The organism is Ruminococcus bicirculans (ex Wegman et al. 2014) (genome assembly GCF_000723465.1).
Classification (GTDB): domain Bacteria; phylum Bacillota; class Clostridia; order Oscillospirales; family Ruminococcaceae; genus Hominimerdicola; species Hominimerdicola aceti.
In genome coordinates, this window is sequence record NZ_HF545616.1 from 57672 (window position 1) to 115342 (window position 57671).

Here is a 57671-nt window from a genome sequence, read left to right on the forward strand (position 1 = left end):
TTTCCTTATCTATTGGATACTCTCCATAAAGAGCAGGACTTTGCAGTTTGGTATCCTAAGAGCAATGGGAATGAAGTTCAGAGAGATAATAATGATGATAGTCTATGAACAGCTTTTGGTGTCAGGCGTTGCAATATTCGCCGCTATCTTTATCGGCGGCGTAACAAGCGACCTTTTCGTACCGCTGTTCCAGAGCATCTTCGATGCAAGCCAGTCAGTGCCGCCGTTTGCAGTGATACCTGAACGCAGCGACTATCTGAAGCTTTATGCAGTTATAGGAGTAATGCTGCTCACAGCATTTGTGGTGCTTGGCAGACTTATAAAGAAGATAAAGATAAGTCAGGCGTTGAAGCTTGGTGAGGATTGATAGGAGGAAATTTTATGACAGCTTATGAAAAGCTTATAAAATGTTATGAGTGCGTAAAAAGCAAAATAGACTTTGAGCCAAAGGTAGCCCTTGTGCTTGGCTCAGGTCTTGGCGATTATGCAAATTCCATAGACGTGAAATACACCCTCAGCTATAATGATATAGAGGGCTTCCCTACATCAACGGTAGAGGGTCATAAGGGTCAGTTCGTTTTCGGATATGTGGGCGAAGTGCCTGTTGTTATAATGCAGGGCAGAGTGCACTATTATGAGGGCTATGCAATGGAGGACGTTGTGCTTCCTGCAAGACTTATGAGAATGTTGGGCGCAAAGGTGCTCTTCCTCACAAACGCATCGGGCGGAGTGAACGCAGGCTTCAAGGCAGGCGACTTCATGCTTATAACCGACCATATCTCAAGCTTTGTTCCTAATCCTCTTATCGGCAAGAACATCGACGAGCTTGGAACAAGATTTCCTGATATGAGCGAGATATATAACAAAAAGCTCAGGGATATCATCTCAGGTGCGGCAGAAGATCTTGACATAACCCTCCGCCATGGCGTTTATCTCCAGCTCACCGGACCGTCTTTCGAGTCCCCTGCGGAAATAAGAATGGCAAGAACTATCGGTGCTGACGCAGTGGGAATGTCAACAGCCTGCGAGGCTATCGCCGCAAATCATGCAGGCATGAAAGTCTGCGGAATATCCTGCGTTGCAAACCTTGCAGCAGGCATGACGGATAATCCTCTCACTCATGCTGAAGTTCAGGAATGTGCAGACAAGGCTGCTCCCCTTTTCAAAAAGCTTATCACTGAAAGCATTATAAGGATAGGTAAACAGCTTTAAGGTTTTGTAACAGCTTTTTCAAAATAATATGTAACAAATGTGCGAAAAGGGCTGATGATGTGTACTTTTTTGCTAAACTTTGTGAAAAACTATTGACAAATCAAACACTTTAGTTTAATATATTATTATGAAGTAAGTATCTTCAAAAAATATATCAAGAATATGGAGAGATAATCATATGGCAAAATTTTGTGGACAGTGCGGAGCTCAGCTTAATGACAATGCGACTTTCTGCACTCAGTGCGGTGCAACAATAGCACCTCAGCAGCCTGCACAGCAGACCGCTTCACCAATGGCAAATCTTCAGCAGGCAGCCAAGAATATCGACATGAATGCTATAAAGGACGCTGTTTCTGTTGAAAACATCAAAAATCTGAAAAACAAGCCTAATAAGCTCACTATCGCAGTTCTGGCAGTTCTGCTCGTGCTTGTTATTCTGGTAGTTGTTATCCTTTGCATGATATTCGGCGGCGGAAGCTGGAAAACTCCTATCAATAACGTTATGGACGTTCTCAATGACGGTGACGGTAAGGCTTATGAAGAGCTTATGCCTCCTTATTATAAGGATATGGCAGACGCACTGGACGGTATCATTGATATAAGCGACGAGGATTTTGATGAAGAGGCTGAAAAGCAGAGAGATAGACTTACAAAGAAATACGGCGATGACGCTGAGATAAGCTATGAGGTAGTTAAAAAGACTGAGGTAGACTCAGACGATATCGACAGCTATAACGAAGTTTCAGACGTTGCGTCAATACTCAGCAGCAAAAAGGCTAAGAAGTATAAGCTTACAAAGGCTTATAAGGTAAAGATCAAGTATACTATCGAAGGCGAAGACGCTGACAAGACCGACAAGACAACTGTTATTGTTGGCAAGATGGACGGCACATGGGTACTTCTCGACGAGGGCGACCTTCCAATAAGCACAGGTTTCTAAGATATATAAACGATCAGTAACGGGCGGAGAATTTTCCGCCCGTTTTTGAAAATGCGGTGTTTGCACAATGAAAAAATTATCAGTGCTGTGTATGCTTTTGTGTGTGGCAATGCTCTTTTGCTCCTGCGGAGAGGAAGAAAGAGCTGTCCTGGGATATGAACAGCCCGTGGCGACACTTATCACAGCGGCGCAGTATAGCGATACGCAGTCATATCTTTCCTGCTTTACCCCAGAAGCGGAGGCGGAGTATAAAAACAGCGACAGCTATAACGAAGCCCTTGCGGAAACGCTTCTCACAAGGGGCGAGGAAAAAACGGAGCTTTCTTATAAGCTCAGCGATAAAAAAGAGCTTGACAGCGACGGCTTGAAAGACCTTGAAAAAAGCTATAAGGAAAGCTATCACAAAAATGTGACTATCAAAAAAGCTGTTACAATGACAGCAAAGCTCACAGAGACTACTGACAGCGGCGAGCTGTCTGCCAGCCGTGAGATAACAGTGGTCAAAATAGAAAACAACTGGTATATTTTCGGAAAAGTTATCGAAAAATTTGATCTCAGCCAAAAGGGCTGAGGGGATCAATAATAATATGAAAAGAGGGTATTAATATGGAAAATTGTCCAAAATGCGGTCTGCCTGTTGCCGACGGTGCCAAGTTCTGCGCTGCCTGCGGAACAAGAATGCCGCAGAAGCTTATAAAGAGCAAGGTCTGCTCAGTGTGTGGAAATACACTTAATGCGGGGGCTAAGTTCTGCAACGTCTGCGGAACAGCTGTGCCGCAGGACGAAACGCCTGCCGACGAGCCTGTAGTGGACGAGAGAAATCCTGAAATGGAGTCTATCGAAGTGCCTGAGCTGCATTTTGACGATACTCCCGTGCAAAATCAAACTATTCCGCCAACGACTCCTGATATGCCGACTATGGACAGCGTTTATCTGCCAGGACAAGAGCCTGCAAAGCCTGTTCAGCCTGCACAGCCGACAGCCGAGGAAGTTGCAATGGCTTCAAGAACTGTGGAAATACCTCAGACGCCTACAGTTGCGGAAACACCGAACGTTGCCCCACAGCCTCAGCAGCCTGAAAGAGTTCTTACACCAGAGGGCTATCAGCAGCCTGCTCAGCCTGTGAACAATGCAATGCCGCAGATGAATCAGGGTGGACAGCCTATCCAGCCAAATCAGATGAATCAAATGAACGGTGTTACACCTGGAAAGGGTGCAGGCGCACTTGTGCCGATAATACTTATCATTCTTATACTTGCTGTTATCTGCGTTGACGTTTTCTGGCTTTTCAGAGATCAGATATTCGGCAAAAAGGACGAAAGCTCAAATGGCTGTGCAGTGATAACTCTCACGGACGAAACTGACTATCCTGCAAACGAAGCATTTTTCTTTGAAGAATAGAATATAATGTAAAAAGGGACGTTTCAAAGCGTCCCTTTTTTGTGTATCAATACTGTACTGCGTAAAAGATAAAGGCGACCCAAGGCCGCCCATATACTTTAGTATTTCATGCTCTCGATTATCTCGTTAGCTTTCTTGTAAATGACCGCAGGTTCTTCGCCTATCCTGAACTCGCCGTCCTCATAAAGCACCTTTCCTGCACACATCGTGAGCTTTACGTTCTGCTTTGAGCCGCTGTAAACAAGGTTTTTGCCTATGTTGTTAAGAGGCTGCATATTAGGCTGAAAAAGGTCGATAACGATAAGGTCAGCCTGCTTGCCCTCTGCGATAATGTCGCAGTCAGAAAGCCCCATTGCCCTTGCAGAGCCTACAGTTGCCGCTTTCAGCACCGAGTCAGCAGGGCAGGCAGAAGCATCATCGCAAGCTATCTTCTGCAAGCCTGTCATAAGGAACATTTCTCTGAACATATCAAGACAGTTGTTGCTTGCAGGACCGTCAGTACCTATAGCAATGTTTATGCCCATATCCTGCATTTTTACGATAGGCGCAATGCCGCTTGCAAGCTTTACGTTAGAGCCTGCACAGTGAACAGCCCATACGCCCTTGTTTTTGAATATCTCAAGATCCTTGTCGCTCATGTGAACGCAGTGGAAGCCTGCACCGCCAAAGTCGAAAATTCCGAAGCTGTCAAAAAGCTCAGTTGGCGTCATGCCGTATTTCTCTATGCACTCTCTGACTTCTTTTGCAGTTTCCGAGTTGTGCATTGCAACAGGCGCTTTGTATTTTGCCGCAAGCTTGCCAACGCCCTCCATAAGCTCCTTTTCGCAGGTGTATTCTGCATGGAAGCCAAGCATAAAGCTTATAAGAGGGTCTTTGCCGTTGTATTTCAGATAGTTGTTTTCAAGCCTTTCAAGATTAGACTTGTCACCGCTCACCGCACCGCAAAGCACAGAGCGGAAGCCGCTTTCTATGCAGGCTTTTACATAATCGTCAAGCTCAAAGTACATATCAAATGCCGCCGTACAGCCTGTTGTGAGATATTCAAGTATAGCAAGCTTCGTGAGCCAGTAAACTTTCTCTCCGTCAAGCTTTGCTTCCATTGGAAAGATCTGCTTGAAAAGCCAGTCCTGCAAAGGCATATCGTCAGCATATGATCGCAGAAAAGTCATTGCCGAGTGAGTGTGCGCATTTTTGAATGACGGCATAAGGAGATTTCCCTTGAGGTCATATTCACGTTCAAAAACCTTTCCGTCAAGCTCCTCAGCCTTAGGCTTGCCAACGAAAACTATCTTTGAGCCTTCCGTCCAGACCTCTATATCCTGCGTTTCTATGCCGTTGGCAAGGGTCATTACCCTGCCGCCGAAAAATCTTATCATGGCTCTTTATCCTCCCTTACTCTATTTCAAGAACAGCCGTCTGCTCTCCATGGCGTGAGATAATTCTCGGCACTCTTGCAGATATTCCGCAAACTATCTCGTAGCCTATAGTTCCTGTCATTTTGCCGATATCGTCGGCGGTTATCCTCTCATCACCCTGTGAGCCTATGAGGACAGCCTCGTCCCCTGCCTTTACGTCCTCTACCTCAGTTACATCACACATGAACTGATCCATACATATCCTGCCTGTGATAGGGCATTTCTTTCCGTTGATAAGCACATATCCCTTGTTTGAAAGCGCCCTTGGATATCCGTCTGCATAGCCTGCCGTAACAGTTGCGAGCTTTACTTTGCCATTTGCAGTGTAAGTCCTGCCGTAGCTTACGTCAGTGCCATTGTCTATGTATTTTACCTGCGCAACAGCCGCCTTAAATTCCATAGCAGGCTTTGGCTCAAAAGGCAGAGCCTTTGCAGGGTCAGGATAAAGTCCGTAAAGTATTATTCCAAGCCTTGCAAGAGAGCTTCTCTCATTATAATAGTATACTCCGCCGGCTGAGTTGAGAAAATGCACTTTTTCAAGGTGAAGCCCCTCTGCTTCGCACTTGTCAGCAACGGCAAGTATCTTCTCCGTCTGCGCCTTTGTGTATTCCTCGTCCTGATCTCTCAGGCTGTCAGCCACCGCATAGTGGGTGAAAATGCCCTCCAGCGCAATGTTTTCAAGTTTTGATATCTCTTTAAGCTCACCGTATATCTTGTCGGTTTCCCCGTGAAGACCTATCCTCGTCATGCCCGTGTCGATAGCGGCATGTATGCGTACCTTGCCGTCAGCATTTTCTGAAAGTGCTTTAGCATATGAAAGCTCTGTGCAAGCCTGAATGATGTCAAGCTTTGTGAGCCACTTCGCATTCTCAGGAGGTGTGTAGCCCAAAATGAGTATCTCGCCCTTTATGCCCATATCCCTGAGCCTGTGGGCTTCGTGTATGTTCGATACCGCAAACCAGCGAATGTCCATTTCGTTTTCAAGAAACGGAACTACCCCGTTGTCAAAATGTCCGTAGCAGCTCGCCTTTACAACGCACATTATCTCTGTTTTTTCCCCTATGAGCCTGCGGTATTCTTTCAGATTGTATTCAATGCTGTCAAGATCTACCTCAGCCCATGCTCTCTTCAAAAAATCCATTTTATTTTTCTTCCCTTTCGGTTTTATAATTGTGCCTTTGCGCAAAATATTTGTCATTTTCTATTGAAAAAGATAAATCAATGTGTTATAATGTTCTTATCATGGGCATTGTGTCGCCAAATCTTTCAGGAGGCTTTGATGTGAGTAATATCGTCCCCGCAGAAGAATTTTTCTGCAACCGAGATACCTCTTGCTGCTTTACAGGTCATAGGGACAGGGATCTGCCTTTCGGCGGCGATGTCCATAAGCAGGGTATGAAAAATCTCCTGAGTATGCTCGTCCTTATGATAAGGGAAGCATATAGCGAAGGCTGCCGTACTTTTATATCAGGTATGTCAAAAGGTATCGACCTGCGCTGTGCTGAGATAGTCCACAGCCTTTCGGCTCAGCCCGAATATAAGGATATGAAGCTCGTGTGCGTTCTGCCCTATGCAGGCCAGCGTACAGAGATGAAAACACCCTTGGACAGCTATACATATTCGCTTATTCTGAACTCTTGCAGTGCGGTCGTGATAACAAGCCCCAAGTATGAAAACGGCTGTTATAAAAAGCGAAACAGCTTTATGGTGGAACATTCCTCTCGTCTGATCGGGGTCATAAAAGAGAAAGCCAAAGGCTCAGGCACTTTGCAGACCATAAACATGGCAAAGCGTGCAGGCCTTACGATGAACATCATATGCCTTGACGATAATCCTGTTTTTTATATCGACTCAGACTCAGACAGCCGTCCTATTTAGTTTACACCTAAATTGCAAATTGTTCAATAGTTTTCGAGAATTTTTCCGAAAAAGTTTATATATGAAAATATGGCGGACAGTATGCCTGCCTGTATATATTTGAAAGTAAGGAGATCAATAACATGGCTCAGACGAAAGCTCACAAGAAAAAAAGAAGATCTCAGGCTCCTATCGCTCTGGTCTACTTCATAACGATGATAATATTCCTCTTTGTTATCGGCATGCTTGCACTGTATGCCCTCAGAGAGTTTGGTGTTATCGGCAATGATGACAGCGACAGCGACGCAGGCATAAAAAGCCCGGTTTATAATACCCTTTTTGCAAGAGTGAACAGCAAGGGCGTTCTTGCAGACGCAACAGTCATAAGAGTTGCACCGGACGCAAAGAAGATAATCATAATGCCTGTTTCAGCGTTCACAGTGAGCGGAAGCCAGACAATGCGTGAGATACACGAAGAGGGCGGCATGGTGAAGCTTGAAGCAGCCGTTGCGGACACTTTCGGTATCACTATAGACAATTACGTTTCTCTCACAAATGACGCATTCGAGAATGCGGCGGATATTGTGGGCGGAATTACATATACTCCTGATGAGGAGCTTTACTATCTCTCTCAGGATAATGACGAGAACGATATCGCTATCCCAAGCGGCGATCTGACTAACCTCAGCGGTCATCAGATAAGACTTATCTGTCAGTATCCTGTTTTCAAAGAGGGCAGGAACGGTAATATGAAGTTTCTTGGAACTGCGGTGACAATGCTTATAAACAACGCTTTCCAGCAGACGAATATCACTAAGGATAATCTTGATAACTTCTATAATATATTCACCGCAAACAGCGATACCGATTGGACAAGTGCACAGTATAAGGAAGAAAAGTCATATCTCAAGGATATGCTGGATCAGAACCTTACTCCTGCAGAAGCTCTTGTGCCAGAGGGCGAGTGGACGGACGATTCTCACTTTAAGGTGTCTGATAAGTTCAAGGAGAGCGTTCAGACAATGCTCAAAGATACTGCACCGTCAGCAGCGGAGAAGTAAAAACGTAAAGGCTGAAATTTTAACAGGGGGCGATATAACGTGAAACTTCTGGTCATAATCCTTAATAAAACAGACGTGCTTGACTATTTGCTGGAGGGACTTTCAGCAGCAGGCATAAAGGGTGCGACTATAATCGAGTCGTCAGGTATGGCAATGACCCTTTCAAGACTTGACAGCAGCTTTCTCAGCGCCTCTATCCGAGGACTTTTCAGCGGTGAAGAGGATAACAGAACTATCCTGTCGGTAATAAAAAATAATCAGCTCGATACCGCACGAAAGATAGTTTATAATACTGTGGGCGATCTATCTCAGCCCAATACGGGAATAATGTTCACCGTTCCGCTGGATTTCGTCGAGGGAACAGTGAAGAAACCCGTGGATAAAGAAAAAGCAAAACCTAAGGATATCCCTGAGGAGAATGAAAAGAACGTCAGTTGACGAAATGTTTACAGACTATTAACATAATATTTAATTCTTTTCATTAAAAACTTTTGAATGTCCTTGCAAAAAACTGTTTTGTGTGGTATAATAATCACAATAGGCTTTTAATGAAAGACTGGAACTTGACTTCCGGTCTTTTGGTTTTGTATGGGGCTTTTTTTCATGGCAAAGCCTGATGGCTTTGCTTTGGGAAGCATTAACGGAGGTGCTGTATGGAAGTAAAGAAAACTACGGTAGAAAAAGTAAGAGAGCTTGCACAGCCTATCGCAGACGAGCTTGGCTTTTTCCTTTGGGACGTAAGGTTTGAAAAGGAGGGAGCAACGTGGTACCTCAGGGTGCTTATCGACAAGGACGGCGGCATAGATATGGACGATTGCGAGGCTTTCACAAGACCGATGAACAAGGTTCTTGACGAGGCAGACCCTATATCTCAGAGCTATGTGCTGGAGTGCGGAAGTCCCGGACTTGGCAGAGAGCTTAGAAGACCCGAGCATTTTGAGGTCTGCATAGGCGACGTTATAAGAGTAAGGCTCATAAGACCTGACGAAAACGGCGAAAAAGAGTTCGTTGTGGGTCTTGTGGGATATGACAAGGATAAGATACTTTGTCAGAAGCTGGACGAGGATATGAACGGCGTGGAGAATGTAGAGTTCAAGCTTGCAGATTGTGCTTATGTAAAGCTCAATGACGACGCAGACCTGTTCTGAATGAAGAAATTTAATAAATATGGGCAAAGCCCGAATCAAGTGTGAAAGGATTGATCAGAAAATGAATAAGGAAATGACCAGCAAATTTTTTGAAGCTCTGACAGATTTGGAAAAGGAAAATAATATTGGCAGCGATATACTTATTGAGAAAATAAAATCAGGTATTGAAAAGGCTATCAAGAAGGATTATCCTTACTGCGAGAATATCAGAGTGGATATCGACCCTGTTACAGGAAAGCTCGATATAAGGATACTCAAGGAAGTTATGGACGTTATGTATGTTGACGACCCTGACAACGAGATCTTCCTTGACGAAGCAAAGGTCTATGACCCTAACATCAAGGTGGGCGATATGGTGGAGATACCTCTCGACCCTGCAAAGTTCGGCAGAGTTGCCGCTCAGAATGCAAAGCAGTCTATCAAGCACGATATCAAGGATTTTGAAAGAGCAAGACTTATCGAGCAGTATCACGATAAGGAGCATGAGTGCGTTTCTGCCACAGTCCAGAAGGTCGAGCCTGCTACTCAGAACGCTATACTTACTATCGACAAGAACGAAGTTTATCTTGTAAGAAACGAGCAGATACCAGGCGAAACACTCAAGGCAGGAGATATCATCAAGGTATATGTTGTGGGTATCGCAAATCCTGACAGAAAGCCTTCTATCAAGATATCAAGAACTCACAGAGAGCTTGTTAAAAGACTTTTTGAGCTTGAAGTTCCTGAGATAGCAGACGGCACTGTTGAAGTAAAGGCTATTTCAAGAGTTGCAGGCGCAAGAAGCAAGATAGCGGTTTATTCAAAGGACCCTAATGTTGACGCCGTAGGCGCTTGTATCGGTCCTAGAAAGTCAAGAATAACTTCTGTTGTGAACGAGCTTAAGGGCGAGAAGATAGACGTTATCAATTGGTGCGAAGACCCTGCACAGTTTATCGCAAAGGCTCTTGCTCCGGCTGAGGTAATAAACGTTGTTCTCAGCGAAGAGGAGGGCGTAAGAGAGTGCCGTGTTACTGTTCCAGATAACCAGCTCTCACTTGCTATCGGTAATAAGGGTCAGAACGCAAAGCTTGCCGCAGGTCTGACAGGCTATAAAATAGATATCGTATCCGAAAGCTCTGCAAAGGCTGAGGCTGCTGATGATGAAAACTAAGAAGATACCAATGAGAATGTGTCTTGGGTGCGGTGAAATGAAACCCAAGAGAGAGCTTATCAGAGTGGTGAAGTCAAAAGAGGGGGATATCTCCCTTGACCTCACAGGCAAAAAATCAGGCAGAGGCGCTTATATATGCAAAAGCGTCGAATGCTTTGAGAAAGCAAGAAAAGCAAGAAAGTTTGAAAGAAGCTTTTCCTGCATGATAAGCGAGGATATATATAACAGCATGGAGGGCGAGCTTAGGGAAAATGAATAATAAAATAGGGCTTGTTACAATGTGCAGAAAAGCAGGAAAGCTTGTAATGGGTATGGATATGGTGAAGGACGCCTGCAATACAGGCAAAGCCTGCGCAGTGTTTGCGGCAACGGATTTTTCACCTAAATCTCTTAAAGAGATAAAGTTCAACTGCTACAAAAACGGGATAAAGCTTTACAGCCTTGGCATGACAATGGACGATATCCATTTTGGCCTTGGCAAAAGAACAGGCGTTATCGCTATTTGCGAGGGAGGCTTCGCAAAGGCTTGCGCCAAAGGGCTTGAGGAGATCCCTATAGACGAAAATGAGTTTTATAGCATTTAGCATTTATTGAGGAGGTATTTTACAGCCTATGAGTATGAAAACAACTAAATATAAGCTTAGCGATATGGCTAAGGATCTGAAAGTTACAAATAACGACCTTATCGAGTGTCTTGGCAAGCTCGGCGGAGAGCCAAAGAAAACACAGTCAGTGCTTACCCCTGATGAGATCTCTTATGTTCTGGAGTATTATACACAGAACAATCAGGTGGACAGCTTTGATGCTTTCTATGCAAATAACGTAAAGCCTGTCAAGGAAGAAAAGAAGGCAGATAAGAAGCCTGTAAAGGCTGAGAAAAAGGAGAAAAAGGCTGAAAAGAAGCCTGAGCCTAAGCCAGCCCCAAAGGCGGAAGCAAAGCCTGAGCCTAAGCCTGAGCCTAAGGCAGAGCCAAAGGTGGAAAAGAAGCCGGAGGTCAAGGCCGAAACAAAACAGCCTGCACCTGAACAGAAGAAAAAGCAGCCAGCTCCACAGAAGCCAGCAAAGAAGAAAGAGCATGGCGTTCGTCAGCAGCTTGGCGGTTTTTCTGATAAGAAAGAAGCTTCAGGCGGATATACTATCTCTGAGGATAACGATTCGTTCGGCACACAGAGAACTATCGACACAAGAGGAAGCTATATAGAGCTTGATAAGTATAACGAGAAGTATGATAACCTTGCAAACTCAAAGCAGAACAAGAGCAAGGATAACTTCACAAAGAAGCAGAAGCTCACCCAGAAATCTCAGCAGAGAAAGAAACAGCAGTTCTCACATAAGAAGGAAACTGAGAGCGAAAAGCTCCGCAGACTGGAGCTTGAAAGAGCAAGAAAGCAGCAGCTCAAGGTCATGATACCTGACGAGATCGTTGTTTCAGAGCTTGCAAGCAGACTTAAAGTAACAGCTACCGAGGTCATCAAAAAGCTTATGGGTCTTGGCGTAATGGCTTCTATCAATGAGGTGGTCGACTTTGATACCGCCGCACTTGTTGCAGAAGAGCTTGGCGCAAAGGTTGAAAAGGAAGTACACGTTACAATAGAAGAAAGACTTATCGAAACTGACGAAGATCCAGAGGAGAGCCTGCAGGAAAGATGCCCTGTCGTTGTCGTTATGGGTCACGTTGACCATGGTAAGACATCTATCCTCGACAGAATAAGAAACGCTCACGTTACTGACACTGAGGCAGGCGGTATCACACAGCATATCGGTGCTTATCAGGTAGAGTATCAGGGCAAGAAGATAACATTCCTTGATACTCCGGGCCATGAAGCTTTCACAGCCATGAGAGCAAGAGGTGCGAACGTTACAGATATCGCTATCCTCGTTGTTGCCGCTGATGACGGTATCATGCCGCAGACTATCGAGTCTATCAACCACGCAAAGGCAGCAGGCGTTTCAATAATCGTTGCTATCAATAAAATGGATAAAGAGGGCGCAGACCCTGACAGAGTTAAGCAGCAGCTCACAGAGCAGTCCCTCGTTGTCGAGGAATGGGGCGGCGATGTTATCGCAGTTCCTGTTTCTGCTAAGACAGGTATGGGTATCGACGAGCTTCTTGAAAACATTCTCCTCGTTGCAGAGGTCAAGGAGCTTAAAGCTAACCCTGACAGACTTGCAAGAGGTACTGTTGTCGAGGCCAGACTTGATAAGGGTAAAGGCCCTGTTGCTACACTCCTCGTTCAGAATGGTACTTTGAAGTCAGGCGACGTTATAATCGCAGGCACTTCTGTCGGACGTATCAGAACGATGACAAACGATAAGGGCAGAAGCATTAAGGAAGCCGGCCCGTCAACACCTGTTGAGATAACAGGTCTGGGCGAAGTTCCAAGTGCAGGCGACGTTTTCAACGCAGTTGCAGACGAAAAGCTTGCAAGAGAGCTTGTTGAGCAGAGAAAGCATGAAGCTAAGGAAGAACAGTTCCAGCAGCATCAGAAGGTAACTCTCGACAACCTGTTCAGCCAGATAGCTGAGGGAGAAATGAAAGAGCTTCCTATCATCGTCAAGGCTGACGTTCAAGGCTCAGTTGAAGCCGTTAAGCAGTCACTTGAAAAGCTTTCAAATGACGAGGTCAGAGTTAAGGTCATCCACGGCGGCGTAGGCGCTGTATCTGAAAGCGACGTTATGCTCGCAAACGCTTCAAACGCTATCATCGTTGGATTTAACGTTCGTCCTGACCCTGTTGCAAAGCAGAATGCAGAGCAGAGCGGCGTTGATATCAGACTTTACAGAATAATCTATGATGCAATAGAAGAAATAACAGACGCTATGAAGGGTATGCTCGCTCCTAAGTACAGAGAGGTGGAAACAGCCCGTATCGAGGTAAGACAGGTCTACAAGATATCCAATGTTGGTACTGTAGCAGGTTCTTACGTTCTTGACGGTAAGGTGGGCAGAAATAACGAGATAAGAGTCGTAAGAGACGGTATCGTTATCGCCGAGGATAAGATGTCAAGCCTTAAGAGATTTAAGGACGACGCCAAGGAAGTTGCCGCAGGCTTTGAGTGCGGTATCACTCTTGAAAAGTTCACCGATATCAAGGAGGGCGACATTTTCGAGGCGTTCTATATGGAAGAATACAGAGATTGATAATGATGCTTACGGGACGGACAGCCGCCCCGTAAGAGCATATTTAAGCAGGAGATAAAGATATTATGGCAGGTTACAGAGCAGGACGTATGTCCGAAGATATAAGAAGAATAATATCGGGCAAAATGAGAGACCTTAAAGACCCAAGGATACACGGAGGAGATATGCTCACTATCGTCCGCTGCGACGTGGCAGGCGACGGCTCATTCTGTAAAGTGTATGTTTCAAGCTTTGAGGGCTATGAAAAGGCAAAGGAAGCCGTTAAGGGCTTTGAGTCGGCAACAGGATTTCTCAAAAGAGAGATATCAAACGTGCTGAAGCTGAAAAAATGCCCTGAGCTTAAATTTATCGCAGATAATTCTATCGAGCATTCAGCAAAGATAAACAAGCTTCTTAAAGAAGTTCTGCCCGAAGAAGAAAAAGAAGAGAAAGACGGCGAAGAGTAATAGAGGAGAAAGGATATTATGACATTTCAGGATATTCTTAAAATATTTGAAGAAAATGACAATTTTCTTATTTTAACTCATAAAAGCCCCGACGGCGATACGCTTGGTTCAGGCTTTGCCCTGTGCGCTTTTCTGAGAGATATGGGGAAAAAGGCTAACGTTGTAAATTCCGACAGCTTTCCCGAAAGATATGATCTTATCTATGAGAGCTATTACCCTCAGGAATTTGATGTGAAGTACGTTATCGCAGTGGATATCGCAGACACAAATCTTCTTGGCAGCAACCTTTCAAAGTATGCCGAGGAGGGTGCGATCGACCTTTGCATCGACCACCACATCTCAAACAAGTATTTTGCAAAGCAGTCATATGTAGAAGCAGACGCTTCTGCCGCAGCACTTATAATGTATAAGATATTCAAAGCTTCAGGCAGAAAGATATCACGTCAGATAGCGAGATGCCTTTATACAGGCATTGCAACGGATACAGGCTGCTTTAAGTATGAAAACACAACTCCGCAGGCTCACATCGCCTGTGCAGAGCTTATGTCATATGGCATAGATTTTGCTTATATCAACAGAAAAATGTTTGATGTAAAAAGCAAGGGCAGACTTATGGTGGAGCAGTCCGTTACAGCGAATATGGAGTATTACTGCGGTGGCAAATGCTCTATGATAGTGCTTACAAAAGAGCTTATGGAGAAAAGCGGCGTTGACGCTGCCGAGTTCGAGGGACTTGCTTCTATACCATTGTCCGTTGAGGGCGTGAAAATAGGCATAACAGTTAAGCAAAGACACGAGAACGTCTTTAAAATATCAGTAAGAAGCGACGATGAGATAGACGCTTCTGCATTCTGCCGTGAGTTTGGCGGCGGAGGACACATAAGAGCCGCAGGCTGTGAGATAACAGGAAGCCTTGAAGAAGTAAAGGCTAAGCTTCTCAAGCAAGCGGAAAAGGTCTTGGGCTGATGAGCTTGGATAACAGCAAGGATAATATCTGCGGCATTTTGCCTGTAAAAAAGCCCGAGGGCTGGACTTCTTTTGACGTTATCGCAAAGCTCAGAGGCGTTCTAAGGATAAAAAGATTGGGTCATTCAGGGACCCTTGACCCTATGGCAACAGGCGTTCTGCCTGTTTTCGTGGGCAGAGCCACAAAAGCCTGCGATATTATCCCCGACAGACGAAAGGTCTATACCGCAGGCTTTCAGCTTGGGGTAAGCACCGATACCTTAGACAGCACAGGAAAGACGTTAAAAACAAGCGACAAGGCAGTTACCAGAGCCGACCTTGAATGTGCAAAAAGCAGTTTTGTAGGCGATATCATGCAGGTGCCGCCTATGTATTCTGCAATAAAAGTGAACGGCAAAAAGCTCTATGAGCTTGCAAGAGCAGGCAAAGAAATAGAGCGTGAGCCGAGAGCTGTCCATATCGACAGCATTGATATAATAGAATATGACGAAGCTTCACGCAGGGGCGTAATGAAAGTTGATTGCGAAAAAGGTACTTATATACGCTCCGTTATCAGCGTTATAGGTGAAAAGCTTGGCTGCGGCGGAATGATGACTTCTCTTGAGCGTTCCTATTCAGGGGGCGTCGATATAAAGGATTGCTATACCATAGAGGAGATAGCCGAAATTTGTGAGCAGGACAAGCTGTCACAAATGCTTATCCCACTTGACAGAGCCTTTGTAAGCTACGAAAAAACTACCCTTGGACAGTGGGAAACAAAGCTTTATAGAAACGGAGTAAAGCTCAGACCTGAGCAGACAGGGATAAAAGATCTGTCAGAGGACAAGCTCTACCGTGTCTACGGCAGTGATAACAGCTTCCTCGGTATCGGCGCTTTTCATGAGGGCAGCTTCAGAAGCTTCAAAAATTTCTGATAATTTGTTTTATTCGGAGGGATATTTTGACGGATATAACAAACAGCGGGTTTATCCCCAAAAAAAGGACAGTTTGCGCTCTTGGACTTTTTGACGGAGTCCACAGAGGACATCAGCTCATAATAACAACGGCTGTGAAAAAGGCTCAGAGCCTTGACGGACATTCGGCAGTTTTCTGTTTCAAGACCGACACAGTGACCTCAAAAGGTCATGACGGCAGGATAGAAATGCTTATGAGCGACGAGGAAAAGCATAAAAAAATGGCAGAGCTTGGGGTCGAAGTGCTTTTCTCACCTGATTTTGCAGAGTTCAAAGGAATGTCACCGGAGGATTTTGTGAAAAAGGTGCTGAAAGAAAGGCTCAATTGCAGCGGTGCAGTGTGCGGAAACGATTTTACATTCGGCAAAGGCGCACAGGGCAAGGCTGTTGACCTTAAAAGGCTCGGTGAAAAATATGATATAGATGTGGAAATAGTAAGTCCACTGCTCATGGGCGGCGAGGTCATAAGTTCCACTGAGATAAGACGATGCGTCCGTGAGGGCGAGATAGCCAAAGCAAATGAAATGCTGGGTTATCATTTTGGATTCTGCCTTGAAGTGGAACACGGCTTTCAGCGTGGCAGAACGTGGGATTTCCCCACGATAAATCAGCAGATACCAAAGGGCAGGGTAATGCCGAAATTCGGCGTTTATTGCTCCGCTGTTGAAATAGACGAAAATAAGTATGCAGGCGTGACAAATATAGGCGTAAAGCCTACCGTCCATGTTGAAACAGCTCCCCTTGCAGAAACCTTCATCATGGATTATCATGGGGATCTTTACGGCAGAAAGCTAAAACTTGAACTGCATGAATTTCTCCGCTCCGAAAAAATGTTTGACAGCTTTGACAGCCTCCGTGAGGAGATAGCAAAAAACAAAGAGCAGGCGGTCAGATATTTTAAGGAAAATAAAATATGACAAGTGAAGATTTGCCAAGACGAAAGAAAATACGTCTTGAGGGTTATGATTATTCTGCAAACGGCTTGTATTTTGTGACGATATGTGTTACTGAAAAATACCAAGTCCTGTGGGAGAATGTAGGGGCGAACAGTGTTCGCCCGCTGACTGCAAATGAAATTCTGCACCCAAAACTTTCTGTTACAGGAAAACTTGTAAAGAGAAAACTCACAAAGATATCTGAGCACTATCCAGACGTTTTTGTAGAGATGTCTTGTATCATGCCTGACCATGTGCATATTATAATCAAAATTGAAAAACAGCCGAAAAACGGGCGAACACTGTTTGCCCCTACAAGTGAAACACCGACACTTTCAAGGGTCATAAAACATTTCAAAGAGGCTGTCACGAAAGAACTAGGTTATTCCATATGGCAAAAATCTTTTTATGATACGATAATCAAAAACAGAAAGCAACACGCAGAAATAAGGCAGTATATTGCAAATAATCCTGCGAAATATGTAAAAATTGCATTTGATGAGCAGGATATGAAATAAGACTCTAATTTTGAAAGGAAGATATAAATGAACAAGGTAAGAACAAGATTTGCACCTTCACCAACAGGTTATATGCACATAGGTAACCTGAGAACAGCACTCTTTACCTATCTTATTGCAAAGCAGAACGGAGGAGACTTTATTCTCCGTATCGAGGATACAGACCAGGAGCGTTATGTTGACGGTGCTGTTGAGGTCATCTATAAAACACTTAAAGACGTTGGTCTTAATTGGGACGAAGGCCCTGATATCGGCGGACCTGTAGGTCCGTATATCCAGTCACAGAGAATGGGTATGTTCAAGAAATATGCCGAGGAACTCGTTGAAAAGGGCGAGGCTTATTATTGCTTCTGCGACAAGGAAAGACTTGAGGAAGTAAGAGCCATTCAGGAAGCAAGCGGTATCGCTCCAATGTATGACAGACATTGCCGTAACCTCTCGCCTGAAGAGATAAAGGAAAAGCTTGACGCAGGTGTTCCTTATGTTATCAGACAGAAAATACCTACAGAGGGCGAAGTTACTTTCCATGACGAGCTTTACGGCGATATCACTGTTGACTGCTCTACCCTCGACGACCAGATACTTATAAAGACAGACGGTATGCCTACCTATAACTTTGCAAACGTCGTTGACGACCACCTTATGGGTATCACCCACGTTGTAAGAGGTAACGAGTACCTTGCTTCTGCACCTAAGTATAACCTGCTCTATAAGGCTTTCGGCTGGGAGATACCAACCTATATCCATGTTGAGCATATCATGAAAGATAAACAGCATAAGCTCTCAAAGAGAGACGGCGACGCTTCCTATGAGGATCTTATGAAGAAGGGCTATCTTAAAGAAGCCGTTATAAACTATATCGCTCTGCTTGGCTGGGCGCCAAAGGGCGAGAACGAGATATTCTCACTTGAAGAGCTTGTTAAGGAATTCGATATCCATGGACTTTCTAAGTCCCCTGCTATCTTTGACCCTGCTAAGCTTAAAGCTATCAACGGCAAGTATATAAAGGCTATGACCCCTGAGAAGTTTGCTGAGTATGCTATCCCTTATATCAAGCAGTCCGTTCATAGAGAGGACGTTGACCTTAACGAGATCGCAAAGCTCTTGCAGGCAAGAACAGAGCTTTTCACAGAGATACCTGAAATGGTAGACTTTATCGACGCTCTCCCTGAGTATGATATAGCTCTCTATACACATAAGAAGATGAAAACGAACCCTGAAAATTCTTTGGAATCTCTCAAAGAAGTTCTCCCTGTTCTCGAGGGCGTTGAGGATTGGACAGAGGAAAATATCCATGACGCACTCTTTGACCTTATCGGCAAGCTTGGCGTAAAGAACGGTATCGTTCTGTGGCCTCTTAGAGTTGCAGTTTCAGGTAAGGCGTTCACTCCGGGCGGCGGTGTTGAGATATCATATCTCATCGGCAAGGAGGATACTCTTGCAAGAATAAGAAAGGGCATTGAGAAGCTGTCATAATAAAAACTACGAAAATGTTGAACGTGTGTAGGGGCGAAATAATTTCCAAACAAGTGGGATGTCGGATCTCTGCAAAGCAGAAATTGCACCGCTCCCCTACAAATTACATAGATACATCGCTTTTAGACAGATAAATAATTCAACAGCGGAGCATTTTGAGTATTTGCTACTTTAAATTTACTTAAAATGCTCTGTATTTCGTACAGCTATCACTCCCCTGTCACATAAGTATTATAAAATTGTAAAGACTTATGAATGCTTTTCCTAAGAGGAGGAAATAAAATGATAGAGGTTATAAACCTTACCAAGAGATACGGCGACAAAAAAGCTGTCGATAATATCTCTTTTAAAGCGGAGGACGGCGAAGTTCTCGGCTTCCTCGGTCCTAACGGAGCGGGAAAATCCACCACCATGAATATCCTTACAGGCTACATATCCTGTACAGACGGCAAAGCCCTTATAGACGGCGTAGATATCCTTGAAGACCCTATCAAGGCTAAAAAGCAGATAGGCTATCTCCCTGAGCTTCCGCCTCTTTATATGGATATGATTGTAAAAGAATATCTCTATTTTGTCTATGACCTTAAAAAGTGTAAGCTTCCAAAGGTGTCACATCTTAAAGATATATGCGGACTTGTAAAGATAGACCATGTTTATAACAGAATAATCAAGAACCTGTCAAAAGGTTATAGACAGAGAGTAGGTCTTGCTCAGGCTCTTATCGGCAACCCAAAGGTTCTTATCTTGGACGAGCCTACAGTAGGTCTTGACCCTAAGCAGATAATCGAGATAAGAACTCTTATAAGAAAGCTCGGCAAAAATCATACCGTTATCCTTTCTTCCCATATTCTCTCTGAGGTGCAGGCTGTCTGCGATAAGATAATAGTTATCAACGAGGGCAAAGTCGTCGCAAACGATACAGAGGAACACCTCTCACAGAAGCTCTCAGGCGAGCATAAGCTCACTGCAAAGATACAGGGCGATAAGGATAAGATCGTCAGAGCAATGCAGGGCATAAAGGGCGTTGAGAAAGTTATCTGCGACGCAAGCCATAAAGACGGCGTGAACGATATAAGAATAGAGGCAAAAGAGGGCGTGGATATCAGACGTGACGTCTTTGAAACAGTTGTTAAAAACGGCTGGTATATGCTTGAACTTAAGACCTCCGAGCTTTCACTTGAAGATATATTCCTCAAGCTCACAATGGGCGAGGCTTTGCCTGCCCTTGAAAATACTTCCGATAAGGAGGGAAATGACTAATGGGCGCAATATTCAGACGAGAGGTAAGAAGCTATTTTACCTCACCTATCGGTTATATTTTCCTTGCAGCATTCTATGCCTATTCAGGCGTAATGTTTGCAAACTACAGCCTTGAAAGCGGCTATACAAGACTTGATTCCGTTTTCAGTGCGCTTCTTATAATCATAATAGTGCTTATACCTGTCCTCACCATGAGGACCATATCCGAGGAAAAGCGAACAAAAACAGACCAGTGTCTGCTCACCGCCCCTGTGGGCCTTGGCAGCATAGTTGTAGGTAAATTCCTTGCCGCTTTTCTTATCTATATCATAGCTATCGCTATCACAGGCGTTTTCGCAGTTATCGTATCCGCTTTCGGTACGCCTGACTGGAACGTCGTTGTGGGCAATATCGTCGCTCTGGCACTTGTTGGCGGCGCTTATATCGCTATCGGTATCTTCTGCTCATCTTTCACAGAAAACCAGATAGTTGCCGCAGTAATAAGCTTTATCGCACTTATCTTCGTGTCGTTCCTGTCAACTATAGGCAATCTTCTGCCTTTTGAATGGCTCACAACAGTGTGCGAAAAGGTGTCATTCGGCGAGAGATATTATTCATTCACCTATGGACTTTTTGATTTTTCTAACGTTGTGTTCTTTCTGAGTGCAATAGTGGCATTTCTTTTCCTCACGGTGAGAGTGCTTGAAAAACGCCGCTGGGGCTAAAGGAGGGCTGTTTAAATGGAAGAGAATAATAACGAAAAGATCTCTGTATCAGGAGCAGACCTGCTTAAAGACGTTGTAGCAGACGAAAAGGCAGCAAAGACCGCTCCAAAGGATACAGAAAAGGATAAAAAAGATAAAGACAAAAAGAAAGATAAAAAAGAGAAAAAGACAAAGGACGGCAAAAAGTTCAATGCCAAAAAGCTCAAGCATGGAACAATGGCAACAGTGTTCACCTGCGTTTTTGTCGCTCTGCTTGTCCTAGTGAATGTTGTCACAACAATGCTTTTTGACAGATATCCTATCACTATCGACCTGACAAGCAATAAGATATATTCAGTTTCAAACGATACAGAGGATTATGTAAAGAAAGTGAACGTTGACGTTCAGGTAACTATTTTCGCAGACGAGAATACTTATACAAATTACAGCTCTTATAATAAGCAGGCTGTTGAGCTTTTGAAAAACTATTGTAAGCTCAATCACCATATCACATATCGTTTCGTTGATATCGACTCACACCCTGAGATCGTTAAGGAGTATACCGATACTATCAGCCAGTTCGATATGATATTTGAAACAAAAACAAAGGTTGACGGCAAAGAGATAAGCCGAACAAGAAAGCTCGGTATGCTCGACCTTCTTACATTCACAGACGAGTTTGAGCAGAAGCTGTCACAGTCAGGCTACAGCATAGATACCCTTGCCCAGCAGGCAGGCGGCGACCTTTCTTTCCTGTCCTATTACGGCAGCTATGTTGAGTCCTCAAACGCAGAGCAGGCTTTCACTTCTGCACTTATGACAGTAACAGACCCTAACCCTGTCTATGTTACTGTCCTCACAGGCAGAAGCGAGCTTACACAGCTCACATATTTCCAGACGCTTCTTACAGCTAACGGCTATAACGTGAACACAGTGGATATAACCTCCGAGGATATCCCTGCCGATACAGACGTTGTGGTTATCCCTGCTCCTAAGACTGACTATCTGGAGGAGGATATCAAAAAGGTCAGCGACTTCCTCAATAATGACGGAAATCTTGGCAAACAGCTCCTCTATATCGCTTCTTATGGTCAGGAGGACACCCCAAATCTTGATGAGTTCCTGTCAGAGTATGGACTTTCTGTCGGCAAGGGCGTTATCTGCGAAAGCGATTCAGGCAAGTATTATAACTCACCTTGCGTAACAGTTGCGTCAGATGTGTCCGATAACTTCACTCAGGACGTTTCTACAGATAAACCGGCTATCCTTTCAGCACTCTGCCGTCCTGTAAACACACTCTTTGACGAGCAGGATATGGTGTCTACAGACGCCTACCTCAAGTCCTCAGATTCTGCCTATACCGCAAATGTTGATATATCACAGACCACAGGTCAGGTGAATATAGGCGATGCTCTGGTAAAGGGTCAGCAGAATTATATGGCTGTCGGCTCAAAGGCAAAATTTACAGACGATAACAAAACTCTCTATAGCAATGTTATCGCAGTAGGTTCAGAGGGTATGCTGTCTGATACCTACTTGCAGTATTCACAGTATCAGAACAGCGAGTATTTCATAAGCGTTATAAACGGCCTTACCGGAAAGACCGCAGGTATCACTATCACACCAAAAACTATCACAGGCAATGTTTTCGACATCACTCAGCAGCAGAAAACAGTTCTTAAATGGACATTCTGCCTTGGCGTACCTGTTGTAGTTCTTATAGTGGGTATCGTTATCTGGGCAAGAAGAAAGAATAAGTAAAACACAGAGGTAATCACAAATGAATGGTAAATTGCAGGGTATCATTATCTGCGGAGTCACAGCCGCTTGTCTGGTGGGAGTAATGGCGTTTCTCAACTCCACCTCAGGCAAATCAGACGCAGACTCCAGCTCATCGTCAACAGCGGCAGTTTCAAGTCAGGACGAGAGCGTTGTTATCCTTACAAAGTCAAGCGACGATATAACAAGCGTAAAGGTTTCAAACGAACATGGCGAGTATTCCGTTAATAAGTCCGAGTCAGGTAAATCCACATGGAGCATACCTGAGCTTGGCACTCTCAATGCAAATGCCACCGCAGAAGCTTCCATGATATCGAATCTTGACGGCTTCAAGGCGAAAAAGCTCGTTGAAGAAAACGTTGAGGATATGTCAAAATACGGTCTTGATAAGCCCACAGCAGATCTCACAGTTGAATACAGCGACGGCACTGCCACTACCCTTCATGTAGGCTCTGTTTCACCAAGCAACGAAAGATACAGCTATGTGAGCCTTGACGATGAAAAGACCGTCTATATGGTAATGGGAACAAAGCTTTCATACTATACAGATCCAGTGACCGCATATGCGAACCTCACTTTGCTCACAAAGCCGTCTGACGACGATTGGCCTGACTATGGCAAGGAAACAGTTACAAGAAAAGATCTGGACTATGAAATGGCGTTTGAAAATAACCCGAACGAGATAGAGGGACTTTCAGGTCAGGTAATGACAGAGCCTATCTTCTCATACCTGAACATCACAAATTCTTCAGCAACTACCCATGGTATGTGGGGACTTACAGCACAGAGCTGTGAGGTCATCGCACCTGATGAAACTGCAATGAAGGAGCATGGACTTTCCGACCCGTTCGCAACAGTAAGACTCTCGGGAGACGGCTATGACTATACTCTTAAAATAGGCGACCCTGTCTATGCTACCGCAGGCGACAGCAGTGAAACAACAGATACAGTGTCTGCATATTATTGCTACTTTGAGGGCGTAAAGGGCGTTGACGCTATATACCTCGTTTCAGCTGATAACCTCCCATGGGCAACGATCAAAGCAGAGGACGTTATCACAAGCCTTATGACTTCAAACTACCTTGTTGACCTTAAGAACGTTGAGGTAGTCTATAATGGTAAAAAGACCGTTTATGAGGTGGAAAGCTCAGGCGCAAGCACGGATACAGATTCTGACGGCAAAACTACCGCACAGGTAACAAAGGTCACAACAGACGGCAAGGAGCTTGACGTTGACAACTTTAAGACCTTCTATCAGTATCTTATGGGTTGTCCGACAAATGAGATTTACTTCACAGACCCTGAGGGCGAAAGCTATCTGACTATAACATTCGACCGCAAGGACGGCAAAAAGGACGTTATGGAGATTTATAAGGATTCTTCAAGACGTTCTGTAGTCAAGCTAAATGGTGAAACCTCATTCAGAATACAGTCAACTTGGGTAGATACGTTCGTTGCAAATATGGACAGACTTCTTAAAGGCGAGGCTGTGGACGATAACTATTAAAACGCATATCCCATGCTAAGCATATGATCTGACGGGCAAACGTAGTTCGCCCCTACGGATATGTTTCGACAGCTTTCACAAAGAATATGTGATACAATATGTATCCCACATAAAGCAAGGCTGAAAACCTGCGCAAAAAAGTTGTCAAAAGCTCTTTTAATTATGAGAAAAGTATGGTATAATAAAATAGTAAACAAAAAGAGAAATATATTATGAGAAAGGCGGAGAGATAAATGGCAGAAGAAAAGAAAGCTTTTTTCACCTATAAGGGCGTTCCACTGGTGAGAAAAGGGAATAATATCTATTTTGGAAATATGTATGACGAGTTCGTAGTCATGATAGAAATACTTTCTACAGAAAAGGTCGGCGGTATCGACGTTGCAAATAAGGTAAGAATAAGAAAAGTTGCAACAGACAGCACACTGCCTCCGAATAAGCAGATAGTTAAGGTAGCAGAAAAATCAAGCCTCTATGAAGCACTTGATTTTGCCTGCGCATGGCTCAAGGTATCATAAAAACATAATAGAAACGACCGGCGTGTATCACGAAGATACACGCCGGTTTTGTATGTGTTGTATGCTATTCAACATTAGGTCTTGTTATAAGGGGCATTATTTCATCTATCATTTCCTTTGGCAAATTGTAATCCTGAAATTCGCCTGTATCATCTTTTATGCTAAAATTGCATATTTTATTTTCAGAGTGCATACCGTCTGAGGTGTCCCACGAATACTGTGAAACATCGATAACACAAATGCTCTCATACGCATCACTTGATTCATCCTTTTCGAGAGAGATTCCATAAGAGTCTGCGCCACCGTATTCTAAGCCGTCAATGTAAGGATAATCCTTGCATACCGATTTAGCATTCTCTATCCATGCAGTTATCTTGTGGATAGTGTCCTTGTCTGTTATCTCATATGGCTCTTCTCCATACCAGTGATGAATATAATATGCCGAAATTTCAGCATTTTCATCAACCTTTGATGATGAAGTTGTGGTAGTTGTCATTGTTGTAGAAGCTGTTGTCACAACTGTACTGCTGTCATTGACCTTGCTTTTGTTATCATTGTCTGTTGTCTGTGAGCATGAGCAAAGAAGCAGTGAGAGCGCTAAAACCAAATAAACTGTCTTTTTCATGTTTTGTCACCTACCCTTAAATGTAAACACAGTCGTCCTGATATGTGTAATGAATCCGTATATCATTTTTTCCATACCCATCGTTAACAATAAAATATTTATCAACTAATTTATTATTATTATCGAAGCATTGAACAATGCCATATGTTAGTACCCAATGATTTTTATCATTTTTTCCGCCATAATTCGGATGCTTTATAATAAGTAATATGGTTGGAGAATTTGACGTGAGTATCCTGTAAAAACAAAATCCCCATGAATCACCGCCATAGTAAGCATCAGGCGATGAAGTAAAACTACATATTTTATCCTTTTTTGCGTTACTAAGTCCATTTATTATTCCATTTCGGCTTGTTTCTCTCGGAATATAATTGTTAAGGGTGTTGAAAAGACTTCTGGGATTATTAGAATAAGAATCGCTCAAACAATTGTTGTCTTTGTAGTCATCAATATAGCATAAGTTGATAACAGCTGCTAACGCCCCACATTGATTAGATGTGTTGTAGTTTAGTTTTCTAGGTGTTCCAGATACTTTTGAAACTGCTGTGCGAAATCCTGAATTAGCCCTGGAAGCACTTGAACTCATAAAATTAGTTGATGAAAGTTTTATGCTCTCATTAGTAAAACTCTCGGTAACTTCGTTGAATTGCTCGTCTGTTAAAATCTCACCTGTTCGCAAATTTTTGTAATCAGTGCTTGTTTTAGTCAAGTATTCAAGTGGACCAGCATAATATAAATCGCCTTGTAAGTCGCTATATGGAGATGATGATGTAGGACTATACTCTATTGTATTTCCTGACAAATCATATATCACATATCCCGACTCCATTTCAGCGCAGAAAGCAATGGTTCCTTCATCTGCTCCATGTAAGTTGTGAATTTTAACCACTTGTCCCATGTTTTCAGCGCTGGTTAAATCTGAAACAGAAGTTGGTAATGTAAGAACCTCCTGGTTATCAAGAGCAAACGTTGCGATTGAACTTTGTGAGAAAATCACAACACAAGCAGAAACCATAGCTAAAACTCTTCCTTTAATGTTCATAATGGTAAACCTCCTATAATTTATTATATACACAATATACCATATTTTCGGCACTGCTGTCAATATCCAATATATATAAATAATTATCAGTTATTAGTGCGTTTTGGACAATGACAAAAAGCATGACGATTTTCAATCGTTTAAGTTTCAAAAGTCAACAATCCCGAAAAAGTTTTTTGAAAATACGCCCATTTTTTTGTCTTTACCCCCTTGTAAACGTATTAGAAGTATGCTAAAATAATATAAGCGTTATGAATAATGACGGGATCTATGAGGGAAACGTTTACGCCATTTTGGTGAAACGTTTACAACTTTAAAATATTGAAAAGGAGCGTATAAAAAATATGCAGTATGGTTATTTTGACCTTGAACACAAGGAATACGTCATCACAAGACCTGACACACCTGCACCTTGGGCTAACTATCTCGGCTCACCAGAGTACGGTGCTATCGTATCCAACAACGGCGGCGGATACAGCTTTGTAAAGAGCGGTGCTAACGGAAGAATAATCCGTTACCGTTTCAACTCAAATATCGGTCTTCCTGGCAGATATATCTACATCAGAGATAACGACGCCAAGGATTATTGGTCATGCACATGGCAGCCTGTAGGCAAGCCTCTCGATCAGTATAAGACAGAGTGCCACCACGGTACAGCTTATACAACTATCAAGTCTGACTATGCAGATATCCACTCCGAGCTTACATATTATGTTCCTCTGAACAAAACATATGAGGTATGGAGAACTAAGATCACAAATAACTCTGACAGATACAGAAACCTTTCAACATTCGGCTTTGTAGAGTTCACAAATGAGAACAACTACGAGCAGGATCAGGTAAACCTCCAGTATACACTGTTCATCACAAGAACAAGCTTTGAGGGCAACAAGATCGTTCAGCACATCAATGAGAACAGCGGTAAGGACGAGAACGGCTCTAACTGGAGAGAAAGATTTTTCGGCGTAGTTGGCGCTCCTGTTTCCGCTTATAACGGTAATCTGGACAGCTTTATCGGCTCTTACAGAACATACGGCAACCCTGTTGCAGTTGAAAGAGGCTTCTGCGATAACAAGCTCAACTATAACTCCAACGCTTGCGGCGCTCTTCAGTCTGACATTATCCTTGCTCCTGGCGAGACAAAGGAGATAATCTATGTCGTTGGTCAGAAGAATCCAAAGGTAGCAGACGAGATACTCGCTGCATATAACGAGCCTGGCAAGGTAGACGCTGAGGTAAAGGAGCTTATCGCTTATTGGCATGGTCAGCTCAATAACTTCCAGATCGAAACTCCTTCTGACGAGTTCAATAACATGGTAAACGTATGGAACGCTTATCAGTGCTTCATCACATTTATCTGGTCAAGAGCTGCGTCATTCATCTATTGCGGTCTGAGAAACGGCTATGGCTATAGAGATACAGTTCAGGATATCCAGGGTATTATCCATATCAATCCTGAGCTTGCTGCTGAAAAGATCAGATTTATGATCTCTGCACAGGTAGATAACGGCGGCGGACTTCCACTTGTTAAGTTCGACCACAAGGCAGGCCATGAAACTTGCCCGGACGAGAACGATGAGAACTCTATCTACGCTAAGGAAACAGGCCACCCATGCTATAGAGCAGACGACGCTCTCTGGCTCTTCCCAACAGTTAATAAGTATATCGGCGAGAGCGGAAACAAGGCGTTCCTCGATGAAGTTATCGTATACGCAAACGGCGGCGAAGATACAGTTTACGAGCATCTTAAGAGAGCTATCAACTTCTCAATGGAAAGACTTGGCGCTCATACAATGCCAGCAGGTCTTTATGCTGACTGGAACGACTGCCTGAGACTTGGTAAGAAGGGCGAGTCAACATTCGTTGCATTCCAGCTCTACTATGCAATGAGCATCATCAAGGGCTATGCTCTTGACAGAGGCGATAATGAGTACGCTGCTTATATCGATAAGGTACAGCCTGAACTCGGCAAGAGCCTTGAAGCTTGCTGGGACGAGGATAGATTCATCAGAGGCTACAGAGAGAACGGCGAGATCGTTGGCGCTAAGAAGGATCCAGAGGCTTCAATGTGGCTCAACCCACAGTCTTGGTCAGTTATCTCAGGCTTCGCATCTGATAAGCAGGCTGAAACTGCTATGGAAAAGGTACACGAGATACTCAATACTCCATTTGGCGTAAAGATCATGGAGCCACCTTATGTAGATCATTACTTTGACGGTGCTCTCATGCACATCTTTAACCCTGATACAAAGGAGAACGGTGGTATCTTCTCACAGACACAGGGCTGGGCTATCCTTGCAGAGTCACTTCTCGGTCACGGCGACAGAGCATTCGAGTATTTCCTCGAGTCTTCACCTGCTAACATGAACGATAAGGCAGAAGTAAGAATACTTGAGCCATACGTTCACGGTCAGTTTACAGAGTCAACACGTTCACCATATGCAGGACGTTCACACGTTCATTGGCTGACAGGTACAGGCTCAACAGTAATGGTAGGCTGCGTAGAGGGTATCTGCGGTATGAGACCAAACGCAGAGGGACTTGTAATAAGCCCATCTATCCCACACACATGGGACGGCTTCAAGATCGAAAAGAACTTCCGTGGCAAGCACCTTTCTATCGACATTCAGAACCCAGACCACGTTCAGAGCGGCGTAAAGTCTATGACAGTCAACGGCGAAGCAGTTGAAGGCAACTTCGTATGCGAGTGCAAGATGACAGAGCAGACAAACATCGTTGTTGTTCTTGGATAATTGCTTTAATGCTTAAAACAATATAAAACTATCGGCAGCAGACGCTATCATGTGCCTGCTGCCGATTTTTTTGACGATTTTTAATAATATTTAGATTTATTTAGTAAATTGTACAAAACATAAACAAGTAATATGTTAAAATTGTCAATTGTGGTAATTATCCAATTCGAGTATAATTATTACAGGAGGCGATATTATGAACAAAACGAAATATAAAATATTATTTATTTTCACCTTGTCAGGAATAGCTGTAATGACAGCCTGCGGAAATACCACAGAAAGCAGTGCCGCCCCAACGCCTGCAAACAGCTCTGTTGTGCTCGGTGAAAGCACTGAACAAAGTGAAGCTTCGGTGGACAATGATAGTATCACAGAACTTGATTTCAGCAATATAAATGGCTTTGGTGTGTCCGCCGAGTATGGCGATCCATATGCAAAGGGGAAAAACTGGGATATAACAGATGAAACGGCTATAACAGAATTTCGCCAGCTCCTCAACGAAAGTTTAAGCTATGCGGTCGATGAAAATACAGCAAAAAATGGAATGCTTTCAAAGGGTACTGCTCAGTGGAAAGTATCAGACGGTAAAGAATATAGCATAATTGTCAGACAAACAACGGCAGATGCGTATAACGTAAAGATAAATAAGTGTTATTACAACGTGCCTGAAGATCTGATAAATAAGCTTTCGGATATTATCACAGAACAAAAAGAAAACTAATATGCAAAAAAACTCCCGACAGTCGGAAAACCTGTCGGGAGAAGTCTTATTAAGGGGATCAATAAGTTATCGCTGTGTTTGTTTCTTTCAGCATATTTATTATATCATATCTATTTTCGTTTTTGTTAAGCTGGCTGCTTAGTTTTCACTAAATATTTTGTGTCCTATTTAATTCATATAACATAAATGAAAACAAAACTTTGGCGGATACGAACTCTCGTATCCGCCAAAATATTATTATAGATCCTTATGAAATAAGCCAGTTAAGTATCTGGAAGTTAGGCTTTGCGTCATCAACGACAGTTACCTCAACAGTGTGAGTAGCCACCTCGTCAGATGAGTATATCTGCTGTGCCTTAGCATAGTTGCCCCAGCCGCTTGTGAAGTCAGCGTTGATAGTCGCAACGTCCTCGCCATCGACCTTTACAGCAGCCACGCCGGACTTGCCGTCAACTGTCATGTAGTATATCATACCAATGTTCTTTGCAGTTATCTCAAACTTGATAGTGCCGCCTGTTGTTGTTCCCCAACCATCTGTGAACTTCTGGAACGTTGTAACATCTGTGAATGTTCCCTCGTCAGTTGTCTTTACAATGTCCTCTGTCTGACGGCTTCCGATAGTAGCGTCAGCGAATACATCGCCCGTCGGTGCAACAGTGCTTGTGTCAAATGCCTTCGCTTCCTTGTCAACGCTGTCAATATTGTCCTTTATGTTGCCAACGAATTTTGTGAGCAGTGAAGCCATTATAATGTGTCCGTCATCATTAGGGTGAACGTTGTCAGGTGAAATGTCAGCCCATGTGAAGTTGCCAGCCTCTATCTCAGGCATAACAGCGTCATGATAAGATATCATAGGAATGTTGTAAGCCTGTGCTACCTTGAGATGTGCAGCCTGTGGAGATGTACCCCCCTCAGTTGAAGGCTCAAGTATCATAACTGCAGGATTGTTGTCCTGCTCAAGACACATTCTTACAAGGCTGTCCATGCAGGACTCATAAAATTCATCATCAGCGTCATTGATAAACTCAATAACGATAATGTCAGGCTTAGCCTCCAAAGCGTCACGCTGTGCCCTGTGAACACCTATGTATGAGTCAGTTGCACCGATACCGGCATTAGTAACATCAACGTAGAAGCTTATGTTTTCCTCCCACCAGCTCTTGAACTGGTTTACATACTGATTAGTTGAGGAGTTAGCACCCGAACCTGCCGTGATAGAGTCGCCGATGAAACAGATCTTTGTTGTCTCCTTAGGATTTTGCAGAGCGTAGTCGAGCTTAGCCGCAAGACGGGAAGTGTCGCCCTCGTTGATAACGCTTCTGGCGATCATGTTCTCAGTAGCACCATTTTTAACATCTATCTTTTCCGTAGATGCAGGGTATTCAGCAAGAAGCTTGTCTGAAACACTTTCGGTATCAGCCGCACTTGAATCGGAAGCCTGAGAGTTTGCCGCAGCGGAGTTTGAGTCAGCAGCAGAAGAGCTGTTTGAATCACCGCAGCTTGTGAGAGCAGCACTTGTCATGCAAAGAGCAAGAGCCGCCGCAAGGAATTTCTTCATAGTAATAAGGTCCTTTCATATCTTGATTTTGCCAAATGGCTGTATATATTAACAAATATATTATACAACAAAAAGCAAATTAATGCAATAGGCATAAAACGATTACATTTGAATAAATCATGGGCGAGGCTAAATGAGGAGCGAAGTTAAGTGAGGAGTGAGGAATGAGAAATGAGAAATGAGGAATGAGGAATGAGCATAGCAGACCAAAGTAAATTGCAAGCATAAAGTAAAATAAAGCACCGAGCGAAGCGAGCAAAAGGTCCAGGGACACGTCCCTGGTCAGGGTCAAGGGGTGAAACCCATTGTGGGTACAGGGCAAAGCCCTGTCGGAGTTTGAGGCAGAGCCTCATTCGGCGCAAGCCGACAAGGTGCAGATTGTAGTATCAAAAGCAGATAGAAATATGATATCAGATGAAAGTGATATCGGAGAATTAAATCTGCACCGCCTTTCTAGCCCTAAGCGCAATGTAGATACGCAAAGAGCGGAGCGATTTTGCGGAGAAATAAATTATCCCGAATATCTGTAGGGGTGAACAGTGTTCGCCTGTGTTCTGAAATTATGCAATTTCAGCATTGTAGGGGCTGGCGCCCTCGACAGCCCGCTCGAAGGAGTGAGGTTTGTATTTTTTTCACAAGCCATGCAGGGGGACAAAGGCTGTCGAGGGGTCGGGACGTCGAGGGCGCCGCTCCCCTACATGGTTTGTGCTAACACCCCCAGAAACCATTTGACAATCCCCTCCCCCCATGCTATAATAAATTCAGGAGGTGACATAACATGGAAATGTTTGATCTGAGAGCCGACTATAAAACACTGCCTGACGAAACTCTTCGCAGGCATTTCCGCAGGCTTATAAAAAGGCAGCGGCGATTTGCAGCTTTTACCTTTGCGTTGCTTATTCCTGCGGCTATAATATACGGAATGATGGGATGGGCGAATTATTTTGCGGCGGAAAGTGCGATGTTCGCATTTTTTGATGTAAGCTCAAATGCCTTTTTTAACTATGTGGCGTTTGCCGCAAGCGGAGCTTTGCTTGTGGCGGATACTGTTAAATTGATAGCCGCCTCCCCTGCTGTTATGATACTGTATATGGGTCTGAAAATCGGACTTTTCGACAGCGTGTCAGGCGATACTTTCGTTATGCTCGCCTACCTTATAGTAGCCGCTGTCATCACCGCAAAAACTGTGTCTGACCTTAATTTCATGCGTAAACTCCCCAACTTTCCCTTCGACGGCAGAAAAGAGCGTATAGACTTCGAGGGGCTTACCCGTGATAAAATGACCGAAAACCTGCAAAAATTGCTTGATAACCAAAAGGGCGATAAGGTCATAACTAACGATTATGAGGATATCTTTACAAGCGATAAACCACAGGATATCGCCAGCCCTCCCGAAAATACCGACGAGTATCTCCAACAGCATAAAATGTCTTATCAGCGTGTAAGGTCATGGAACGATGTGAGCAGACTGGATTAACAGCCTGCTCCTTTTCTTTAATTATTTAATCAAGCGTGCGAAACTATGTCTTAATTTCTTAAAAATTGTCCGATTTTCTCTTGATTTATTCATTAAATCATGTTATAATAACACTGTGTTTGAATTTATAGGAAAGGAGCTGTGCTGTATGATCGGTAACATCAAAATAATTGCTGTCTGTATGTGTAAAGTCTATGATGAGCGTAATTATAGAATCATACGGGCTCTTAATAATTTTGCTGTTGAAAACGATTACAGACTGTTTGTATATCACACCTGCTCAGACCTTTATTGGAAGACTCTGTCTGAAAAAGGCGAGCAGTCTGTGTTTGATCTTATTGATTATAATATAACAGATGCCGTCGTGACCTTTGAAGAGGGTGTGTATGCTGAGAATGTAATGACAAAAATCAGAATGGACGCCGCCAAATATGGTAAGCCTGTCATATCAGTTGGCGTAGAGCATGACGATTGTATAAGCATCAAATTCGGCTATGCAAAAGGCTTTGAACAAGTGGTTCGCCATGTGATAGAACAGCATGGTGTAAGAGATATAGGCTTTATCGCAGGCAGAAAAGACGAAGAAAATTCAGAAGAGCGTATAGCAGTTTTCAGAAAGCTACTCGAGGAGTATGATATCCCATTCAGAAATGATGTCTTTTATTACGGTGACTATTGGTCTGTTCCTGCTTTGAAAGCAGTGGACGATATGATAGAAAAAAATAAAGTCCCAAGAGCAATCATCTGTGCAAACGATATGATGGCTATAGCCGCAGGGGCTGAGTTTCAAAGAAGGGGCTATAAGATCCCGGAGGATATTATCGTAACAGGCTTTGACGGCTCAGAAGAAGCTAATTTTTGCACTCCTATGCTTACAACAAGCGGCTGTAGCTATGATGATACCGCTAAAACCATCATTGATGTTATAAGTAAAGCTTTGGCTGGTGAAAAGCCCGAAAAGATATATACAGTAGACTATGATCTGTCCGTTGAAAATTCCTGCGGATGTAAACCATCAGTCGAGCAGATAAATACAGGGGAGTATATCAGAATACTCCGAGACAGAATGAACCGCTATCAGGACGAGGAGCGTGTCCTCTATGAGCTTGCAGTGAATATCATGAATTGCGAAACTCCTAAGACTCTTGCCACACTGCTGAAAGAGTATGCTTTTGGCGATATGGCTGTTGTGGTGAATGGTGATTTCTTTGACGAACGTAAAGACCCTCGTGTAAGCAATAGAGAACCGCTTTTTAGCGATAAAATGATACTTTTGCGGAGCCGTGCCGTGGAAGATAGAGATATCCCACAGCCTTTTGACCGCACCAACATCATTCCCGATATAGAGAATATAATGGACTATAAAGTCCCCCTCATATTTTCAGCACTTGCCCATATCGGCGTACCACTTGGCTATGCCTGCTTCTATTTTCCTGTGCAGCTCAGCGAGTATTTTAAAATACCACTCTATGTAAATTCCCTGAATACCGCCTTGGGCAGCTTCCGAAGCGTCACCTATCAGAAGTATATGACAAAGCATATCGAAGAAATGTACCGTCACGATATGCTCACAGGGCTTTATAACCGTACTGGCTTTTATAACGCCCTTGAAACTCTCCCACGAAGAAACGACCAGCTTGCACTTGTAGTCTCAGTGGACGTTGACGGACTTAAATACATAAACGATAATTTCGGCCACGAGGCAGGCGACTATGCAATAAGAGCCGCCGCAAACGCTATCGACAGCGTGAGCATAGAGAATAAGGTCTGCGGAAGATTTGGCGGAGATGAGCTTGCTCTTTTTGCTATAGTTGATACAGACCTTGCCGAGCAGGTCAAGGAGGAGATAAAGGATAAAATGGCAGAGCTGAACAGGCGAAGCGGGAAATCCTATGTCCTCTCAGTAAGCGTGGGCGCAGCCGTTGCTCCGGTGGAAAACTTCTGGTTTGACGATGTTATGCACATCGCCGATAAATATATGTATGAGGATAAAAGACTTAAACCTCATAACAGAATATGATCTGTAATGGGTCTGAAAAAACTTAGAGGACGGATAAAACCGTCCTTTTAGCTTGTTGAAAAAGTCTGAAACAAGTGGGACGTCGAGGGCGCCGTCCCCTACAAATGGCGAAAATACGCTGTTTGTATGTAGGGGCGAACAGCGTTCGCCCGTTATTTGAGTGTTTTTCGACAGGCTTAGAGGACGGATAAAAGCGTCCTTTTTTTGTTTTTGCACAAGTTTACTTGACGAAATGAAGAAAAAGTTGTATAATATTAATTAATGCTTTATGAACTTTGTGTTTAAGCACCATGTACAAAAACAGTGTCATATATTTGTGCGAAAGATAGAATTTTGTAAAAAATAGCGACATTTTGCCTTTTTAAAACGTACTTATATATAGTAGGCTCACCTTTTTCAGTGTTGCCCACAAGAAACTTTTCAGAACGGAACATAAAAAAATGAAGATAAAACAACTTTTTTCGGGTGATACCGATAATACATTCATACAGTTTTTCAGATACGTCTTTGTGGGTGGCTTTGCCTTTGTGGTGGATTACGGCATTATGACCGCACTTGTGGAGCTTTGCCGCTTCGACCCCGTCATTGCCGCGACTATTTCTTTCGTGGCAGGACTTTTGGTGAATTATGTTCTGAGCACATTTTGGATATTCAAAAATTCAAAGATAAAAAACCGCCTTGCAGAGTTTGCGGCATTTGCCGCCGTGGGCGTTGTGGGACTTGGCATAAACGCCGCAATAATATGGTTTTTCAAGGATATCCTTGCTTCAAAGCTCTTATTCGGCACGCTTCTCCCGCAGGATAAATATTATCTTGTGGGCAAACTCGTTTCCACAGTGATAGTTTTCATATGGAACTTTGCAGGTAGGAAATTTATTATATTTGATAAAAATAAAGACTAAACAGGAGAGGATAACACATGGAAAAGGTAATTATTATAGGCGCAGGCCCAGCCGGTCTGACTGCGGCAATAGAGCTTCTTAAAAACGGCGGTGACTATGACGTGACCATACTTGAAGGCTCGCAGGCGATGGGCGGAATATCACAGACAGTGAGATATAACGGCAACCGCATGGATATAGGCGGACACAGATTTTTCTCCAAAAATCAGCAGGTCATGGATTGGTGGGCAGACCTTATGCCTTTGCAGGGCAAGCCTGCCTATGACGATAAAAAGCTAGGCCACGAAAAGCCACTTGCCGAAAACGGCCCCGACCCTGAAACTGAGGATAATGTAATGCTCGTCCGTGACAGAGTGTCGAGAATTTATTACAATAAGCACTTCTTCGACTACCCTATCTCAATGAAGCCCGAAACCATAAAGAACATGGGCTTTGTCACCACCATGAAAGCAGGCTTTAGCTACCTTTGGGCGTGCGTGTTCAAAAAGCCTGAAACAAACCTTGAGAATTTCTATATAAACCGTTTCGGAAAAGTCCTCTATTCCATGTTCTTTGAGGGATATACCGAAAAGCTCTGGGGCAGACACCCAAGCGAGATATCCGCAGATTGGGGCTCACAGAGAGTAAAAGGTCTTTCTATCACAGCTCTTTTGAAAGATATGTTCAAAAAGGTGTTCGGCACAAAGAATAAGGGCGAGGTGGAAACTTCCCTTATCGAACAGTTCTGGTATCCAAAATACGGCCCAGGTCAGCTTTGGGAAACCGCCGCTGAGAAAGTAAAAGAGCTTGGGGGAAAAATACTCACAGGCTGTCAGGTAAAGAAAATAATGTGCGAGGGCAGAAAAGTCACCTCCGTTGTCTGCGATACCGCTGAGGGCGAAAAGACCTTCACTGGTGATATCTTTATCTCCTCAATGCCTGTCAAAGACCTTATCCTCGGCATGGACGGCACAAAGCCTTGCGATACCGTCATAAAGATAGCCAAGGGTCTGCCATACCGTGACTTTGTTACCGTTGGTCTGCTGGTCAATAAGCTCAACCTTAAAAATGAAACAAATAAAACAACTCTCGGCAATATCGTCCCTGACTGCTGGATATACGTTCAGGATAAGGGCGTAAAGCTTGGCAGAATACAGATATTCAACAACTGGTCGCCTTATATGGTGGAAAAGCCTGAGGATACAGTTTGGATAGGCCTTGAGTATTTCTGTGCCGAGGGGGACGACTTCTGGAATATGTCCGATGAGGACTGCGTGAAGTTCGCCACCGCTGAGCTTGTTAAAATGGGAGTTATCTCCGAAAACGAAGTCCTCGATTCCCATAGAGAAAAGGTCAAGAAAGCATATCCTGCTTATTTTGATACATATAAGCATTTCGATACCATGATAAAGTTCCTCGATACTTTCCCTAACCTCTATTGCGTTGGCAGAAACGGTCAGCATAGATATAATAATATGGACCATTCAATGCTCACCGCCATGGAAACAGCCGATGCTATAAAGACCGGCAAAAAGAGCAGAAAAGATATTTGGAACGTGAACACAGAAAAAGAATATCACGAAGAAAAATCTGGAAACTAATATGAATAAAAAGAAAGGTGGACTTCTTCTGTCCCTGCGGAAAGACATGAACAGAAGAGCCATAAGCGACAGACGGCTTGAGGCGATCTTCCGCACCCTCAGCCGTCACCCTTATATAGTTGCAGCGTTCATATGCCTTGCACTCACAGGCTTTGGTAGCTATAGCTATAAGTTTTTAAACGGCGTCATTGTGTGTGGCGTTTTCATGATAATAGAGTTTTTCTACCTCAGACGGTTTTTGAAACAGCTCGATGACAGCGGAAAGCATACCGCAGGCTCAGTTTTGACCTTTGCAGGCAAGACCCTTTTGACCCTTGCGGCAGTGAATTATTTCGTACATACCCAGTATAAAGCGGCTTTTATCTGCTTTGCAGGACTTTGCGTCGTGCTTGTTATGTATGTCGCGTTGCTCAATAACGATAAAAAGTTCCACGACCGTGTCACCTGCCTTGCCTTGGCAGGAGCAGGCTTTGTTCTGCGCTATTCCTATGTCTTTATGTCCGACATCTATACAAGACAGAATGACGTGTGGTATTTCGGCGGCGAGGGCGGTCACGCAGGCTATATAGAGTATATCTATAATAACAACGCCCTGCCGAATTTCGACCCTACCACCCTTTGGCAGTATTATCACCCACCTCTGCATCATATCATCTGTGCGGTGTGGCTGAAATTCTGCGCCTCTGTAGGCATAGAGTATTACATGGCGTGCGAGGCTATACAAGCCTTGACCCTCTTCTATGTCTGTGCCGTAACGATAACAGTCTATAAGATATTGAGGCTCTTTGATCTTAAAGGCAAAGCCCTGACTATCCCGTTCGGTATGTGCTGTATGTACCCATATCTCGTGCTGATGTCAGGGGGAATAAATAACGACCCTCTCATGCTGTGCTTTACAGTGGGAGCAATATATTGCGTGCTGAAATGGTATAGAGAGCAGACCGCGAAGAATATCGTCAAAGCCGCCCTCTGTATCGGTCTTGGCATGATGACAAAAATATCCGTAGGGCTTATCGCCCCTGCCGTAGCCATACTTTTCTTTGTGGCGCTTGTGCAAAATCGTAAGCATATGGCAAACCGCCTGGGTCAAATGTGCCTTTTCGGTGTAGTATGCTGTCCTCTTGGTCTTTGGTGGAGCGTGAGAAACTACCTGTGCTTCGGCATAAAACCAAACTATGTCCCAAGCCTTTCAAATGCCGACGTCCAGTATATAGGCGACCTTACAGCCAAACACCGCCTTACAGACTTCAGCTTCTCACAGATTAAAATAGTCTTTGAGCAGTGGGGCGGAGAAAGCTATAAAGAGTATAACCCTACCATAGCAATGCTTAAAAACTCCATTTTTGGCGAGGGCATAAACGAAACGTTCTTCCCCGAAAACGCAATGCTCGTGCCATATGCACTTTTCTGGATAGCCTTGGTTCTTGCGGTCATAGCGTTCATCGCAATGCTCATAGTGCTTTTTGTAAAGACCGATAACGCAAGATTTACCGAAAAACTCATGCTCACAGTGGTCTATGCCACTATCTTAGGCAACTATTATAACTTCTGTATCAGATATCCTTTTATCTGCACAATGAATTTCAGATACATAATCCCTTGTATGCTCATAGGACTTATAAATATCGGACTTTTCACAGACCTTTGCAACCGCTCTGAAAAAGCCCCCTGCAAAGCCATAGTCAGCACCCTGAGCTATCTTTCTTCTGCGTTTATCGTCCTGTCCTACATAACATACTTCTTTGTGGCAAGCACCAACGGATAAAACCCCAACCCCATGCAGGGGCAAACAGCGTTCGCCCGCCTAGCTTCCCCACAAACTGAAAAATATCGCAAAAAAATACCGACCGCTCAACCCGAGCCGTCGGTATTTTCATTATGCCAATATAGCCTTATTTCTTTGTAGTGACAGTTTTTGTTGCCGACCAAGAACCGTAATACTTTGTGCCACCTACAGTTGTGTAAGATCTCACACGAACGTAATATTTCTTGTTGCCCGAAAGCTTTGAAACAGTGGTCTTGTCTGTCTTGTTGTTTGTTATAGCCACTTTCTTTGCACCAGTGAACTTTGAGTTGGTTGCATACTGAATTTCATATCCCGTAGCAGAGCCTTTTTGCGCCCAATCCACAAAGAATGCCTTTGACTTAGCCGTAAGCTTCTGTATCTCCTGCTTTGCAGGATTTATCTTGAACGTCTTTGTGATAACTCCGCCATACTTGCCCTTGCCTGTTATCTTTACAGTAGCCTTGCCAACTTTTTTGTTGTTGGAGTATGAAACTGTGTAGTCAGTGCCGTTTTTAAGAACAGTGTTTCCCACCTTTACAGTTACGTTCTGTGTAATAGCCTTTCCTGTGAACGCCTTTGTGGAAATGCCCGAAACAGTAGCCTTTGTGATGTCGTTGTTAGCTGTCTTTATGCTCTTTATATCAGACCATGCGCCGTAGTATACCTTGCCGTTTACGTTTGTGTAAGAACGAACACGAACATAATATGTCTTGTCCCCTGACAGACCGCTTACTGTCAGCGTGTCAGGCTTGTTTGCTGTCAAATGCTTTGACACTGCACCGCTCATGTTTGAGTTTACAGAATACTCAATGTCATATCCCGTTGCAGAGCCTTTCTGCGCCCAATCAATATAGAAGCCCTTGTATTTTGTTTCAAGCTTCTGTATCTGCTGTTTTGCAGGAACAATGTCGAACTTAGCGCTCAGAGAGCCTGAATAGTTGCCCTTGCCGTATACATAAACGTTTGACGTGCCAACGTTCTTGTTGTTTGAGTATGAAACTGTGTAGTCAGTGCCGCTTGTAAGCGTCCTGCCTGCTACCTTTACTGTAACTGACGGAGTAATATTGCTTCCCGTGAATGAAACGCTTGAAGCCACTGAAACTGTTCCGCCTGCCATTGCACGCTTTGTGATAGTGAAGTTCTTTGATGTGTAACCTGTGTAGTCGCCCATGCCTGTCGCGATAACAGTTGTAACGCCAACGTTCAGATTGTTTCTGTATGAGATAGTGTAATCCTTGCCTTCCTGAAGCACCTTGCCGCCAAACGTAACTGTAGCCGCAGGCTTTTTGTATGTGCCGTCATAAACATAGCTTGTTTCTGAAAGCGTAAGAAGTCCGTTGTTAAGGCTCTTCTTTGAAACAACTATCTTAACGTCCTTTGAAACGCTGTCATAACCGTTTGCAGAAGCCGTAATAGTAACATATCCTGTGCCTGTCCTGAGAGCGGTCACGTTTCCGTTCTTGTCAACAGTGCATATTGACGGAGTCGTGCTTTTGTATGTGAGAACAGCACCGCTTGTTGATGAGCTTGCGCCAATGTTCTTGCTCTGTCCCGCAACTATGGTAACGCTTGAAGAGCAGTTAAGATCTGCTTTTTTGCCGTAAGGCTTCATAAGAGCCTCGATAACGTCCTTTGCAGGGCTTGTAACAGTGTTGTTTTTTCTGTTTATGTAGCCGTGATATTCACTGTTGAGAACAATGCTGCTCCCGTTGTATACTGCAAAAGCATTGTTGTCCCACAGTACGCATGGAATGTTGTTCTTTTTTGCAAGCGCAGTGTAGTCTGTTGCCCACTTTACACGCTCCGCAGTGTTGTTCTTGTCTGTTGAGCCAAACTCGCCGATAACAACAGGTATACCCTTGTCACGGAAATTGCTTTTCAGCGTGCTGAAAAGGTCCCGAAGCTCACTCTTTATTGAAGATGTATATGTAGAGGTCGAGCCTGAACCAACATTCATTGCAAAGTTGTAAGGGCTGTAAGCGTGAACTGATACAGCGATGCGGTTTTTGTTGCCTGAGATATCTGTTGGAAGCTTGAAGCCTGAAACAGTTGCCCCGTCTATGGAAGCGTCGTAACCGGGACACATGATAAGTCTGCCCTTGTTGTTTGAGCCTGTGTTTCTTATGGTGTCAACAGCCTTCTGATTGAGCCTGTTAATGCAGTCGATAGCGTCCTTTACCTCTGACGGAATGCTCCACTTGTTGAACCACCACTCATAGCCTGTGCCAATAAGCCGAGGCTCGTTAAGGGTTTCAAATATAAGATGATAGTCATAATCCTTGAAATATTCTGCCATCTGTGACCATACGCTCGTAACAAATTTCTCAGAGCTTGAATATGCAGAAGACCTTGGATAATATCCTGCTCCCGAAGCGCTTGCAGAAGACTTTGTGTCATGATGAATATTCAAAATAACATACATATCGTTTTTGTAGCAGTAGTCAACTACTTCCTTTACTCTTGCAAGCCATGCTGAGTCGATAGTGTAGTTGTCACCCGATACGTGCTTGCCCCATGAAACAGGCACTCTCACTGTGTTGAAGCCTAAAGACTTTACCTTGTCTATAAGAGCCTGAGTTGTTTTAGGATTGCTCCACGATGTTTCCGTGTCAAGACCTGAACCGCCTGTTGCGTCAAGAGAGTTGCCCAAATTCCAGCCCAGACCCATATCCTCAAGTATGGCTTCCGTGTCAGCGTTTTTGAGAGTATCTCCCGACAATGCCTGCGCATTTATATCCCCAAGGTCAAGACCAATAAATATGGTCATTGCCATTAAAAGAGATAAAATAAAGCTCAGGTATCTTTTTGATACTGATTTCATTCTTTCCCGTCCTTTCATATATAAAATATTAACCTCATCAGTGTCTTTCATTATACCACATCTCTGTTCAAATTAGAATACGCTTATTAAACAAATAACATACATTCTTTTTGTGTATAAATCTCAAATGTTCATATTTTTAATCACTATATGAAAAATTGCCGATTATTAGAGCTAATATAATTATACAATGTTAAAATTTTAGAGGATATTATCTGCAAAAAAATCAGATCTTGCTATTGAAAATGGAGCAGTATTGTGCTATAATCAAATGTGTTCAAAACTTTAGTCCAAAGAAAGGGAAGGTATATTTTATGAAAGTTAAACAGTGGCTTGCATCATCACTTGCAGTGCTGATGCTTGTTTCGACCGTGGGCTGCGGAGATAATTCCTCAAGCTCAAAGGCTGAAAGCAAATCAAACAACAGCTCTGCCGTTGTTTCGGAAACTGCAATGCCTGAAAAGGATTATGCAACAACGACCGACGGCTCAGCGAAAGTCAAGATCGACGGAACAAAATTCATGGTGGGCGACAAGGAGCTTTGGTTCAATGGAGTGAACGCTCCATGGGATAAGTGGAACGACTTTGGCGGAGGCTTTAATTTTGAGTTCTGGCAGGATCATTTCCAGAAGCTTCACAATTCAGGCGTAAATGCCGCAAGGATCTGGATAATCTGCAACGGCGACGTTGGTATGGCTATCTCAGCAGACGGTACATTTGACGGTGCAACAACAGCTCATTGGGAGGATCTTGACAATCTGTTCTATCTTGCAGAGCAGTATCAGATCTATATAATGGCAACAGTTCAGTCCTTTGATAACTTCAAGGATCAGAACCAGAATTATCAGGCTTGGAGAACGCTCATTCAGGACAGCGACAAGACAGATATGTTTGTAGATAACTATATAGTTCCTCTCGTTCAAAGATACGGCAAGAGCGACTATTTCTGGTCTGTGGACCTTTGTAACGAGCCTGACTGGATAGTTGAAAATGAAGAGTGTGGCAAGCTTGATTGGCTCTATCTGGAGCAGTATTATGCAAAGGCAGCCGCAGCTATCCATGCAAATTCAGACGTTCTCGTAACCGTGGGCATGGGTATGATAAAGTATAACTCCGACAGCCAGCAGGGCAACAAAATATCCGACAGCGCGCTTCAGGACGTTTTGAGCGGTGATAAGTATGACAAGAGCCTTGCCTATGTTGACTTCTATTCAACTCATTGGTACACCTGGATGCAGGGAATGTGGGGATATCCTTTCAGCGAATCTCCAACAGACTTTGGCCTTGACGGTACAAAGCCTTGCGTTATAGGCGAATGCCCGGCCGTTGCAAGCGACAGCGATTTCGACATCACCTCAGCTTATGAGGACGCTTACAACAATGGCTGGAACGGCGTGTTTGCATGGAAAACAAGCGGTCAGGACGACGGCTGCGGACTGTGGCTGGATATACAGCCTGCTATAGAGAAAATGGCAGGTATCTGCGAGGATAAGATATTCCCTAACGGCAAAAAAGCTGTATAAACAAACTTTGATAAAATAATCACAAAAAGAGCCGACTTTTGCGGCTCTTTTTTGTTGCTCTTTTTTGTGAACAAATTGTGCTGTCTGTTGACTATAGTGCGGCATAATGCTATAATAAGATACGGAAAATCAATGACGATTTGCAGAGAGTAAAATGCTGTAGATCGTTATTTTTACGCATTAACGTCATATAGTGGCGGCGTGGAAAGGAAGTAAAATCATGGAAGAATACAGCTACATATTGTTTATTGCACTTATACTGCTTTCGACCAAAATTCTCGGACTTGTAACAAAGAAAATGAAGCTGCCGCAGGTAGTCGGTGCGTTGTTGGCGGGCGTAATACTCGGACCTGCTGTTCTTAATGTTGTAAAAGAAACTGAGTTCATCTCAGAACTGTCAGAAATCGGCGTTATCGTGCTGATGTTCACCGCAGGACTTACAACAGACGTTAAGGAGCTTAAAAGGACTGGTAAAGCCTCATTCATAATCGCTCTTCTTGGCGTTATCGTACCAATGTTCGGCGGACTTGGACTTGCCGCTGCAATGGGCGTAGGCAAGGGCGATAAGCTCGCCTGCTCACCATTCCTGCAGCACCTCTTCATAGGCGTTGTGCTTACTGCAACATCAGTTTCTATCACAGTAGAAACTCTGAAAGAGCTTGGCAAGCTCTCTACAAGAGCAGGTAATGCCATTCTCGGTGCGGCTATCATAGACGATATCCTTGGTATCATCGCATTGACCCTTATCACAAGCCTTGCAGATACAAGCGTTCACGTTGCAACAGTTCTTATTAAGATAGTAGCGTTCTTTGCAGTGGCTATCGGCTGTACAGTCGTTTACCATGTCGTGTTCACAAAGTGGAGAAAAAGAGATAAAAAAGACCTTAGACGTCACGTTATCATTTCCTTCGTTTTCTGCCTGCTCATGGCGTATGTAGCAGAGCTTTTCGGCGTAGCAGATATCACAGGCGCATTTGTTGCAGGTCTTGCAATTTCAAGCGAAAAGGACGTAAAGTATATCTCAAACAGATTTGAAACACTTTCGTATATGTTCCTTTCACCAGTGTTCTTTGCAAGCATCGGTCTTACAATGAACGGTATCAACATGAACGGCAAAATGGTGCTGTTTACAGTTTTGCTCCTTGCTGTGGCAATAATCACAAAGATAATAGGCTGCGGACTAGGCGCAAAGGTTTGTAAGTATACAAATCAGGAAAGCTTGCAGATAGCAATGGGTATGATCTCACGAGGCGAGGTCGCACTTATAGTAGCGGCTAAAGGACAGAAGCTTGGACTTATGGGCGACGAGGTTTTCGCACCTATCATCATCATGGTGGTTGCAACAACGATAATCACACCGGTATTCCTGAAGTTTGTGTTTAAGGATAATCATGAAGAACACGTTGAGGACGAGCTTATGAAGTCTGTTGAGGGCTTCTCACAGTATGAACAGGAGCTGCAGGAACTCTCAAGAAAAGAAAAGTAATGAAAAAAAGCAAAGAGCGGAGCAAAAAACTCCGCTCTTTTTTTGTACAAAAAATCCGCTGCCACGAATGATAGCAGATATGGGTGCAGGGGCACGCTTTCATATTTTATCACAGCGTAAAAAATGATATGGGCGGCGATAAAAAAATCCGCTGCCACGAATGATAGCGGATATGGGTGCAGGGGCACGCCCCTGCTTAAAGATTGAACATGATCTGATTGAGTACGCTCTCCAGATATTCCTGTCTGCCGCTTGAAAGTGAGTCAGTAACTTCGCCCTTCTCAACTGCATACTTCTCAAGGCTCTCCATGTCAGCCTTACCTGCAATGATGTCTGCACCAATGCCTGTTGTCCAGCTTGCATATCTGTCATCAACGAACTTGTCAAGTCTGCCGTCCTCAATGATCTTTGCAGCAGCCTTAAGACCAAGTGCAAATGTGTCCATACCTGCAATGTAGCTCAGGAAAATGTCTTCCATTGTGTATGAGCCTCTTCTTGCCTTAGCGTCAAAGTTCAGACCGCCGTTTGTGAAGCCGCCTGCCTTGAGAACTTCGTACATACAAAGTGTAGCGTCATAAGCGTTTGTAGGGAACTGGTCTGTATCCCAACCGAGCAGTGGGTCGCCCTGGTTAGCGTCGATAGAACCGAATACACCGTTATCTCTTGCAACTCTCAGCTCATGCTGGAAAGTGTGCTGGGCAAGTGTAGCGTGGTTAGCCTCGATGTTCATTTTGAAGTCCTTGTCAAGACCATATTTTCTCAGGAATCCAAGAACTGTAGCTGTATCGAAATCATACTGATGCTTTGTAGGCTCCTTTGGCTTTGGCTCGATGTAGAAATCACCAGTGTAGCCCTTTGAACGAGCGTAATCAACTGTCATCTTCATAAGTCTTGCCATGTTGTCAAGCTCCAGACCCATGTTTGTGTTCAGAAGAGTCTCATATCCTTCTCTTCCGCCCCAGAAAACGTAGCCCTTACCACCAAGTTTGATAGTAGCGTCAACTGCGTTCTTGATCTGTGCAGCCGCATAAGCGAAAACATCAGCAGAAGGTGATGTGCCTGCACCATGCATATATCTTGGGTGATCGAAGCACTTAGCAGTACCCCAAAGAAGCTTCTTAGTAGGGTCAGCAGCCATTTTTTCAGCTATGTAGTCAACTACCTCAGCAAGCTTTGCGTTAGTGGTGCCGAGATCGCCGTACTCAGGAGAAAGGTCACGGTCATGGAAGCAGAAATAGTCGATAGAAAGCTTGTCCATTATCTCGAAAGCAACATCGACCTTCTTCTTAGCTCTTGCCTCAGGAGCAGCCTCGCCCCAAGTCTTGTCAGTAGTGCCGCAGCCGAACATATCAGTGCCGTCGCCGCCCATTGTGTGCCACCATGAAAGAGCGAACTTGAGCTGTTCTCTCATAGTCTTGCCCATTACAACCTCATCTGGGTTATAGTACTTAAAAGAGAGGGGATTAGTTGAGTTTACACCCTCATACTTGATCTTTGGAATATCCTTAAAATACTCTGCCATAATTTTGACCTCCGAATATATTATTGTTTGATCTTAACGATTAAACGATTACAATACAATAATACACCAAATCGCACCCGTTTGTCAACTGTTTTTTATCAAAATTGCATATATTGATATATATTAAAATTGTGGGATAACTGCATAGACACACTATTTTTTCCCGTATTTTCATCAATATTTCTGTAATAATTTTGTGTAATAACTGCACAAATTTTGACAACTAAACTTGTGCAAACAAATGATTTATCTTTTAATTTGGCAACATTTCTGCAATTGTTGCATTTTTTATGCAACAAATTACCCCTTTTTCGGGATAAGTATAAGGGTATTATCCCAAATCGAATATCCTGCAAGGCAGCAGTGTATGAGGAAACATTTTGTCAACGTGAGTTAGGTGAACACGATGAGAGGTTCTGATCGCACAGAAAAGCACTTCCTGCACCTTGTTTGAAGCTTGAAAATTGAATAAAAATCGTACAAAACCACAAAATTACGGCAACAAAACTGTAGGGGCGAACACCGTTCGCCCGTCGAAGGAACAAGCCCGCAATTACAACACGGTTTGGCAACCGAAAAACTTGCCCACCGCACCTGTAGGGGAGCGACGCAATTCCTGTTTCACAGAAATGGGCGTCCCGTTCGGAGAGGTAACGCCGTGGTTTTGGTATCTTCGATGTTGAATTATTCGGGGTGACATTGTTGTGATAATCTCCGTTAATTCAATTGGTGAGGAATATCGGGACGCCGAGGGCGTCGTCCCCTACAATTATGGATACTGTTGATACGTATACCTCCATTGAATACATTTATTCCCACTCGAAAATCTGATTTCAGACCTGCAATACCCCACAATAAATTGTACAATATGCTTCTGAAATCAATTTTTAGCTTGATAGATATTGTGCAACCCTACAAAAATCACATAAATGACCTTAAATGACTTGAATTTTGCGAAAAAGGTGCTAAAATATAATTAGCACTCAGAAAGACTGAGTGCTAACAATCCGATCGTGAGAGTGCTGAAAACATAGATGCGACCACGAAGGATCTTAATTCAGTATATTAAAAGGTATCATAAAAGGAGGAACTTATCATGGCAATCAAACCATTGCAGGACAGAGTTGTAGTTAAGATGACAGAGGCTGAGGAAACCACAAAGAGTGGTATCATTCTCACAGGCTCGGCTAAGGAAAAGCCTGAGGTCGCAGAGGTAATAGCTGTAGGCCCTGGTAAAAAGGACGTTACTATGGGTGTTAATAAGGGCGACAAGGTGCTTATCTCTAAGTACAGCGGTACTAATGTTAAGCTGGACGGTGAAGAGTTCATTATCGTTAAAATGGACGACATTCTCGCAGTTGTTGACTAATTTCACTGCATTTTAAATAGTATATAAACGGAGGTAATTTACAATGGCTAAGGATATAATTTTTGGCGAAGACGCAAGAAAAGCTTTGCAGAGCGGTATCGACAAGCTCGCAAACACTGTTAAGATAACACTGGGACCTAAGGGCAGAAATGTAGTTCTTGATAAGAAGTACGGTGCTCCTCTTATCACAAACGACGGTGTTACTATAGCTAAGGAGATCGAGCTTGACGACCCATTCGAGAACATGGGCGCACAGCTTGTAAAGGAAGTCGCTACTAAGACTAACGACGCTGCCGGTGACGGTACAACAACAGCTACATTGCTTGCTCAGGCTCTTGTTAGAGAGGGTATGAAGAATATCGCAGCAGGTGCTAATCCAATGGTACTTAAGAAAGGTATGGATCAGGCTGTAGATACTGCTGTTGAAACTATCGTCGCTAACTCAAAGAAGATAGAAGGCTCTGAGGAGATAGCTAGAGTAGGTGCTGTTTCTGCCGCTGATGAGAACATCGGTAAGCTTATCGCTGAGGCTATGGAAAAGGTAACTGCTGACGGCGTTATCACTCTTGAGGAGTCAAAGACTGCTGAAACTTACAGCGAAGTTGTTGAGGGTATGCAGTTCGACAGAGGATATATCGCACCTTACATGGTAACAGATACAGATAAAATGGAAGCTGTCCTTGATGACGCTTACATTCTTATCACAGACAAGAAGATCTCTAACATTCAGGAAATTCTTCCACTTCTCGAGCAGATCGTAAAGGCTGGCAAGAAGCTCCTTATCATTGCCGAGGACGTTGAGGGCGAGGCTCTTTCAACTCTTATTGTAAACAAGCTGAGAGGTACTTTCACTTGCGTAGCTGTAAAGGCTCCTGGCTTTGGCGACAGAAGAAAGGAAATGCTCCAGGATATCGCTATCCTCACAGGCGGTCAGGTAATTTCATCTGAACTTGGTCTTGAACTCAGCGAAACAACTATGGAGCAGCTGGGCAGAGCAAGACAGGTAGTCGTTCAGAAAGAGAACACTATCATTGTTGACGGCGCAGGCAACAGCGACGATATCAAGGCAAGAGTTGGTCAGATCAAGTCACAGATCGAGAACACAACTTCTGATTTCGACAGAGAAAAGCTTCAGGAAAGACTTGCTAAGCTTTCAGGCGGCGTAGCTGTTATCAAGGTCGGTGCTGCAACTGAGGTAGAAATGAAAGAGAAGAAGCTGAGGATCGAGGACGCTCTGGCAGCTACAAAGGCAGCTGTTGAAGAGGGTATCGTAGCAGGCGGCGGAACAGCTCTTATCAACGCTATGCCAGCAGTTAAGAAGCTCGTTGACAAGCTCAGCGGTGACGAAAAGACAGGCGCTCAGATCGTTTACAAGGCTCTTGAAGAACCAGTTAGACAGATCGCAGTGAACGCAGGTCTTGAGGGCAGCGTTATCATAGACAAGATAATCCGTTCAAGAAAGGTCGGCTACGGCTTCAACGCTTATACTTCTGAGTATGTTGACATGATACCTGCAGGTATCGTTGACCCTACTAAGGTTACACGTTCAGCTCTCCAGAACGCAGCTTCTGTTGCTTCAATGGTGCTCACTACAGAGAGCCTTGTTGCAGACAAGAAGGACCCACAGGCTGACGCTGCTATGGCAGCCGCAGCAGCAGGTGCAGGCGGAATGGGCGGTATGTACTAATAAGCTCCCATGACTAATATCTGATATAATTTACAGCCTCCGTAGTTATCCTGCGGAGGCTGTTTGTATGGAATGGGTAATATTTTATGACATGGTTTACAAAAATCAAATAATATCCTCAATGCTTTTGTAAGTAAAATCCAAAAGTATTGATTAATTAAATTAAATATATACATATTGTTGCAGACGTCCGCTTAAAATTGAAGCAAATTATGATATTTAATAAAAAATTAAATAAATATTCACACAATGGGTTTGTGAATTTGTTATAATACTTATATCAATTTGAATAATTATTGCCTTTTGTTCAAATTTTCAGAAGTGCGAAAATTTGAAATAATGGGCATGAAAAGAAGTAAATAAACGAAAGGAAGATGAAATATGTCGCTTGGACGAGTATTGGTAGTAGACGATGATAAGAACATCTGCGAGCTGCTCAGGCTTTACCTTGAAAAGGAGGGCTATGGAGTAATACTTGCACATGACGGTGAGGAAGCAGTGGTAAAATTCAACGCTCTTAAGCCTGACATCATACTGCTTGACATTATGCTGCCTGGTATAGACGGCTGGCAGGTATGCCGTGAGATAAGAAAGAAGTCCAACGTGCCTATCATCATGATAACCGCAAAGGTAGAAACATTTGATAAGGTGCTTGGTCTGGAGCTTGGAGCTGACGACTATATCGTAAAGCCTTTCGATACAAAGGAAGTTATCGCAAGAATAAAGGCTGTTTACAGAAGAGTAGGTCAGTCATCAGGCGAAGCTGAGATAAAGGAAGTCAAGTATGACAAGCTTTCAGTTAATATGACAAGATATGAGCTGAGAGTAAACGGTCAGGTGCTTGATACACCGCCGAAGGAGCTTGAGCTTCTGTTCCACCTTGCTTCAAATCCGAACAGAGTTTATACAAGAGATCAGCTCCTTGATGAGGTATGGGGCTTTGAATATTACGGCGATTCGAGAACTATCGACGTTCACGTTAAGCGTCTGCGTGAGAAGCTTGAGGGCGTTTCTGACAAGTGGGCACTTAAAACTGTATGGGGCGTAGGATACAAGTTTGAAGTTGCTGAAACACCGCATGAGTAATCGTAAAAGCATATTCTTTAAATACTTTGTAATTTGTTCAGCAGTAATACTTATAAGCTTTGTGTGCTTAGGAACGGTATTACTGCTGGTTTCTTCAAGGTATTTTATTGATGAAAAAAAGAGCCTGTTGGAGAAAAACACCAAGGCTCTTGCTTTATATACGCAGGAAGAAATGCTGGCTCAGCCTGCCGACTGGAAAAAGTCGGTGACAGATGAGATGATGCAGTATTCAATGGCGTGCAACGCTGATTTTATCTTGTGCGACTCTACGGGAGCAGTGCTTGTGAACTCCAGTAAGGATCCTGTGTGCAGCCCTCATAATATATCTGTCCATGAGCTTGAAGCTTTTTCTGACAATTGCGAGTATGTTTATTCGGATCTCGGAGGAGCTTTCGATGCTATATATCATGTGATAGGTAAGTCGTTCAAAGCGAATGGACCTGAATATTATGTGCTTGCATTCAGCTCAAAGGCGGCTCAGGACGACTACACCTACAACATAATGGAAATATTTATAGTTTCCGCTATAATAGTTTTGGTCATAGTAATGTTTCTGGTATATTTCATGACGCTGAAGCTTACAGAGCCTATAAAGGAGATAGCGGAGGTGTCAAAGAAGATAGGAGCAGGAGATTTTTCTGTCACGCTGCCTGATTATTCTACCTCGGAGCTTGAACAGCTCAGCAACGCTTTCAACGATATGGCTGCCAGCCTGAAAAGCTATGACACCATGCGAAATAGCTTCCTTGCGAACGTTTCTCATGAGCTTAGAACGCCTATGACGTCTATAGGCGGTTTTGTGGACGGTCTGCTTGACGGCACCATACCAAAGGAGCAGGAGAGATATTATCTTAAGATAATTTCCTCTGAGGTACACAGACTTGCAAGGCTCGTAAGAAGTATGCTCAATCTTGCAAAGATCGAGGCAGGCGAGCTTAAACCTAATTTGCAGTATTTCTCTGTGCTTGAGCCTATAGTCGATACCCTTGTGACTTTTGAGCCAAGGCTTGAGGAAAAGCAGATAGAGATAAGGGGTCTTGATGTTGACAGAGTGACCCTTTATGCGGATAACGACCTTGTTCATCAGGTCATGTATAACCTCATAGAGAACGCCATAAAGTTCGTTGACAAGGGCGGTTATATAGAGTTTCACTTTGAGCCTGAGGGCAATATGACAAGCATTTCTATCAGAAACAGCGGTGAGGGTCTGTCTGAGGACGAGCTTCCGCTGGTGTTCGACAGATTTTATAAGACCGATAAGTCAAGAGGACTTGACAAGACGGGCGTTGGATTGGGACTTAATATCGTGCGTTCTATCATAAAGCTCCACGGGGGCAAGATAATGGTACGAAGCGTTAAGAACGAGTATACGGAATTTGTGTTTACGCTGCCTAACAAGGCGGAGGGCGACTAGGAGGCTCATATGGAGCAGTTTGAAGAGCAGCCTTGTCTGCATGATGAAAATGAAGATACAGCCCAAGAAACTGGGCATTACAAGCTGCCTGAGGGAGCGGTAGCCGCTCACAAGGTGGACGAAGATTTTTGGTCGGCTGTTGATTCGGCAAGAAAAAGAAGCTGCCACAGAGAGCGTATGCGCCATGCAGTTGCAAGGCTGTGCTTTATGGTGCTTTTTGTAGGCATCGGAATAGCCATATCAATAACCTCCATAAGGGGAAGCGGCTGGGTGAGAAATCTTGTTACAGGGGACGAGAAGATAAGCTTTACGCTTCCTGTGGCTGACAAGCCGAAGCTTGACGATGAATTTTATCAGGCTGACGGAAGATACACTGCCGAGGGTATCGCAAAGGGGTTTTCTCCTGCTGTGGTATCTATAGAGGTTTACAAAAATTCGGGTGGATATGTTGCGGCAGGTCAGGGCAGCGGTGTTATAATGTCTGCTGACGGATATATCGTCACAAACGCTCATGTTGTAAATGCGGCGGAGTCGGGCATAAAAGTTGTTCTAAGCGACAATTCGGAGTATGAAGCCAAGGTGGTGGGGCAGGACCCTGCCACGGATATAGCGGTGATAAAGATACAGGCGCAGGGCTTGCAGGCGGCTGAGTTCGGTGATTCAACTCAGGTGAATGCAGGGGAAGATGTAGTCGCTATCGGCTCACCGGCTGGCTATTATGGCACTGTGACAAAGGGTATCGTGTCAGGTGTGAACCGCAGGATAAGGCTTGAAAACTCGTCAACAATAATGAACTGCATACAGATAGACGCAGCCATAAACCCCGGTAACTCAGGTGGAGCACTGTTCAATATGTGGGGTCAAGTCATAGGGATAACCTCATCGAAGCTTGCTTCAAGCGATTATGAGGGCATAGGCTTTGCGGTATCTATAGACGAGGCGAAGCCTGTTATTGAGGAGCTTATGGAAAAGGGCTATGTGGCAGGCAGAGTAAAGATAGGTGTGACTTATTATGCTGTCAGCGACACCACTGCTGAGATATACGGCATAAAGCCGGGCATTTGTATTGTGTCCATAAATCCTGATTGTGACGTTGCCAACACAGACCTTGCGGAGGGCGATATTATCACGGAAATAGACGGAAAGTCCACCGCAGGAGAGGTGGATATAGCGTCGCTGTTTTCAGGAAAGCAGGCAGGAGATGAAGTCGTCTGCAAGGTATATCGCAAGACGGACAGCGGTGATGAGAAAGAGTTTGAGATAAAATTCAAGCTTATGGCGGATAGCGGCGGTCTGGTGGCAGACAGTCAGGCGGAATAGATAACAAAAGTAGATAAAAAAGAAAAAAGCTGTGGTAAGAAAGGGTACCACAGCTTTTTTCTTAGGGGATTAATAAAATATGTGATGATATTATAGAATTACTATAATACTATTATTATATATTCCCCTTAGTTTCATGTCAACATAAAAGTGTGACAGCTATTTCAAAAAAATCTGTCACACTTTTTGTCACTGGAAAGATGTATAAAAATACAAAAGAGCAGACCATATTGCGGTCTGCTCTTAGTTTTCATGAAAAATTATTCAGAAAGACCCTCGATAGAGAATGTAATCTCAAGGCTGTCCTCAAATGCAAGATTGTCCTTGTCGATAGGAGAATCCTTAGCTGTATCGCCGTAATCGTTGTAGATCTCGATTCTGTAGCAGTTGTTGTTGTCCTCGATGTTGCCATACTTAATCTTAGCTTTATCGAATGCAACTTCCTGACCGTCAGCCTTGATAGACTTAAGTTCTACCTTGAGATCGTCAGCATTGTACTTACCTGGAGTTTCCTTATCAGTCTTAGGATCGCCTGTGCCCTTGAGTTTTTCGCCGTTAAGAAGACCGATGATATCAACGCACATTACTACGCAACCCTGAGCGCCAACAGCATAGTCGCCGTCAAGAGCGATCTGTGGGTTGATGCCCTCGTCCGGATCGTCATAAGAGATAGAAGCGTTTGTGATAGAAACTGTGTACTCACCGTCGCCTGTTATGTCAGCGTCAACGCCGAATGCTTTAGTAGCTTCAGGTTCGCCCTGACCTTCCCAGTTGCCCCAGAGCCACTCTCCGTCACCGAACATAAGGAATGCATCATAGCCCTCGAATGTCTTTACAGGTGTGTAATCAGAGTCACCGCCTGTTGTCTTTGAGTCAGCTGTGCTGTCTGCTGCTACAGCAGAGTCGCCTGCTCCGCCGCCTGTTGCAGCAGAATCGGCTGCGGCTGTAGTTGTTGTTGCTGCAGTTGTAGTTGTAGTAACGGCTGTAGTTGTTGTTGCGGCAGCAGTAGAGCTTGAAGAATCAGCTGAATCGCCGCATGATGCGAATACTACTGTTGTCAGAGAAAGAGCTGTGACAGCAGCAAGAATTTTTTTAGCTTTCATTATAATAACCTCCTGAAAAAATAATGGCAGTTACACTGCCCCTAAGATAGAATATCTCTAATAAATATGATACAAAATTTTCGCATTTTTTTCAAGATACTATTTTAACAAATTTCCTTATGATAAATCGTTTACATTATACAAAACTTGTTGAAACTATATAAAAATATTAACCTTACAGCAACATATTGACCAAATTATGCGAAAAAAGTGCAGTTAAAAAAATGAATAAGCATTGATTTTTGAGGAACAATAGGTGCAAACATGATAGAAAAAAGGAGCGAAAGAAATGGATATAAATTTAAGCAAGGCGCAATACAGCGAGATGTACAAGGAGGCTTCACACGGGACTAAGTGGTGGGTGACCATACCGAAGGCGTTTTTATTTGGCGGACTTATATGCGTTATTGGGCAATCGCTTATGGATATGTATTTATATTTAGGTTTATCCAAGGATAACGCCTCAATGTCGGTATCAATAACTTTGATATTTTTATCGGCTCTTCTCACAGGTCTTGGCTGGTATGACCGCATAGCGAAGCACGCAGGTGCAGGTACGCTTGTACCCATAACAGGTTTTGCGAACTCTGTGGCGGCGCCTGCTCTTGAGTTCAAGACGGAGGGATATATTCTTGGGCTTGGGGCGAAAATTTTCATTATCAGCGGACCTGTTATTCTTTACGGCACTTTGGCTAGTGTGCTTTACGGGCTTATTTATTATTTGTTTTTGAGGTAACAAGCAGCGAGGTCTGTTTGTCGAAAAAAATGATGTTGGTGGGCTACCGAAAAATAATATCAGCGGGCGACCTCAGGTCGCCTCTACATAGAAACACCACACTGGATATGTTTTAGGCAGAATAAAAGGGCAGCGAATTTGCTGCCCTTTTTATCATACAAGTGTATCTTTATATTTCTTGCCCTCTACCACCAATATTGGATAGCCGTCAAGATACGGTTTCACGGCTTCCGGATTTTCGTCTGCATACTCAAATATCTGATCTGCCAGCTCGTTAGCCGTTTTCGTCAGCTCCTTTATGGACTTTTCATTCATAGTAGGACAGACCGGCGACAATGTTATTACCTTAGTTTCATTCAGTGCCATTACTCTCAGCGGCCATATCCTGCAGTCGAACGGTTTGTCGTCGCCTAATATACAGCCCTTCTCGTTATCCAGCATTGGGCAATAATACAGGTCTGCATTCTGTTCCTTATCCATTTTGAACAAGAAATGGTTTTCCTTCTTTATAAATTCCTGTTTAGGGGCATATTCCTGCAATATCTTGCTTGCAAGCGTTTGTGAGATATATGGTGTTTCCCATATATCATAGCTGTCAAAGCAGCAGCATATCCTGCACTTTGCACATTCCTCTTTTGACAATATTTTTGAAAGCATTTTTTCTGTCATGCCTGCCGTTTGCAGGCATTTCCCCCTTTCACGTCTATGGTATGTTAGCCACACTTTTGTGGATTGTATGTTTTTACTAATTATAACACGTTTCTTTGATAAAATCAATAGTGGCTTACTTTTTTCTACATAGGGAGCTATCTGTTTTATGTAAATTAATGAATTATTTACATTTGTTCTGCCGTATTGGGGATATTCTCTTTACGGAAGGTCTTATTTGCGGCAAAGCCTATGCCGAGCATCACTGCCATGCCTGCCCACACAAGGGGTTCGCTTATCATGATGCCGAAATATCCCATGCGTGGGGCGAGTATCATTGCCACTGCGAACTTGCCCAAAAGCTCTATTATGCTTGAAGCTATAGGTGTTATCTTATCTCCTACGCCCTGAAGTGCGTTTCTGAAAACTATTACTATGCCGAGGATAAAGTAAAATGCTGTGTTTATTTTCATGTATTTTTCCACTGTACCCACTATCTCAGGGTCGCTGATACCTGTGATAAGGTGTGCGAAAAATGGTGTGAAAAGCCATGTTGCGGCTATTACGATAACAGACCAGCCCCATGTTATGAGGGTCGCTTTTTTCACGCCCTCTTTTACTCTGTCTATCCTGCCTGCACCGTAGTTCTGGCTTGAAAAGGTTGCTGAAGCTGCACCGAAAACTGATATAGGAAGCATATAGATCTCAGATATTTTTCTTGCGGTGGTGTGGGCGACTATTATGTCAGTGCCGAAGATATTTATTGCGCCCTGCATTATAACAGTGCCGATACCAACGAGAGATATCATAAGTCCCATTGAAACTCCTGTTGCATACATATCTCCTGCGAGCTTGAAGTTAAAGCGGAAGTCGCTTTTTGATGGGATAAGGAATTTGTGTTTTTTAATGATGTATATTATACAAAGCACAACTGAGATACCCTGTGCGATAAGGGTGGCATATGCCGCACCCTCAACACCCATGCCAAATCCTAGGATAAAGAGAAGGTCAAGCCCGATATTAGCGATAGTTGATATTATAAGGAAGATAAGTGGCGAAACAGTGTCGCCGACTGCACGGAGGATACCTGCGCAGATGTTATAGAACATTGATATTATCATTCCTGCAAGGATTATGACTATGTAGGTTTTTGCCTGCTTGAAGATGTTGTCTGGCGTGTTCAACGCTCTCAGCAGTGGGTCGATAAAGGCAAGGCTGAGGGCAGTGAGGGCTATTGCCGTTGCGATACCTAGGGTAAGGGCGTGGGCAACGGACTTTTTCAGGCGGTCAAACTCTTTTGCACCGAAAAAGCGTGCTGTCACAAGGGCAAAGCCGTTTGTAAGACCGTTCAGAAAGCCTATTATGACGGTGTTCACTGATGAAGTTGCGCCAAGGGCGGCTATGGCGTTTTTGCCTAGGGTCTGACCCACGATACGGGTGTCGGCAAGATTATAAAAAAGCTGAAAAATGTTGCCAAGCAGAAGGGGCAGGGAAAACATCAATATCAGCTTTGTGATATTTCCTTTCGTTAGGTCTTTCATAATTCTTTCTCCTATTTATGTCTTATATTTATTCCTAAAACCATATTATTTTAGCACAAACAGAGTTTCAATTGGTTATATTACTGTGAACATTTATTGTACATACTATACAATTTGCGGTGGTTTTATTTGTGTGCAATAACGAAAACGTTTTAGCAAAAAAACGCCCGACAGAAATTTATCCGTCGGGTGCTAAAGGGGAAGTTTGGTGTAATGCTATTTAACTATGTCTACTCTTTCAGTGGGTTTTGAGAGATCGGCATAGCTGTATGAGCGTATCTGTCTGTCGGAGAAGATATAAATATATCCGTCCTGAACGAATGCACTGCGGTAACGATCTCTCTGGTCATTGTCGTTGACCATAGCCGTGATCTCGTCTTCGCTAGCCTGATCGAAATAATCGTCAAAATAATCTGTATATTCGTCAAGCTTTATAGTTCCATACTCGCTGAAAGTTTTGGTTTCTATGTTATATTTCATTACCAGAATTTTTTCAATAGTTTTTTCATAATAGGTATATTCCCAATTGTCGCCGTCATCGGTCTTGCCTACTGTGGTTATGTCATAGAATGGTATGGCTATATATCC

The 57671-nt window shown here is 43.7% G+C and carries 51 protein-coding genes (2 of these 51 cut by a window edge); 40 read left to right on the forward strand and 11 right to left on the reverse strand.

Annotated features, from left to right (window positions below; translation table 11 throughout):
- The 5 genes from RBI_RS00225 to RBI_RS00245 all read left to right on the forward strand — a co-directional run.
- Positions 1–367 carry the final stretch of an ABC transporter permease gene (locus RBI_RS00225; protein WP_038670188.1) on the forward strand. It extends 2609 nt beyond the left edge of the window, so the window shows 367 of its 2976 coding nt (coding positions 2610–2976); its start codon lies off the left edge, out of view; the stop codon is at positions 365–367.
- 14 nt (positions 368–381) lie between these two features.
- The gene (locus RBI_RS00230; RefSeq protein WP_038670190.1) at positions 382–1212 is read left to right on the forward strand and encodes a purine-nucleoside phosphorylase; all 831 of its coding nucleotides are present in this window, start codon (positions 382–384) and stop codon (positions 1210–1212) included.
- A 178-nt stretch (positions 1213–1390) separates the two neighbouring features.
- Positions 1391–2152, forward strand: coding sequence for a zinc ribbon domain-containing protein (locus RBI_RS00235; protein WP_038670192.1), 762 nt, complete (start codon positions 1391–1393; stop codon positions 2150–2152).
- A 67-nt stretch (positions 2153–2219) separates the two neighbouring features.
- Positions 2220–2723 (forward strand): hypothetical protein, encoded by a 504-nt coding sequence (locus RBI_RS00240; RefSeq protein ID WP_038670195.1) that lies wholly within the window; start codon positions 2220–2222, stop codon positions 2721–2723.
- 35 nt (positions 2724–2758) lie between these two features.
- Entirely contained in the window at positions 2759–3553 is a 795-nt protein-coding gene (locus RBI_RS00245) for a zinc ribbon domain-containing protein (protein WP_051706210.1), read from the forward strand.
- 98 nt (positions 3554–3651) lie between these two features.
- On the opposite strand, the gene RBI_RS00250 is transcribed toward RBI_RS00245, so the two are convergent.
- Both RBI_RS00250 and alr read right to left on the reverse strand, forming a co-directional pair.
- Complete coding sequence (locus RBI_RS00250; RefSeq protein WP_038670198.1) at positions 3652–4929, reverse strand: amidohydrolase; 1278 nt, start codon at positions 4927–4929, stop codon at positions 3652–3654.
- A 16-nt stretch (positions 4930–4945) separates the two neighbouring features.
- The gene (gene alr / locus RBI_RS00255) at positions 4946–6109 is read right to left on the reverse strand and encodes an alanine racemase (RefSeq protein WP_038670200.1); all 1164 of its coding nucleotides are present in this window, start codon (positions 6107–6109) and stop codon (positions 4946–4948) included.
- An 80-nt stretch (positions 6110–6189) separates the two neighbouring features.
- Here alr and RBI_RS00260 point away from each other — a divergent pair, with 80 nt between their 5' ends.
- The 19 genes from RBI_RS00260 (at position 6190) to RBI_RS00350 (ending at position 24363) form a co-directional block, all read left to right on the forward strand.
- On the forward strand, positions 6190–6846 hold the full coding sequence (locus tag RBI_RS00260; protein WP_242843646.1) for an SLOG family protein: 657 nt from the start codon (positions 6190–6192) through the stop codon (positions 6844–6846).
- A gap of 122 nt (positions 6847–6968) precedes the next feature.
- Positions 6969–7886, forward strand: coding sequence for an LCP family glycopolymer transferase (locus RBI_RS00265; RefSeq protein WP_022287251.1), 918 nt, complete (start codon positions 6969–6971; stop codon positions 7884–7886).
- 39 nt (positions 7887–7925) lie between these two features.
- On the forward strand, positions 7926–8324 hold the full coding sequence (locus RBI_RS00270; RefSeq protein WP_022287252.1) for a hypothetical protein: 399 nt from the start codon (positions 7926–7928) through the stop codon (positions 8322–8324).
- A 215-nt stretch (positions 8325–8539) separates the two neighbouring features.
- The gene (gene rimP, locus RBI_RS00275; protein ID WP_038670204.1) at positions 8540–9034 is read left to right on the forward strand and encodes a ribosome maturation factor RimP; all 495 of its coding nucleotides are present in this window, start codon (positions 8540–8542) and stop codon (positions 9032–9034) included.
- Between the two features lie 61 nt (positions 9035–9095).
- Positions 9096–10184 (forward strand): transcription termination factor NusA, encoded by a 1089-nt coding sequence (nusA, locus tag RBI_RS00280; RefSeq protein WP_022287254.1) that lies wholly within the window; start codon positions 9096–9098, stop codon positions 10182–10184.
- A complete protein-coding gene (gene rnpM / locus RBI_RS00285) occupies positions 10174–10443 on the forward strand; it encodes an RNase P modulator RnpM (protein ID WP_038672821.1) in 270 nt (89 codons plus the stop codon). The genes nusA and rnpM overlap by 11 nt, the downstream gene beginning before the upstream one ends.
- Positions 10436–10768, forward strand: a complete 333-nt coding sequence (locus tag RBI_RS00290) for a L7Ae/L30e/S12e/Gadd45 family ribosomal protein (protein ID WP_038670206.1) — start codon at positions 10436–10438, stop codon at positions 10766–10768. The genes rnpM and RBI_RS00290 overlap by 8 nt, the downstream gene beginning before the upstream one ends.
- Positions 10769–10802: 34 nt before the next feature.
- A complete protein-coding gene (gene infB, locus RBI_RS00295; protein ID WP_038670208.1) occupies positions 10803–13325 on the forward strand; it encodes a translation initiation factor IF-2 in 2523 nt (840 codons plus the stop codon).
- Positions 13326–13390: 65 nt separating this feature from the next.
- Positions 13391–13771: a 30S ribosome-binding factor RbfA gene (rbfA, locus tag RBI_RS00300; RefSeq protein ID WP_038670210.1), complete on the forward strand. Its 381-nt coding sequence runs from the start codon at positions 13391–13393 to the stop codon at positions 13769–13771.
- 18 nt (positions 13772–13789) lie between these two features.
- Positions 13790–14737, forward strand: coding sequence for a DHH family phosphoesterase (locus tag RBI_RS00305; protein ID WP_038670212.1), 948 nt, complete (start codon positions 13790–13792; stop codon positions 14735–14737).
- Complete coding sequence (truB, locus tag RBI_RS00310; protein ID WP_081855882.1) at positions 14737–15651, forward strand: tRNA pseudouridine(55) synthase TruB; 915 nt, start codon at positions 14737–14739, stop codon at positions 15649–15651. The genes RBI_RS00305 and truB overlap by 1 nt, the downstream gene beginning before the upstream one ends.
- Before the next feature lie 26 nt (positions 15652–15677).
- Positions 15678–16607, forward strand: coding sequence for a riboflavin biosynthesis protein RibF (gene ribF, locus RBI_RS00315; RefSeq protein ID WP_038670214.1), 930 nt, complete (start codon positions 15678–15680; stop codon positions 16605–16607).
- Positions 16604–17143, forward strand: coding sequence for a transposase (locus RBI_RS00320; RefSeq protein ID WP_038670216.1), 540 nt, complete (start codon positions 16604–16606; stop codon positions 17141–17143). The genes ribF and RBI_RS00320 overlap by 4 nt, the downstream gene beginning before the upstream one ends.
- A gap of 27 nt (positions 17144–17170) precedes the next feature.
- Positions 17171–18619 carry a glutamate--tRNA ligase gene (gltX, locus tag RBI_RS00325; RefSeq protein WP_022287263.1) on the forward strand — a complete coding sequence of 483 codons (1449 nt, stop codon included), beginning with the start codon at positions 17171–17173 and terminating at the stop codon, positions 18617–18619.
- Positions 18620–18901: 282 nt separating this feature from the next.
- On the forward strand, positions 18902–19879 hold the full coding sequence (locus RBI_RS00330) for an ATP-binding cassette domain-containing protein (protein ID WP_038670218.1): 978 nt from the start codon (positions 18902–18904) through the stop codon (positions 19877–19879).
- Entirely contained in the window at positions 19879–20583 is a 705-nt protein-coding gene (locus RBI_RS00335) for an ABC transporter permease subunit (RefSeq protein WP_038670220.1), read from the forward strand. The genes RBI_RS00330 and RBI_RS00335 overlap by 1 nt, the downstream gene beginning before the upstream one ends.
- A gap of 15 nt (positions 20584–20598) precedes the next feature.
- Positions 20599–22323 carry a GldG family protein gene (locus RBI_RS00340; protein ID WP_038670222.1) on the forward strand — a complete coding sequence of 575 codons (1725 nt, stop codon included), beginning with the start codon at positions 20599–20601 and terminating at the stop codon, positions 22321–22323.
- 19 nt (positions 22324–22342) lie between these two features.
- Positions 22343–23848 carry a DUF4340 domain-containing protein gene (locus RBI_RS00345; RefSeq protein WP_038670223.1) on the forward strand — a complete coding sequence of 502 codons (1506 nt, stop codon included), beginning with the start codon at positions 22343–22345 and terminating at the stop codon, positions 23846–23848.
- A gap of 233 nt (positions 23849–24081) precedes the next feature.
- On the forward strand, positions 24082–24363 hold the full coding sequence (locus tag RBI_RS00350; protein WP_038670225.1) for a hypothetical protein: 282 nt from the start codon (positions 24082–24084) through the stop codon (positions 24361–24363).
- A gap of 64 nt (positions 24364–24427) precedes the next feature.
- Here RBI_RS00350 and RBI_RS00355 read toward each other — a convergent pair whose 3' ends face one another.
- Together RBI_RS00355 and RBI_RS00360 are read right to left on the reverse strand one after the other, a co-directional pair.
- Positions 24428–24988, reverse strand: a complete 561-nt coding sequence (locus RBI_RS00355; protein WP_038670226.1) for a hypothetical protein — start codon at positions 24986–24988, stop codon at positions 24428–24430.
- A 16-nt stretch (positions 24989–25004) separates the two neighbouring features.
- Complete coding sequence (locus RBI_RS00360; protein WP_038670228.1) at positions 25005–26030, reverse strand: hypothetical protein; 1026 nt, start codon at positions 26028–26030, stop codon at positions 25005–25007.
- 344 nt (positions 26031–26374) lie between these two features.
- Between RBI_RS00360 and RBI_RS00365 the strand changes: the two genes are divergently transcribed.
- Both RBI_RS00365 and RBI_RS00370 read left to right on the forward strand, forming a co-directional pair.
- The gene (locus RBI_RS00365; RefSeq protein ID WP_038670230.1) at positions 26375–28783 is read left to right on the forward strand and encodes a GH36-type glycosyl hydrolase domain-containing protein; all 2409 of its coding nucleotides are present in this window, start codon (positions 26375–26377) and stop codon (positions 28781–28783) included.
- Positions 28784–28979: 196 nt separating this feature from the next.
- Positions 28980–29504 (forward strand): hypothetical protein, encoded by a 525-nt coding sequence (locus RBI_RS00370; RefSeq protein ID WP_022287202.1) that lies wholly within the window; start codon positions 28980–28982, stop codon positions 29502–29504.
- Positions 29505–29751: 247 nt separating this feature from the next.
- Here RBI_RS00370 and RBI_RS00375 read toward each other — a convergent pair whose 3' ends face one another.
- Complete coding sequence (locus tag RBI_RS00375; RefSeq protein WP_038670232.1) at positions 29752–31062, reverse strand: SGNH/GDSL hydrolase family protein; 1311 nt, start codon at positions 31060–31062, stop codon at positions 29752–29754.
- Positions 31063–31367: 305 nt separating this feature from the next.
- On the opposite strand from RBI_RS00375, the gene RBI_RS00380 reads away from it, so the two are divergent.
- From RBI_RS00380 to RBI_RS00405, 6 genes are all read left to right on the forward strand, one after another.
- On the forward strand, positions 31368–31592 hold the full coding sequence (locus RBI_RS00380) for a hypothetical protein (RefSeq protein WP_038670234.1): 225 nt from the start codon (positions 31368–31370) through the stop codon (positions 31590–31592).
- A gap of 248 nt (positions 31593–31840) precedes the next feature.
- Positions 31841–32539, forward strand: a complete 699-nt coding sequence (locus RBI_RS00385) for a hypothetical protein (RefSeq protein ID WP_038670236.1) — start codon at positions 31841–31843, stop codon at positions 32537–32539.
- Between the two features lie 148 nt (positions 32540–32687).
- A complete protein-coding gene (locus tag RBI_RS00390) occupies positions 32688–34559 on the forward strand; it encodes a diguanylate cyclase domain-containing protein (protein WP_038670237.1) in 1872 nt (623 codons plus the stop codon).
- A gap of 440 nt (positions 34560–34999) precedes the next feature.
- A complete protein-coding gene (locus RBI_RS00395; RefSeq protein ID WP_038670239.1) occupies positions 35000–35461 on the forward strand; it encodes a GtrA family protein in 462 nt (153 codons plus the stop codon).
- Between the two features lie 17 nt (positions 35462–35478).
- The gene (locus RBI_RS00400) at positions 35479–37041 is read left to right on the forward strand and encodes an NAD(P)/FAD-dependent oxidoreductase (protein WP_038670241.1); all 1563 of its coding nucleotides are present in this window, start codon (positions 35479–35481) and stop codon (positions 37039–37041) included.
- A 1-nt stretch (position 37042) separates the two neighbouring features.
- Complete coding sequence (locus tag RBI_RS00405) at positions 37043–38806, forward strand: ArnT family glycosyltransferase (protein WP_038670244.1); 1764 nt, start codon at positions 37043–37045, stop codon at positions 38804–38806.
- Positions 38807–38933: 127 nt separating this feature from the next.
- Here the strand turns inward: RBI_RS00405 and RBI_RS13835 are convergent, their stop codons facing one another.
- A complete protein-coding gene (locus tag RBI_RS13835; RefSeq protein ID WP_242843648.1) occupies positions 38934–41648 on the reverse strand; it encodes a cellulase family glycosylhydrolase in 2715 nt (904 codons plus the stop codon).
- Positions 41649–41962: 314 nt separating this feature from the next.
- Between RBI_RS13835 and RBI_RS00415 the strand changes: the two genes are divergently transcribed.
- Together RBI_RS00415 and RBI_RS00420 are read left to right on the forward strand one after the other, a co-directional pair.
- Entirely contained in the window at positions 41963–43171 is a 1209-nt protein-coding gene (locus tag RBI_RS00415; protein ID WP_038670246.1) for a cellulase (glycosyl hydrolase family 5), read from the forward strand.
- Between the two features lie 220 nt (positions 43172–43391).
- Positions 43392–44657, forward strand: coding sequence for a cation:proton antiporter (locus RBI_RS00420; RefSeq protein WP_038670248.1), 1266 nt, complete (start codon positions 43392–43394; stop codon positions 44655–44657).
- Between the two features lie 196 nt (positions 44658–44853).
- On the opposite strand, the gene xylA is transcribed toward RBI_RS00420, so the two are convergent.
- On the reverse strand, positions 44854–46179 hold the full coding sequence (gene xylA, locus RBI_RS00425; protein ID WP_038670249.1) for a xylose isomerase: 1326 nt from the start codon (positions 46177–46179) through the stop codon (positions 44854–44856).
- A 1096-nt stretch (positions 46180–47275) separates the two neighbouring features.
- Between xylA and RBI_RS00430 the strand changes: the two genes are divergently transcribed.
- The 5 genes from RBI_RS00430 (at position 47276) to RBI_RS00450 (ending at position 53055) form a co-directional block, all read left to right on the forward strand.
- On the forward strand, positions 47276–47548 hold the full coding sequence (locus tag RBI_RS00430) for a co-chaperone GroES (protein WP_022288719.1): 273 nt from the start codon (positions 47276–47278) through the stop codon (positions 47546–47548).
- A 43-nt stretch (positions 47549–47591) separates the two neighbouring features.
- A complete protein-coding gene (gene groL, locus RBI_RS00435) occupies positions 47592–49235 on the forward strand; it encodes a chaperonin GroEL (protein ID WP_038670252.1) in 1644 nt (547 codons plus the stop codon).
- A gap of 381 nt (positions 49236–49616) precedes the next feature.
- Positions 49617–50321, forward strand: a complete 705-nt coding sequence (locus RBI_RS00440) for a response regulator transcription factor (RefSeq protein WP_022288718.1) — start codon at positions 49617–49619, stop codon at positions 50319–50321.
- Positions 50314–51735, forward strand: coding sequence for a sensor histidine kinase (locus tag RBI_RS00445; protein ID WP_038670254.1), 1422 nt, complete (start codon positions 50314–50316; stop codon positions 51733–51735). The genes RBI_RS00440 and RBI_RS00445 overlap by 8 nt, the downstream gene beginning before the upstream one ends.
- Before the next feature lie 9 nt (positions 51736–51744).
- Positions 51745–53055 (forward strand): S1C family serine protease, encoded by a 1311-nt coding sequence (locus RBI_RS00450; protein ID WP_038670256.1) that lies wholly within the window; start codon positions 51745–51747, stop codon positions 53053–53055.
- A 260-nt stretch (positions 53056–53315) separates the two neighbouring features.
- Here RBI_RS00450 and RBI_RS00455 read toward each other — a convergent pair whose 3' ends face one another.
- A complete protein-coding gene (locus tag RBI_RS00455; RefSeq protein ID WP_051706215.1) occupies positions 53316–54158 on the reverse strand; it encodes a hypothetical protein in 843 nt (280 codons plus the stop codon).
- A gap of 289 nt (positions 54159–54447) precedes the next feature.
- On the opposite strand from RBI_RS00455, the gene spoVAC reads away from it, so the two are divergent.
- A complete protein-coding gene (gene spoVAC, locus RBI_RS00460; RefSeq protein ID WP_158455015.1) occupies positions 54448–54894 on the forward strand; it encodes a stage V sporulation protein AC in 447 nt (148 codons plus the stop codon).
- A gap of 153 nt (positions 54895–55047) precedes the next feature.
- On the opposite strand, the gene RBI_RS00465 is transcribed toward spoVAC, so the two are convergent.
- The 3 genes from RBI_RS00465 to RBI_RS00475 all read right to left on the reverse strand — a co-directional run.
- On the reverse strand, positions 55048–55563 hold the full coding sequence (locus RBI_RS00465) for a hypothetical protein (protein WP_242843649.1): 516 nt from the start codon (positions 55561–55563) through the stop codon (positions 55048–55050).
- A gap of 167 nt (positions 55564–55730) precedes the next feature.
- Positions 55731–57083, reverse strand: a complete 1353-nt coding sequence (locus tag RBI_RS00470; RefSeq protein WP_038670258.1) for an MATE family efflux transporter — start codon at positions 57081–57083, stop codon at positions 55731–55733.
- Positions 57084–57299: 216 nt separating this feature from the next.
- Positions 57300–57671: the end of a beta-propeller domain-containing protein gene (locus RBI_RS00475; protein WP_038670260.1), read on the reverse strand. Its footprint extends 2097 nt past the window's final position; the window shows 372 of its 2469 coding nt (coding positions 2098–2469); its start codon lies beyond the right edge, outside the window; it ends in the stop codon at positions 57300–57302.

Bases quoted from the DNA above. Each gene is read 5' to 3' on its own strand.
- RBI_RS00230 (WP_038670190.1), top strand. From the start codon at position 382: ATGACAGCTTATGAAAAGCTTATAAAATGTTATGAGTGCGTAAAAAGC.
- RBI_RS00235 (WP_038670192.1), top strand. From the start codon at position 1,391: ATGGCAAAATTTTGTGGACAGTGCGGAGCTCAGCTTAATGACAATGCG.
- RBI_RS00240 (WP_038670195.1), top strand. From the start codon at position 2,220: ATGAAAAAATTATCAGTGCTGTGTATGCTTTTGTGTGTGGCAATGCTC.
- RBI_RS00245 (WP_051706210.1), top strand. From the start codon at position 2,759: ATGGAAAATTGTCCAAAATGCGGTCTGCCTGTTGCCGACGGTGCCAAG.
- RBI_RS00250 (WP_038670198.1), bottom strand. From the start codon at position 4,929: ATGATAAGATTTTTCGGCGGCAGGGTAATGACCCTTGCCAACGGCATA.
- alr (WP_038670200.1), bottom strand. From the start codon at position 6,109: ATGGATTTTTTGAAGAGAGCATGGGCTGAGGTAGATCTTGACAGCATT.
- RBI_RS00260 (WP_242843646.1), top strand. From the start codon at position 6,190: ATGTGTTATAATGTTCTTATCATGGGCATTGTGTCGCCAAATCTTTCA.
- RBI_RS00265 (WP_022287251.1), top strand. From the start codon at position 6,969: ATGGCTCAGACGAAAGCTCACAAGAAAAAAAGAAGATCTCAGGCTCCT.
- rimP (WP_038670204.1), top strand. From the start codon at position 8,540: ATGGAAGTAAAGAAAACTACGGTAGAAAAAGTAAGAGAGCTTGCACAG.
- nusA (WP_022287254.1), top strand. From the start codon at position 9,096: ATGAATAAGGAAATGACCAGCAAATTTTTTGAAGCTCTGACAGATTTG.
- rnpM (WP_038672821.1), top strand. From the start codon at position 10,174: ATGAAAACTAAGAAGATACCAATGAGAATGTGTCTTGGGTGCGGTGAA.
- RBI_RS00290 (WP_038670206.1), top strand. From the start codon at position 10,436: ATGAATAATAAAATAGGGCTTGTTACAATGTGCAGAAAAGCAGGAAAG.
- infB (WP_038670208.1), top strand. From the start codon at position 10,803: ATGAAAACAACTAAATATAAGCTTAGCGATATGGCTAAGGATCTGAAA.
- rbfA (WP_038670210.1), top strand. From the start codon at position 13,391: ATGGCAGGTTACAGAGCAGGACGTATGTCCGAAGATATAAGAAGAATA.
- RBI_RS00305 (WP_038670212.1), top strand. From the start codon at position 13,790: ATGACATTTCAGGATATTCTTAAAATATTTGAAGAAAATGACAATTTT.
- truB (WP_081855882.1), top strand. From the start codon at position 14,737: ATGAGCTTGGATAACAGCAAGGATAATATCTGCGGCATTTTGCCTGTA.
- RBI_RS00320 (WP_038670216.1), top strand. From the start codon at position 16,604: ATGACAAGTGAAGATTTGCCAAGACGAAAGAAAATACGTCTTGAGGGT.
- gltX (WP_022287263.1), top strand. From the start codon at position 17,171: ATGAACAAGGTAAGAACAAGATTTGCACCTTCACCAACAGGTTATATG.
- RBI_RS00330 (WP_038670218.1), top strand. From the start codon at position 18,902: ATGATAGAGGTTATAAACCTTACCAAGAGATACGGCGACAAAAAAGCT.
- RBI_RS00335 (WP_038670220.1), top strand. From the start codon at position 19,879: ATGGGCGCAATATTCAGACGAGAGGTAAGAAGCTATTTTACCTCACCT.
- RBI_RS00340 (WP_038670222.1), top strand. From the start codon at position 20,599: ATGGAAGAGAATAATAACGAAAAGATCTCTGTATCAGGAGCAGACCTG.
- RBI_RS00345 (WP_038670223.1), top strand. From the start codon at position 22,343: ATGAATGGTAAATTGCAGGGTATCATTATCTGCGGAGTCACAGCCGCT.
- RBI_RS00350 (WP_038670225.1), top strand. From the start codon at position 24,082: ATGGCAGAAGAAAAGAAAGCTTTTTTCACCTATAAGGGCGTTCCACTG.
- RBI_RS00355 (WP_038670226.1), bottom strand. From the start codon at position 24,988: ATGAAAAAGACAGTTTATTTGGTTTTAGCGCTCTCACTGCTTCTTTGC.
- RBI_RS00360 (WP_038670228.1), bottom strand. From the start codon at position 26,030: ATGAACATTAAAGGAAGAGTTTTAGCTATGGTTTCTGCTTGTGTTGTG.
- RBI_RS00365 (WP_038670230.1), top strand. From the start codon at position 26,375: ATGCAGTATGGTTATTTTGACCTTGAACACAAGGAATACGTCATCACA.
- RBI_RS00370 (WP_022287202.1), top strand. From the start codon at position 28,980: ATGAACAAAACGAAATATAAAATATTATTTATTTTCACCTTGTCAGGA.
- RBI_RS00375 (WP_038670232.1), bottom strand. From the start codon at position 31,062: ATGAAGAAATTCCTTGCGGCGGCTCTTGCTCTTTGCATGACAAGTGCT.
- RBI_RS00385 (WP_038670236.1), top strand. From the start codon at position 31,841: ATGGAAATGTTTGATCTGAGAGCCGACTATAAAACACTGCCTGACGAA.
- RBI_RS00390 (WP_038670237.1), top strand. From the start codon at position 32,688: ATGATCGGTAACATCAAAATAATTGCTGTCTGTATGTGTAAAGTCTAT.
- RBI_RS00395 (WP_038670239.1), top strand. From the start codon at position 35,000: ATGAAGATAAAACAACTTTTTTCGGGTGATACCGATAATACATTCATA.
- RBI_RS00400 (WP_038670241.1), top strand. From the start codon at position 35,479: ATGGAAAAGGTAATTATTATAGGCGCAGGCCCAGCCGGTCTGACTGCG.
- RBI_RS00405 (WP_038670244.1), top strand. From the start codon at position 37,043: ATGAATAAAAAGAAAGGTGGACTTCTTCTGTCCCTGCGGAAAGACATG.
- RBI_RS13835 (WP_242843648.1), bottom strand. From the start codon at position 41,648: ATGAAATCAGTATCAAAAAGATACCTGAGCTTTATTTTATCTCTTTTA.
- RBI_RS00415 (WP_038670246.1), top strand. From the start codon at position 41,963: ATGAAAGTTAAACAGTGGCTTGCATCATCACTTGCAGTGCTGATGCTT.
- RBI_RS00420 (WP_038670248.1), top strand. From the start codon at position 43,392: ATGGAAGAATACAGCTACATATTGTTTATTGCACTTATACTGCTTTCG.
- xylA (WP_038670249.1), bottom strand. From the start codon at position 46,179: ATGGCAGAGTATTTTAAGGATATTCCAAAGATCAAGTATGAGGGTGTA.
- RBI_RS00430 (WP_022288719.1), top strand. From the start codon at position 47,276: ATGGCAATCAAACCATTGCAGGACAGAGTTGTAGTTAAGATGACAGAG.
- groL (WP_038670252.1), top strand. From the start codon at position 47,592: ATGGCTAAGGATATAATTTTTGGCGAAGACGCAAGAAAAGCTTTGCAG.
- RBI_RS00440 (WP_022288718.1), top strand. From the start codon at position 49,617: ATGTCGCTTGGACGAGTATTGGTAGTAGACGATGATAAGAACATCTGC.
- RBI_RS00445 (WP_038670254.1), top strand. From the start codon at position 50,314: ATGAGTAATCGTAAAAGCATATTCTTTAAATACTTTGTAATTTGTTCA.
- RBI_RS00450 (WP_038670256.1), top strand. From the start codon at position 51,745: ATGGAGCAGTTTGAAGAGCAGCCTTGTCTGCATGATGAAAATGAAGAT.
- RBI_RS00455 (WP_051706215.1), bottom strand. From the start codon at position 54,158: ATGAAAGCTAAAAAAATTCTTGCTGCTGTCACAGCTCTTTCTCTGACA.
- spoVAC (WP_158455015.1), top strand. From the start codon at position 54,448: ATGGATATAAATTTAAGCAAGGCGCAATACAGCGAGATGTACAAGGAG.
- RBI_RS00465 (WP_242843649.1), bottom strand. From the start codon at position 55,563: ATGACAGAAAAAATGCTTTCAAAAATATTGTCAAAAGAGGAATGTGCA.
- RBI_RS00470 (WP_038670258.1), bottom strand. From the start codon at position 57,083: ATGAAAGACCTAACGAAAGGAAATATCACAAAGCTGATATTGATGTTT.